The sequence below is a fragment of the Streptomyces griseoaurantiacus genome, assembly GCF_036189845.1.
GTDB classification, from domain to species: domain Bacteria; phylum Actinomycetota; class Actinomycetes; order Streptomycetales; family Streptomycetaceae; genus Streptomyces; species Streptomyces griseoaurantiacus.
On the sequence record NZ_CP108326.1, the window covers coordinates 4,239,789 to 4,296,983 of the forward strand.

The following is a 57,195-nucleotide window of genomic DNA, read 5'->3' on the forward strand; positions in this document are numbered from 1 at the left end:
CCCCAAGCCCAGCGCCCGCCCCATAGGCGACGGCTCCACCGCCGACACCGGCCCCCAGCCGAACCAGCCCGACAAGCCCGTGCCGCTCGAACCGGGCCAGACTCCGCCGCAGTTCGTGATCTTCTCCTGGGACGGCGCCGGCGAGGTCGGCAACGGACTCTTCCCGCGCTTCCTGAAGCTCGCCGAGGAGCACGAGGCGCACATGACCTTCTTCCTCTCCGGGCTGTACCTGCTCCCGGAGTCGAAGAAGCGCATGTACCACGGGCCGAACAACGCACCCGGCGCCTCCGACATCGGCTACCTCACCGACGAGCACATCAAGATGACGTTGAAGTACATACGCCAGGCCTGGCTGGAGGGCCACGAGATAGGCACCCACTTCAACGGCCACTTCTGCTCCGGCCACGGCACGGTCGCCAACTGGACCGCCAAGCAGTGGCACAGCGAGATCGCCCAGGCCAAGTCCTTCGTCAAGGAGTGGCGGACCAACACCGGCTGGACCGACCTGCCCTCCCTGCCGTTCGACTACGACAAGGAGCTCGTCGGCGGCCGCACCCCCTGTCTGCTCGGCCAGGACAACCTGCTCCCCACCGCGCGCGAACTCGGCTGGCGCTACGACGCCTCCTCGCCCGGCGGCCGCCAGCGCTGGCCCCAGCAGAAGAACCGGGTGTGGGACCTGCCCCTGCAGGGCGTGCCGTTCCCCGGCCACACCTTCGAGGTCCTCTCGATGGACTACAACATGCTGGCCAACCAGTCGGTCAACTCCACCAAGGCCCCGCCGTCGAACTACCCGGGCTGGCGCAAGCAGGCCGCGAACGCCTACATCAACGGCTTCAAGCGGGCCTACGAGAGCAACCGGGCGCCCTTCTTCATCGGCAACCACTTCGAGGAGTGGAACGGCGGCATCTACATGGACGCCGTCGAGCAGGCCCTCAAGCACATCGCCCGGGAGAAGGAGAAGGGCGGCGATGTGCGCATGGTCTCCTTCCGGCAGTTCGTGGACTGGATCGACGTGCAGCCCCCGGAGATCCTCGAGAAGCTCCAGTCGCTGAAGGTCGGCCAGAAGCCGGCCGGCGGCTGGAAGACCTTCCTCAAGGACGACACGGGCAAGGGCAGCGGCAAGGGCTCCGGGAAGGGCACCGGCACCGGGACCGGCAAGGGCTCCGAGGACGCCGCCTGACCCCGCGCCCGACCCGCGGAACCCCTGTCTGAAATGCGGGTTTCCGTCCGACAGGGGGGTGCGGAAGATCCCTGGAACGGGCATGCGAAACTTTTCACATGAGTGCCGCCCGCCGCGCCCCCCGACGCCCGACCCGCCTCGTGCCCCGCCGTGGCCGCAGCCGCCGCCGAACCGCCCTCACCGGCGCCGGGGCGGCTCTCGCGGCACTCGTGCTGGCCGCCTGCGGTTCCGGCGGCGTGTCCGGCGGATCCGGGAACACCAACTTCGTGGCCGGCAAGGACGGCGTCGACACCGCGGGCAAGGGCCACCGCCAGGCCGCGCCCGACCTCTCCGGCAAGACCATCGACGGCAAGCGGCTCGACGTCGCCGACTACCGCGGCAAGGTCGTCGTCCTCAACGTCTGGGGCTCCTGGTGCTCGCCCTGCCGGGCCGAGGCCGACAACTTCGCCAAGGTCGCGAAGGAGAGCGCGGCCAAGGGCGTCCAGTTCGTCGGCATCAACACGCGGGACACCAGCACCACCCCGGCCGTCGAGTTCGAGAAGGCCCACGGGATCACCTACCCGAGCCTGTACGACCCGACCGGCCGGCTCCTGCTGCGCTTCAAGAAGGGGACGCTCAACCCGCAGGCCATCCCCTCCACGCTGATCCTCGACCGCGAGGGCCGGATCGCCGCGCGGACGCTGCAGCCGCTCAGCGAGGACAAGCTGCACGAGATGCTCGACCCGGTCGTAGCGGAGAAGTGACACCGTGCTCCTCGCCGCAGCCACCGACCCGAACATGACCGTCCGCAACGGAGCCCTGCTCCTCGCGATCCCGGTCGCCGTGCTCGGGGGCCTCGTCTCCTTCTTCTCCCCGTGCGTCCTGCCGCTCGTCCCCGGCTACCTCTCCTACGTGACCGGCGTCACCGGCACCGACCTGGCCGAGGCCCGGCGCGGGCGGATGGCCGGCGGGGCCGCGCTCTTCGTCGCCGGGTTCACCGTGGTGTTCGTCTCCGGCGGCGCCCTCTTCGGCTACTTCGGGCAGACGCTGCAGGAGTACAGCGGCACCCTCTCCAAGGTGCTCGGCGGGCTGATGATCGCCCTCGGCGTCTTCTTCATGGGCCTGATGCCCTGGCTCACCCAGCGCGAGTTCCGCTTCCACCGGCGGCCCACCGCCGGCCTGGTAGGCGCGCCCGTTCTCGGCGCGCTCTTCGGGATCGGCTGGACGCCGTGCATCGGCCCGACCCTCGCCTCCGTGCTCGCGCTGTCCTCCAACGAGGCGAGCGCCGGGCGCGGGGCCATACTGACGGTCGCCTACTGCCTCGGCCTGGGCGTACCGTTCGTGCTCGCCGCCGTCGCCTTCCGCAAGGCGCTCGGCGCCTTCGGCTGGGTCAAGCGGCACTACGTGTGGGTCATGCGGCTCGGCGGCACGATGATGATCGTCACGGGGGTACTGCTGCTCACCGGCGCCTGGGACCACCTGGTGCAGGAGATGCAGACCTGGTCCAACGGCTTCACTGTGGGGATCTGATCGATGAGCGAGTCCACGACCACCGACGCGGCACGGGAAGCGGCGGACGCGGCCGGTGAGGACCAGGACCTCGGCGCCGCCGGCTCCCAGCTGTCCACCGCCCCCACCGACACCGTCGTACCCGGCTCCTTCGGCGGGGTCCGCGGCCCCGGCGCCAAGGGGAGCCTCACCTGGACCCTGCGCGAGATCACCGGCTGGGCCCGCTGGTTCTGGCGGCAGCTCACCTCCATGCGGGTCGCGCTGATCCTGCTGTTCATGCTCTCCCTCGGCGCGATCCCCGGCTCGCTCATCCCGCAGACGGGCGCCGACGCCCTCAAGGTCGAGTCCTTCAAGGCCGCCCACAAGACCCTCGGGCCGCTCTACGAGAGGCTCGGGCTGTTCCACGTCTACAGCTCGGTGTGGTTCTCCGCGATCTACATCCTGCTGTTCGTCTCCCTCATCGGCTGCATCGTCCCGCGCACCTGGCAGTTCGTCGGCCAGCTCCGCAGCCGCCCGCCGGGCGCCCCCCGCCGGCTCACCCGGCTGCCCGCCTACGCGACCTGGCGCACCGACGCCGAGCCCGAGGCGGTGCGCGCCGCCGCCCTGAGGGCACTCCGCCGCCGCCGCTTCCGCGCCCACGTCGCCGGGGACGCCGTCGCCGCCGAGAAGGGGTACGTGCGGGAGCTCGGCAACCTGCTCTTCCACATCGCGCTGATCGTGCTGCTGGTCGCCTTCGCCTGGGGCCAGCTCTACAAGTCCGACGGCGACAAACTGGTGATCGAGGGCGACGGCTTCGCCAACACGCCCACGCAGTACGACGACATCAAGTCCGGCAGCCTCTTCAGCTCCGACGACCTCGTCCCCTTCAGCTTCGACCTGCACCGGTTCACCGGCACCTATGAGCGCACCGGCCCCAACCGGGGCACTCCGCGCACCTACGAGGCGGCGCTCAGCTACCGCGAGGGCGCCGACGGCGCGCGGAAGAAGACCACGGTCCGGGTCAACCACCCGCTGCACATCGGCGATTCCAAGGTCTACCTGGTCAGCCACGGCTACGCCCCGGTCGTCACCGTGCGCGACGCCAAGGGCAAGGTCGTCTTCCACCAGGCCGTGCCGCTGCTGCCGAGCGACGCCAACGTCACCTCGCAGGGCGCCATCAAGGTGCTCGACGGCTACACCAACGCCAAGGGCGAGCGCGAGCAGCTCGGCTTCTCCGCGTTCTTCGTGCCGACCTTCGCGGGCGCCGGCAAGGGCACGATGGTGTCCCAGTTCCCGGCGCTGGACAATCCGGTGCTCGCGCTGACCGCGTACCACGGCAGCCTCGGCTCGGACTCCGGCATCCCGCAGAACGTCTACCAGCTCGACACCTCGCACGCGAAGCAGTTCAAGACCGCCGACGGCGAGATCTTCAAGGACCGGCTCGCGCCGGGGCAGACCATGAAGCTCCCGGGCGGCAACGGCTCGATCACCTTCGAGAAGGACATCAAGGAGTGGGCCGGCTTCCAGATCGTCCAGGAGCCGGGCAGCGTCTGGGCGCTGACCGGTGCCGTCACGGCGATCCTGGGCCTGGCCGCCTCGCTGTTCATCTCCCGCCGCCGGGTGTGGGTGCGGGCCGTGCGGGACGCCGAGGGCGTCACCGTCGTCGAGATGGCGGGCCTCGGCCGCAGCGAGTCCGCGAAGCTCCCGCAGGAGCTCGGCGACCTGGCCGCCCGCGTCCACGCCGAGGCCCCGACCAGGACCGGCCCGCCCGGCCAGGGCACCGCGGCGGGCGGGCAGAACTCCCACGCACCCGATGACGCCGGCACCTCCCCGGGGGAGCAGGACGCCGCCGACCCCACCGTTTCCGCCACTGAAGGGGCAGAGAAGCAGTGAACAGCCTCGCCGCCACCAACGAACACCTAGCGAGCGTCAGCAACACGCTCATCTACTCGTCGATGGCCGTCTACACCCTGGCCTTCTTCGCCTACATCGCCGAATGGCTGTTCGGCAGCCGCAGCAAGGTGGCCCGCACGGCCAGCGCGCTGACCAAGGAGGGGACCGGGGCGGCGTCCGCGCAGGGCCCGGCGGTCACCGTCAGGTCGGCGGGCGGCACGGCCGTCCTGGAACGCCCGCAGGTCGTGGTCCGCGCCGCGTCCGGCTCCCGCGACGTGCCGGACGGACCCGGCGCCCACGGCGGTGACGAGCAGGGCGACATGTACGGCAGGATCGCCGTCTCGCTCACCGTGCTCTCGTTCCTGATCGAGTTCGGCGGCGTCCTCACCCGCGCCCTGTCGGTGCGCCGGGCGCCGTGGGGCAACATGTACGAGTTCAACATCACGTTCTCCACCGTCGCGGTGGGCGTCTTCCTCGTCCTGCTCGCGCTGCGCAAGAACGTCCGCTGGCTCGGCCTGCCGCTGATCACCACGGTCCTGCTCGACCTGGGCCTCGCTGTGACCGTGCTCTACACGGCGAGCGACCAGCTCGTCCCCGCGCTGCACTCGTACTGGCTCTACATCCACGTCTCCACCGCGATCTTCTGCGGCGCGGTGTTCTACGTCGGGGCCGTCGGCACGATCCTCTACCTGTTCAAGGACTCCTACGAGAACAAGCTGGCCGGCGGCGGCACCCCGGGCCGCTTCGCCACGTCCGTCCTGGAACGCCTCCCGGCCTCGTCCTCGCTGGACAAGTTCGCCTACCGGATCAACGCGGCGGTCTTCCCGCTGTGGACGTTCACGATCATCGCGGGCGCGATCTGGGCGGGCGACGCGTGGGGCCGCTACTGGAACTGGGACCCCAAGGAGACCTGGTCCTTCATCACCTGGGTCGCCTACGCGGGCTATCTGCACGCCCGCGCCACGGCCGGCTGGAAGGGCCGCAAGGCCGCCTACATCGCCCTGATCGCCTTCGCCTGCTGGCTCTTCAACTACTACGGCGTCAACATCTTCGTCTCGGGCAAGCACTCGTACGCCGGGGTGTGAGCCGAGCCCCTCGGGGGCGGAGCGTCCGAGGGACGGGAAGGGCGGGGGCGGGGACCCCCGCCCGGCCGTCCGCGTCCCGGCTCAGCCGTCCGCGTCCCGCTGCTTCCCGTCCTCCCCGAGCGACTTGAGGAACTCGGGATTGTCGTCGGGCGCCACCCAGCGCCCGGCACCGGCACCGCTGCCGGCCGCGCCGGCCGGCCGCCGCTTCTTCCCCGCCACCAGCCAGGCCACCGGCCCCACCAGTACCTCGCCGAACAGCAGGATCACGATCACCCAGGCCACCTTCGGCAGCCCCCGCACCTCTTCCTCGGGCGTGTTGAGGCAGTCCACGAAGGCGTAGATCCACAGGGCCAGCATCAGCAGCAGGGGCAGATACCTGAGCATGGTCGCGCGATCCCCCAGAGGGCCGTAAGACGGTGACGGGGCCTCGCGGGCCCCGGTGCGAGGGGCCATGTCGGCCCCGGTGACGGGCCCAGGTTATCCGGTGGCGGATACTGGGACGCATGGCTTACGACGATCTTCGCTCCCTGCTCCGGGCACTGGAACGGGACGGCGACCTCAAGCGCGTCAAGGCCGAGGTCGATCCGTATCTGGAGGTCGGGGAGATCGTCGACCGCGTACAGAAGTCCGGCGGCCCCGCCCTCCTCTTCGAGAACGTCAAGGGCAGCGCGATGCCCCTGGCGATGAACGTGTTCGGCACCGACCGCCGCCTGCTGAAGGCCCTCGGCCTCGCGTCGTACGAGGACATCTCCGACAAGATCGGCGGCCTGCTCAAGCCGGAACTGCCGCACGGCTTCGTCGGCGTCCGCGAGGCCTTCGGCAAGCTCGGCGCGATGGCGCACGTCCCGCCGAAGAAGGTCAAGGGCGACAGCGCCCCCGTGCAGGAGGTCGTGCTGCGCGGCGACGACGTCGACCTCGACGCGCTGCCCGCGCTGTTCACCTGGCCGAAGGACGGCGGCTCCTTCTTCAACCTGGGCCTCACCCACACCAAGGACCCCGAGTCGGGCATCCGCAACCTGGGCCTCTACCGCCTCCAGCGGCACGACGAGCGCACCATCGGCATGCACTGGCAGATCCACAAGGACAGCCGGAACCACTACCAGGTCGCCGCCCGCCGCGGCGAACGGCTCCCCGTCGCCATCGCCTTCGGCTGCCCGCCCGCCGTGACCTACGCCGCCACCGCCCCGCTGCCCGGCGACATCGACGAGTACCTGTTCGCCGGCTTCCTCGCGGGCCGGCGCATCGAGATGGTCGACTGCAAGACCGTTCCGCTCCAGGTCCCGGCGCAGGCCGAGGTCGTGCTGGAGGGCTGGCTGGAGCCCGGTCAGATGCTCCCCGAGGGACCCTTCGGCGACCACACCGGCTTCTACACCCCGCAGGAGCAGTTCCCCGCGCTCACCATCGACTGCGTGACGATGCGCAGGCGCCCCCTGCTCCAGTCGATCGTCGTGGGACGGCCGCCGACGGAGGACGGCCCCCTCGGCCGGGCGACCGAGCGCTTCTTCCTGCCGCTCCTGAAGATCATCGTGCCGGACATCGTGGACTACCACCTCCCCGAGGCGGGCGGCTTCCACAACTGCGCGATCGTCTCGATCGACAAGAAGTACCCCAAGCACGCCCAGAAGGTCATGCACGCCGTGTGGGGCGCCCACATGATGTCGCTGACCAAGCTGATCGTCGTCGTGGACGCCGACTGCGACGTCCACGACCTGCACGAGGTCGCCTGGCGCGCCCTCGGCAACACCGACTACGCCCGCGACCTCAGCGTCGTCGAGGGCCCCGTCGACCATCTCGACCACGCCTCCTACCAGCAGTTCTGGGGCGGCAAGGCGGGCATCGACGCCACGCGGAAATGGCCCGAGGAGGGGTACACGCGCGACGGGGGCTGGCCCGAGATGGTCCTGTCGGACCCCGAGACGGCGGCGAAGGTCGACCGCCGGTGGAAGGAGTACGGACTGTGACCAGCGCCTCCGCGGCCCTCCCCCAGCAGCCGGGACGCACCAAGGCGTTCCTGCGCCTGGTGATGATCGAGCACTCCGTGTTCGCGCTGCCCTTCGCCTACATCGCCGCGCTGACCGCGATGTACGAGTGGGACGAGAACATCCACTGGGGCCGGCTGCTGCTCGTCACCGTCGCGATGGTGGGCCTGCGCACCTTCGCCATGGCCGCGAACCGGATCATCGACCGCGAGATCGACGCCCGCAACCCGCGCACCGCCCACCGCGAACTCGTCACCGGCGCGATGTCGGTGCGGCACGCCTGGACCGGCGCCCTCGTCGCCCTCGTCGTCTTCCTCGGCGCCGCCGCCGCGCTCAACCCGCTCTGCCTGGCGCTCGCCCCCGTCGCCGTGATCCCGATGGTGGTCTACCCCTACGGCAAGCGGTTCACGAACTTCCCGCAGGCCATCCTCGGCCTCGCCCAGGCGATGGGCCCGATCGGCGGCTGGCTCGCCATCAGCGGCTCCTGGTCCTGGGACGCGGTGATCCTCGGCCTGGCCGTCGGCGTCTGGATCGGCGGCTTCGACCTCATCTACGCCTGCCAGGACGTGGAGACCGACCGCGAGGTCGGCGTGCGGTCCGTGCCCGCCCGCTTCGGCATCCCCGCCGCCATCTGGGGCGCCCGGGCCTGTCACACCGTCACCACCGCCCTGTTCGTCTGGTTCGCCCTCGCCACCGACGCCGGTCCCTTCTTCTGGCTCGGTCTGGTGATCGTGGCCGGCGCGTTCGTCTACGAGCACACGATCGTCCGCCCCCACGACCTGACCCGCCTGAACAGGGCGTTCTTCAGCGTCAACGGCTTCATCGGGATCGCACTCTTCGTGTGCGCCCTGCTCGACCTGCTGGTGCGCGGCCTGACGGTCTGACGGGTGTGGGGGATCCGGCCGGTCCGGGCCGGTCCGCACCGGTCGTCGGGGAGCTGCCGCTACCGCGGCAGTGCCCCGCGGGCGCCCGCCACGGGTGGGCGCCGGAACACGAACGCCGCCGCCACCCCCGAGACCAGGCCTATGAGGTGGCCCTGCCAGCTCACGCCCGTCTGCGTGGGCGCCAGACCGGTGAGGATCGAGGTGCCCCAGACCGCGGCCACCAGCAGACCGGCCACCACCCCCAGCGGGCGGCGCTCGGTGAAGCCGCTGACCAGCAGGAAGCCGAAGAGGCCGAAGATCAGACCGGAGGCGCCCGCCGTGTTGGTGTGCGCCGGGGCCACCAGCCACACGCCCAGTCCGTCGGCCACGACGATCAGCGCGCAGACCAGCGCGAACCGGCGTATCCCGCCGAGCGCCGCCAGGAAGCCCAGCACGAGGAGCGGCACGCTGTTCGCGGCCACGTGCCCGAAGCCGAAGTGGACGAACGAGGCCGGCACGACGTCCACCAGCTCGGAGACCCGGCGCGGCTCGATGCCGAGACCGTCCAGCGCGTGACCGCTCGCCACGTCGACGAGTTCGAGCAGCCACAGCAGCGCGACCCAGCCGGCCATCAGCTCGGCCGCGGCCTTCGCCCGCTCACCCCGTGACCACGCGGGCAGCGCCCGCCCGCCCCTGCTGTCCGTACCCCACATGGCTCCCCCTGCCGGCGATCCCACCAGTGACTCGCCGGGCGAGTCGTCCGACTCGTCCCGTCCGGTCAACGGTCGGACCCCCTCGTCCGGTTCCCACCCCCCCGCAGCCGGATAGGCTCGGGGTCGTGAACCCAGCCAACCCAGGCAGGACGGCGCGTACACCTTGGATCGTAGGGGTGTCGGGCGCCTCCGGTACCCCGTATGCGGCCGCCGTGCTGCGCGCGCTGCTCGCCGCGGGCGAGAGCGTGGACCTCGTGGTCTCCCGTGCCGCCCGGCTGACCCTGCTGGACGAGACGGGCATCGGCTTCCGGGACGCGCACTGGCGGTCCGACCTGCGGGCCTGGCTGGCCCGGGGCGCCGACGGCAAGCCGGACACCTTCGCCGCCGAGAGCGCCGACCTCGGCGCGGTACGGCACTGGGCGGCGGGGGACCTGGCGGCGGGCCCCTCCTCCGGCTCGTATCCCGTCAAGGGCATGCTCATCGTGCCCGCCTCGACGGCGTGCGTGGCCGGGGTCGCGCTCGGGCTCTCCAAGGACCTGCTCCAGCGCGCGGCGAGCGTGACCCTCAAGGAGGGGCGCCGCCTGGTCGTGGCCGTCCGCGAGACCCCGCTGAACGGGCAGACCCTGCGGCACCTGGTGGCCCTGGACGAGGCCGGGGCGACGGTGCTGCCCGCCTCGCCCGCCTTCTACGCCGGGGCGACGCACATCCAGGACCTGGTGGACTTCGTCGCCGGACGGGCCCTGGACGCGGCGGGTGTCCCGCACACGCTCTACCGCCGCTGGGAGGGCGACCTCGGCGGCGGCCGCACGACGACGCACACCCATTACCCCAACTCAGCGGAAGGCTAGCGATCGCATGGACGCGGTGGACAGGCAGCTCATCCAGGCCCTGCGGGAGAACGGCCGGGCCTCCTACGCGGAGCTGGGCCGCCTCGTCGGTCTGTCGGGACCCAGTGTCACCGACCGCATCAACCGCCTGGAGGCGGCCGGCGTCATCACCGGATATCGCGCCACCGTCGACTCCGCCTCGCTCGGGCTCGGCGTCACCGCGCTCATCGGCATCTCGCTCTCGGACTCCGTCGACCACGAGGACGTGGCACTGCGGCTGAAGGACCTGCACGAGATCGAGGACTGCTGGTTCATCGCGGGCGACGACTCCTTCATGATCAAGGTGCGGGCCTCGGACGTGGACGGCCTGGAGAAGACCATCCGGCGGCTCTCGGGCACCAAGGGCGTCTCCCGGACCCGCACCACGATCGTGCTCTCCACGAAGTGGGAGAACAGGGTGGGCGAGCTGCCCGAAGAGGTGCTCTGAGGTCCGCGGCGGGGCCCCGCCGACGCGGGGCCGGGCCTGCGGCGGGGGCCCGCCCGCGCGGGCGTACGGTTGTCGGAGTCTGCACGGAGAGATGAGGTATCGCATGGACGCCGGGCTCAAGCGCGAGCTGGAGGACAAGGTCAGGTCCGGTGAGCGGCTGACCCGCGAGGACGGCATCGCGCTGTACGCCTCGGACGACCTGGCCTGGCTCGGCGGACTCGCCCACGAGGTGCGCACGCGGAAGAACGGCGACGTCGTCCACTTCAACGTCAACCGCCACCTGAACATGACCAACGTGTGCACGGCCTCCTGCGCCTACTGCTCCTTCCAGCGCAAGCCGGGGGAGAAGGACGCGTACACGATGCGCATCGAGGAGGCGGTGAAGCTCGCCAAGGCGATGGAGGGCGAGAACCTCACCGAGCTGCACATCGTCAACGGCCTGCACCCCAACCTGCCGTGGCGCTACTACCCGCGCTCGCTGCGGGAGCTGAAGGCCGCCCTGCCGAACGTGTCCCTCAAGGCGTTCACGGCCACCGAGATCCACCACTTCGAGACGATCTCCGGGATGAGCGCGAGCGAGATCCTCGACGAGCTGATCGACGCCGGCCTGGAGTCCCTGACCGGCGGCGGCGCGGAGATCTTCGACTGGGAGGTGCGGCAGCACATCGTCGACCACCGCACCCACTGGGAGGACTGGTCGCGCATCCACCGGCTGGCGCACGAGAAGGGGCTCAAGACCCCCTCCACCATGCTGTACGGGCACATCGAGGAGCCCCGCCACCGCGTCGACCACGTGCTGCGCCTGCGCGAGCTGCAGGACGAGACCGGCGGCTTCCAGGTCTTCATCCCGCTGCGCTACCAGCACGACTTCGTGGACATGAAGGACGGCAAGATCCGCAACCGCCTCCAGGCGCGCACCCAGATGGCGACGGGCGCGGAGGCGCTGAAGACCTTCGCGGTCTCCCGGCTGCTGTTCGACAACGTGCCGCACGTCAAGGTGTTCTGGGTCATGCACGGCGTGCAGACCGCGCAGCTCGCCCTCCAGCACGGCGCGGACGACATGGACGGTTCGGTCGTCGAGTACAAGATCACGCACGACGCGGACAACTACGGCACGCCGAACAAGCTCACCCGCGAGGACCTGCTCGACCTGATCCGCGACGCCGGCTTCCGCCCCGTCGAGCGCAATACGCGCTACGAGATCATCCGCGAGTACGAGGGCGCCGACCCGGGCCGCCGCGACGAGCCGCAGCCGATGCGGGTGTGAGGCCGGACGTGTCCCTGGCTTTCACCCTCGACCCGGCGGTCACGCCCGCGCTCCGCAACGGCCTGCTCACCCTGTGGACGGACGTGTCGAACGCGGGCGGCTCGGTCGGCTTCGTGCCGCCGGTGGAGGCCGGGGACGTACGCCCGGCGCTGGTGCGGCACTTCGTCGCCATGAGCGAGGGCCACACCCGGCTCCTCGTCGGCCGGTACGACGCGGACGGCGCGGACGGCGCGGACGGCGCGGACGAGGAGGGCGAGGTGGTCGCGGCGGCGTTCCTCGCGGCCAACACGCACCCGCTGATGCGGCACTGGGCGTGGCTCCACACGGTGATGGTCCACCCCCGCCGGCAGGGCGGCGGCCACGGGCGCGCGCTGCTCGCCGCCGCCGAGCGGGCCGCCCGCGCGATGCCCGGCATCGAGGCGATACGGCTCACCTGCCGGGGCGGCACCGGCCTCGAACGGTTCTACGAGGCCTGCGGCTACAAGGAGGTCGGTCGGGTGCCGGGCGCGATCCGGGTCGGCCCGGGGGACGACCGCGACGACGTGACGATGCTCCTCGCGCTTGTCTGAAGGACCCACCGGGCGGGCGGCGCCCAGCCGAACCCGGCTGCCGCCCCGGTGCGCGCGCGTGCTTCACTGGAGGTCACGGACGACGCCTTTGGCGATGTTCGCGCCGGAATGTTCGGTCGGCCGGCCGGCACACCGACACCTTCGAGACCGCGACACCTCGGAACGGAAGAGTGGGTTGAGATGCTCCGCTACACGCTGATGCGCCTTGGGATCTTCGCGGGCTGCCTCGTGGTCGTCTGGGGTCTCGTCTACTCCGGTGTCGTCCCGCGCGGACTCGGCGACTCCAACGGCATGTGGATCGCGCTGCTCGCGCTGGTGATCTCCGCGCCGATCAGCTTCGTGGTGCTGCGGGGCGAGCGGGACCGGGCCTCCGCGAGCGTGGTGCGCCGGGTGGACCGGATGAAGGCCAACCTGGACGCCAACCGCAGCCAGGAGGACGGCGCCGACGAGGCCCTGCGCTCCCGCGCCCAGTCGGCCCAGGCCCAGGAGCAGGCTTCCTGAACGCCCCGCCCGGGCCGCGCCCGGGCACCTGTGCGAGTTCTGCAATTACCCTGTGCTCATGGGCGAAGTGAAGAGCAAGCGGATGCCGCGGGCCGTGCGCGAGCGGCAGATGCTCGACGCGGCCGTCCGCACCTTCGGCCGGCGCGGCTACCGCGGCGCCTCCATGGACGAGATCGCCGACCTCGCCGGGGTCTCCAAGCCGCTCGTGTACCTGTACCTGAACTCCAAGGAAGACCTCTTCACCGCCTGCATCCGCCGGGAGGCGGCGGCGCTCACCGCCGCCGTGCGGGCCGGCGTGGACCCCACGCTCCCCGCCGACCGGCAGCTCTGGGAGGGGCTGCTGGCCTTCTTCACGCACACCGCGGAGAACCCGGACGGCTGGGCCGTGCTGCACCTCCAGGCCCGTACCACGGGTGAGCCCTTCGCCGCCGAGGTGCACGCGATGCGCGAGGAGATCGTCACGTTCGTCACGCAGCTCATCGGTGACGCCTCCCGGGCCGGCCGCCGCGACCGGGAACTGCCCCTGCAGGAGGCCGCCGCGCTCGCCGAGGCACTGGTCGGGGCCGCCGAGTCGCTCGCGGCCTGGGCCAACACGACCCCCGGCGTCCCGGCCCGGCAGGCCGCCGGCACGCTGATGAACTTCGCCTGGGCGGGGCTCGGCGGGCTGATGGAGGGCCGCCCGTGGACGCCCCCGGAGCGGGCGCAGATCCCGGTCGCGGCGGGTTAGGGCCCGTCCGACACGCCCTGGCCCTTCGGCCGTGGCGTGACCGTGCCCGTGAGGTGCGGCCGCTCGCCGGTGCGGAGCTGGAAGCCGCCGGTGCCGTCGGCCGCGTAGGTGACCGTGGCCGGGAGCAGCACCGGCGCCCTGAACTCCGCCCGTACCCGCACGGCGCCCTCGACGGGCTGCTCGGCCAGGCAGCGGGCGACCGTCCACATGCCGTGGGCGAGGGGCCGGGGGAAGCCGAACAGGCGGGCGCCGAGCGGGTGCAGATGGATCGGGTTGCGGTCGCCCGAGACGGCCGCGTACCGCCGTCCCACGTCCGGGCCCAGCCGCCACTCGGCGACGCCGGGGAGCGGGGGCGGGGCGGCGGGGCGCGCGGTGGCCCTCTCCGGGGCGGGGGTGCGGTGCCGGGCCAGATACGTGCTGCTCGACTCCCAGACGAGGCGGCCGCCGGCTCGCGCCCCGGTCACCACGACGGCCTCCGTGCCGCGCCGGTGCGGCCTCAACTCCTCGACCCGCACGGCCAGTTCGTAGGTGGTGTCGGTGCGCAGCGGATGTCGCTGGGTGGCCTCGAACGAGGTGTGCACGAGGCCGAGCAGCGGCAGCGGGAAGCCCCGGCCCGCCATCAGCCGCATCGCCAGGGGGAAGGCGAGCACATGGGGATAGGTCACGGGCAGCGCGTCGGAGCCGGTGGCGAACCCGCAGCTCCGCTCGTACGCGGCGAGCCGGTCGAGATCGATCCGCACCCCGGGCACCACCAGCCGCGTCGGGGGTGGCACGGCTCCGGGACGGGGCCGCCTCCGCAGGGGCGAGAGCAGCGCCCCGCGGGCGTAGGAGGGGAGGAGCGCGGGGGTGGAGGAGAGGAAGAGGTCCGGAGGGGCGGCGGGTGCGGTCGGGTCCGGGGGATCGGGGTGGCCGGGGGCGCTGCCGGTTCTCTGCACGGGGTCTCCGGGGACGTCGGGGCGGGTACGCGGGGGAGGGTGCGGGGCCGAGGAAGGATGGGGGAGTGGGCGGGGCCGGCGGGGTGTCAGGCGCCCAGCAGGCTCTGCCCGCAGACCCGTACGACCTGCCCGTTGACCGCGCCGGAGGCCGGGTGGGCGAGCCAGGCGGTGGTCTCGGCGACGTCCTGCGGCAGGCCGCCCTGGCCGAGGGAGGTCATCCGGCGGCCCGCCTCGCGGATCAGCAGCGGGACGGCGGCCGTCATGGCGGTCTCGATGAAGCCGGGTGCGACCGCGTTGACCGTCACCCCGTGCGCTGCCCTGGCCACGGGCGCCAGTGCGCGGACCATCCCGACGATGCCCGCCTTGCTGGTGGCGTAGTTGGTCTGGCCGGTGTTGCCGGCGATCCCGGAGATCGAGGCGGTGGCCACGACGCGGCCGCCCCGCCGCAGCACTCCCTCGCCGAGCAGCGCGTCCGTGGTGCGCAGGACGCTGCCCAGGTTGACGTCGAGGACCGCGTTCCAGCGATCGGCGGACATGTTGGCCAGCCGACGGTCCCGGGTGATGCCCGCGTTGTGCACGAGCACGTCGAGCCCGTCGGGGAGCGCCCCGCCGATCCGGGCGGCCGCGTCCGGCGCGGTGATGTCCAGGGCCAGCGGGTCGCCGCCGACGGAGGCCGCGACCCGGTCGAGATCCGCGCCGGCGGACGGCACGTCCAGGCAGACGACCCTGGCGCCGTCCCGGGCGAGCGTGCGCACCAGCGCCTCGCCGATCCCGCGGGCGGCACCGGTGACGAGGGCGGTGCGCCCGGCGAGCGGGCGGTCGCGGTCGACCTCGGCGAGGCACTGGTTCGCCCCCTCCGGCTCCCCGACCTCGATCACCTGTCCGTCGACGTAGGCGGACTTGGGCGAGAGCAGGAAACGGAGCGTGGACTCGGCGGCCGCGGGGTCGGTCAGCCTCAGGAGGTTGACGGTCCGGCCGCCGCCGATCTCCTTGCCGAGGGAGCGCACGAAGCCCTCCAACCCCTGCTGCACCGCCGACTGGTGGGGGTCGGCGGGGTCGAGCGGGGCGCCCAGCACCAGCACCCGGCCGCTCGGGGCGAGGGACCGCACGCGGGGGTGCAGCGCGGCGTGCACTTCGGCGAGTTCCTCGACGGTGCGCACGCCGGTGGCGTCCAGGACGAGGGCGGCGGGCCGGGAGGCGGCGCCCCCGGCGGGCGCCCCGCCGGGGACGGCCGGGGGGCCGCCGAGGAGCGGGAGGCCGGTGCGGGCGAGCACGGGTTCGAGGGCGAGGTGCGGCTCTCCGGCCGACAGGAGCAGCAGGGGGCCGTCCAGCGAGGGGTATTGCGGCGACCACCGGTGGAGCGGGACCGGGCGGGGCAGTCCGAGCCGGCGGGTGAGGAAGCGGCCGGGCGCGGTGGCGGCGAGGCGCAGATAACGGTCGGCCATGGGCGGGCTGCTCCCAGCGGGGTCGGCGGCGGGGGTGCGCGGTACTTGCTCGGGCGTCAGGTTACCGGCGGTAAGGTGCTGCGCGAAACGGCGTGGCGAAGGGAAGGGGAGGTGCACGGACGAACGCACACACCCCCGGCGCCGGACGCCCCCCGAAACACCACAAGGTCCACACCGGGGCGCAATACGATCACGAACGCGACGCCGGTGACGCCTCCCGTGCCCGGCCGCGGCACGTCCCGCGGGTGAACGCATCGGCCCCCGCGGCCCGTACCCGCACCCGGAAGAGGTGCCTCGTCGCCGAACGCCCAGGAGCCGCCCGTGTCCACCCCGCACCCCGCCTCGCCCGTGTCCGCCGCCCGCCCCGGCCCGTACGACGCCGCCACGGGCCCGTCCGCCATGCCGCCCGCCCCGGACCCCGACCGCGTCCGGGGCGCCGGACCCGTGCTGGTCGAGCCGGAGCTCAAGCGGCTGGACGGCGTCGTGCGCGAGGCGGCGGTGCCGCCGCTGGCCGCCCCGGTCACCCACGGCTCGCTGGCCGACATCCCCTTCGACAACGCCTCCGCCGCCCCGGACGCACCCGTCCTGCGACGCCGTACGGCCGCCGCGGGCGGCTCCGGCCGCTGGAGCGACGTGCCGGCGGCGCGCTTCGCCGAGGAGGTGCTCGCGGTCGCCAAGGGGCTGATCGCCGAGGGGCTCGGGCCGGGCGACCGCATCGCCGTCATGGCCCGCACGACGTACGAGTGGACCCTGCTGGACTTCGCCGCCTGGGCGGCGGGCCTCGTCACCGTGCCGGTCTACCCCACCTCCTCGCCCTTCCAGGCCCGCTGGATCCTCCAGGACTCCGGCGCCGTGGCCCTGGCCACCGAGACGACCGCGATGGCCGCCGCCCTCGGCCCCGAACGCGACCGGCTTCCCGACCTGCACCACCTCTGGGTCCTCGACAAGGGCCACCTCGACCGGCTCGCGGAACTGGGCCGCGCGGTGCCCGACCAGGAGGTCGCCGTCCGGCGGGGCGTCCTCGGCCCGGACTCGCTGGCCACCCTCGTCTACACCTCCGGCACCACCGGGCGGCCCAGGGGCTGCGCCCTGACCCACGGCAACTTCCTCGCCGAGGTCGACAACGCGGTCGAACTCCTCCACCCCGTCTTCCGGGCGCAGCACAGCGAGGAACCCTCGGTCCTGCTGTTCCTGCCGATGTCGCACGTCTTCGGACGGATGGTCGCCGTCGCCTGCCTGCGTGCCCGCGTCACCCTCGGCCACGCGCCGAGCCTGCGCACCGAGGACCTGCTGGCGGACCTGGCCGGCTTCCGGCCGACGTGTCTGCTCGCCATCCCGTACATGCTGGAGAAGGTCTTCCACTCGGCCCGGGCGAAGGCCGAGTCGGGCGGCCGGGCCTCCTCCTTCGACCGGGCCGCCGCCGTGGCCGAACGGTACGGGGAGGCGACCGAGGCCCGGCAGCACGGCAGCGGCAGCGGCCCCGGCCGGGGGCTGCGGACCGCCCGCGCGCTCTACGACCCCCTGGTCTACCGCCGCATCCGCGCCGCGATGGGCGGCAGGGTCCGGTACATCATCTGCGGCGGCTCCCCGCTCGGCCGCCGGCTCGCCGCGTTCTACGCCGGCGCCGGCATCCAGATCTTCGAGGGGTACGGCCTGACCGAGACGACCGGGGCGGCCACGGTGACGCCTCCGCTGCGGCCTCGGCTCGGCACCGTCGGCTGGCCGCTGCCGGGCACACGGGTGCGGATCGCGGCCGACGGCGAGATCCTCCTCGCCGGTGCACAGGTGTTCCGGGGCTACTGGGACCCGCACGCCGGCGGGCTCGTCCCGGGCACCGTCGACGGCTGGCTGCCGACCGGGGACCTCGGCGCCCTCGACGACGAGGGCCACCTGACGATCACCGGCCGCAAGAAGGAGATCCTGATCACCGCGGGCGGCAAGAACGTGGCCCCGGCCCCGCTGGAGAACTGGCTCCGCTCGCACCCGCTGATCTCCCAGTGCATGCTGCTCGGCGACCGCCGCCCGTTCGTCGCCGCGCTGCTCACCCTGGACCCGGACGGCATCACCCACTGGCGCCGCATGAACGGCAAGCACGCAGTCCCGGCGGAACTCCTCCTGGACGACCCCGAGCTGCACGCGGTCCTGCAGCGCGCGGTCGACGAGGCCAACCGCCTGGTCTCCCGCCCCGAGTCCATCCGCCGTTTCCGCGTCCTCCCGGGCGGCTTCACCGAGGCGGCGGGCCATCTGACCCCGTCGATGAAACTCCGCCGCGCACAGATCTCCCAGGACTACGCCCGGGAGATCGAGGAACTGTACGCGCTCTGAAGGGCCCGGACGGGTCGGGAACCATGAGCCCCCACGACCGGCCGTTGGGGCACCTCCGGCCACCGGGGGCGAAAAAGGCAGGAGCCCCCGCGCCGAAGGCGCAAGGGGCTCCTTGGGTACTGCTCGTCGGGTCCGGATCGGGCCGAGGAACCTACATGGGGGTGACGTTCTCCGCCTGCGGGCCCTTCGGACCCTGCGTGACGTCGAAGCTCACCTGCTGGTTCTCCTCAAGCGAACGGAAGCCGTTCGCGTTGATCGCGGAGTAGTGGACGAAGACGTCCGGGCCGCCGCCTTCCTGGGCGATGAAACCAAAGCCCTTTTCGGCGTTGAACCACTTCACGGTTCCGGTAGCCATAAGCCCTCCTTGGGCCCAAAGGGTCGCCCTGCTCCAGAACCCTGCGATTGTGAAAACTCAATGCCGCACAACTGCATACGTCTGAAAACGACGAGAGCCCGCGGTCACATGCTCCGCAGGCTCTGTACTGCAAGGGAAACCAAACTGCAACTTGCGGCGAGCCTAGCACGCGGGCACCGGGATGCAACAGGGATCAAGATCACGTCACCCGGATGTTTGAACACCCTCGTGGAGGGGTTGACCCGGGAGGCCCGAAATCTCGCCCCGTCCCAGGCCGGACCGGGTGCCGGACCCCCCGGAACCGGGCTCCGGCGGACGGGGTCTAGTCTCGCGATGTGGACAATTCTCGCATCCGGCCGCGCGTCGGCCACATCCAGTTCCTGAACTGCCTGCCTCTCTACTGGGGGCTCGCGAGAACCGGGACGCTCCTCGATTTCGAGCTGACCAAGGACACTCCCGAGAAGCTCAGCGAGCGGCTGGTCGCGGGCGAACTCGACATCGGTCCCATCACCCTCGTCGAGTACCTGAAGAACGCCGACGACCTCGTCGCGTTCCCCGACATCGCGGTGGGCTGCGACGGCCCGGTGATGTCCTGCGTGATCGTCTCCCAGGTGCCGCTGGAGCAGCTGGACGGCGCCCGCGTCGCCCTCGGCTCCACCTCCCGCACCTCCGTGCGGCTCGCGCAGCTCCTGCTCGCCGAGCGGTTCGGCGTCCGGCCGGAGTACTACACCTGCCCGCCCGACCTCGCCCTGATGATGCGGGAGGCCGACGCCGCCGTCCTCATCGGCGACGCGGCGCTGCGGGCCAACCTCCACGACGGCCCCAAGTACGGCCTGGCCGTGCACGACCTGGGCGCGCTGTGGAAGGAGTGGACGGGACTGCCGTTCGTCTTCGCGGTGTGGGCGGCCCGCAAGGACTACCTGGAGCGCGAGCCGGAGCTGACCCGCCAGGTGCACCAGGCCTTCCTCGCCTCCCGCAACCTCTCCCTGGAGGAGGTCGGCAAGGTCGCCGAACAGGCCGCCCGCTGGGAGGCCTTCGACGCCGAGGTGCTGGAACGGTACTTCACGACGCTGGACTTCCGTTTCGGCGGCCCGCAGCTCGAGGCGGTCGCGGAGTTCGCGCGCCGGGTGGGCCCGACCACGGGCTTCCCGGCGGACGTGAAGGTCGACCTGCTCGACTGAGCCCCGCCCCGGCCGCCCGTACCCCCGCGGCGCCGCCCCCGGGCGCCCGCCCGGAGCTCTACTGTGTGGGCGTGGATGCCGTGGGGTGGGCGGTCGTGGGTGTGTCCGGTCTGTGGGGGGCGGGCGCGGGAGCGTTCGTGCCCCGGCTCGCGTACCGGCTGTCGGTGGCGGCCGGCGAGCCCTGGCGCGACCGGTGTCCCGAGGGGCACCGCATCGGCGGCTGGCTCGGCCCGGCGCGCTGCCCCGAGGGCGGGGCGTACGGTCCCGGGAGCGCCCTGGTGTGCGCCGTGACCGCGCTGGCGTGCGCGGCGCTCGCGCTCGCCACCGGAGCCCGTCCCGAACTCGCCGTGTGGCTGCTGCTCGCCCCCGCCGGGGTGCTGCTGACGATCGTCGACTTCCGGGTCCAGCGGCTGCCGGACGTGCTCACCCTCCCGCTCGCCGCCCTCGCCCCCGCCCTGCTGGGCGCCGCGGCCGTCCTGCCCGAGCACGCGGGCCACTGGCGCACCGCGCTGCTCGGCGCGCTCGTCCTGGGCGCCGGGTACTTCCTGCTGTTCCTCATCAACCCCGACGGCATGGGCTTCGGCGACGTCAAGCTCGCCCTCGGCCTCGGCGCCGTGCTCGGCTGGTACGGCTGGGGCACGGTGGTGCTCGGCACCTTCGCCGGCTTCCTCCTCGCCGGCCTCTACGGCCTCGCCCTCGTCGTCACCCGAAGGGCCACCCGCCGCACGGCCATCCCGTTCGGCCCCTTCCTGCTCGCGGGCGCGTACGCGGGGCTCCTGATGGGCGCGTACGCCGCCTAGGGCCTTTCGTTTGGATCAGGCCGGCTGGGAGGCGCGGTACGTCCTCGGCCGACCCGAGCGGGGTCCGGTGCGTGCGGCTGCAAGGCGGAGGAGGGCGCCAGGGCGGAGCCCTGGCAACCGACGACAACGCCGCAGAGGCGCGTGCCGGACCCCGCGACGCCGGGATGATCCAAACGAGAGGCCCTAGGCCACCCGGAATGCCCCAGGGGCCCCTGGCGTACGCTGGACCGGTCCGCCCCCACCCCTGGACGAAAGGGACACCCCCGGTGACCGAGAAGGCCGACCTTCAGCCCGTCCTCGACCGTGCCGCCGCGGGTGGACGCATCACCCCCGAAGAGGCCCTCGCCCTCTACCGCGACGCCCCGCTGCACGCGCTGGGCGCCGCCGCCGACTCGGCCCGCCGCCTCAAGTACGCCGGCATCGAGCACATCGCCACGTACATCATCGAGCGGAACATCAACTACACGAACGTCTGCGTGACGGCGTGCAAGTTCTGCGCCTTCTACGCGGCCCCCAAGGACACCGCCAAGGGCTGGACGCGCGACCTCGACGACATCCTGCGCCGCTGCGCGGAGACCGTCGAACTGGGCGGCACGCAGATCATGTTCCAAGGCGGCCACCACCCCGACTACGGCGTCGAGTACTACGAGAAGCACTTCGCGGCCATCAAGAAGGAGTTCCCGCAGCTCGTCATCCACAGCCTGGGGGCGAGCGAGGTCGAGCACATGGCCCGCATCTCGGGGGTGTCCGTCGAGGAGGCCGTCACCCGCATCCACGCGGCCGGCCTCGACTCCTTCGCCGGTGCCGGCGCCGAACTGCTCCCCGAGCGGCCGCGCAAGGCGATCGCCCCGCTGAAGGAGTCCGGCGAGCGCTGGCTGGAGATCATGGAGACCGCGCACAGGCTGGGCGTGGAGTCCACCTCCACGATGCTGATGGGCACGGGCGAGACGAACGCCGAGCGCATCGAGCACCTGCGCATGATCCGTGACGTGCAGGACCGCACGGGCGGCTTCCGCGCGTTCATCCCGTACACCTACCAGCCCGAGAACAACCACCTGAAGGGCCGCACCCAGGCCACGCTCTTCGAGTACCTGCGGATGATCGCCATCGCCCGCCTCTTCCTGGACAACGTCCGGCACATCCAGGGCTCCTGGCTGACCACCGGCAAGGAGGTCGGCCAGCTCTCCCTGCACTACGGCGCGGACGACCTCGGCTCGATCATGCTGGAGGAGAACGTCGTCTCCTCGGCCGGCGCCAAGCACCGCTCCAACCGCCTGGAGATCATCGACCTGATCCGCAAGGCGGGCCGGGTCCCGGCGCAGCGCGCCACGACCTACGAGCACCTCGTCGTGCACGAGGACCCGGCGAACGACCCGGTCGACGAGCGGGTCGTCTCGCACATCTCCTCCACCGCCATCGAGGGCGGCACGGCGCACCCGGAGCTGAAGCTCCTGCCCGCCAACTAGCCGGCCCGGTACCGACGGTGCTGACGATCCACGTCGCCGAGGCCTCGCCCGGGGCCGCCGTGCTGGTCGAGGGCGCGCACCTCGCCGCCCTCGGCCCGTACGAGGAACTGGCCGCCGCCCACCCGGCCGCCCGGGTGCGGCGCTGGCCCGGCATCCTCACCCCCGGGCTGCTCAACCCCCACGGCCCGGAGCTGCTGGAGCGCACCTACCACCCCGACCCGCGCGAGGCGGACCGGCTCGGCACCGAGCCGGTGACCGGGGAGCGCGCGCGGGCCCTGCTCGCCGCCGGCCCGTCCGCGCGGGGTGCCAGCGCCCGCCGCGGGGTGCAGCGCCTGCTGGCGCACGGCACGGTCGCCCTCGCCGGTGAGCTGCGCGGCCGCGAGGCCCTGGACGCGGTGCGCCGGGCCGGACTCGCCCTCGCGCCGCGCCCGGTCGCGCCGCCCGGGACCCCGGCGCTCTCCCCGAGGCCCCTCGTGCTGCTCCCGGCCCTCGCCGCCGGGGGACCCGCGCGCTTCGCGGTGTTCGACGTGCCCGACCGGGAGGCCCTCGTGCGCGAGGGCGCGGCCACCTGCGTGGTCACCGTCCTCGGCGGCCGCATGGTGCACCGGCGCGCGTAGGCGGCCGGAACCCGCCTGCCACAATGGGTCCGTGACCCGAGCCAGCCTGGACAAGCAGCCGCACGAAGTCGCCTCGATGTTCGACGACGTCGCGGAACGGTACGACCTCACCAACGACGTGCTCTCCCTCGGCCAGGACCGGCGGTGGCGCAAGGAGGTCGCGAAGGCGGTCGACGCGCGGCCCGCGCAGAAGGTCCTCGACCTCGCCGCCGGCACGGGCACCTCCTCGCTGCCCTTCGCCCGCACCGGCGCCTACGTCGTGCCCTGCGACTTCTCCCTCGGCATGCTCCAGGTCGGCAAGCGCGACCGCGGCTGGCTGCCCTACACGGCCGGCGACGCGACCCGGCTCCCCTTCAAGGACGACGTGTTCGACGCCGTCACCATCTCCTTCGGGCTGCGCAACGTGCAGGACACGGACGCCGCGCTGCGCGAGCTGTACCGGGTGACGAAGCCCGGCGGCCGGGTCGTCATCTGCGAGTTCTCGCACCCCACGTGGGCGCCGTTCCGCACCGTCTACACCGAGTACCTGATGCGGGCGCTGCCGCCGGTGGCCCGCTCGGTGTCCTCCAGCCCCGACGCCTACGTCTACCTCGCCGAGTCCATCCGCGCCTGGCCCGACCAGTCCGCCCTGGCCGCGCGGCTGACCGGGGCCGGCTGGTCGAAGGTGGCCTGGCGCAATCTGACGGGCGGGGTGGTGGCACTGCACCGGGGCTTCAAGGCGGAGTGAACCCGCTTCCGGGCATGGTGGTCCGGGGGCCGGGTCCCGTCCGTGGCCCGGCCGCACCCGCGGACCTCACCGGATGAACAGGGACTCTCCCGGCTCGTCCAGTTCGCGCCGTATCCCGCCGGGCGGCGGGACCGGGCGCCGCGGCTCCCGTACGCCGCCGCCCCCCTCGCCCTCGCCGAACTCGAACCAGACGGTGACCACGGCGCCGCGCGGGACCTCGGTGCCGGGCGGCGGGTACTGGCGGACCACGTAGTCCACCACGGTCGTCATGGCGAAGTCCGGCCGGTCGGGCGCGGAGAGCAACACGCCCCGCGCGGCGGCACTCTCCCGGGCGTCCACGGCCATCAGCCCGACGAGGCGCGGGACCCGCACCTCGGGCGTTTCGGGTGTTATTCGCACGGCTGTCACCCCCAGCGGTACGCCCAGGGTACGCACGGCGGGGGCCCGGCCGGAAGCGCCCGACACCGTTCCGTGACAGATCGTCACGGAGGGTGAGGGATGTGCCCGCGCCCCTCGGCGGTTTCGGCCAACGCCCCTGAATAGACTGCCCCTGTCCACCGCCGAGCCCCGGCATTCCACCCTCGAGCCTCGGGGAGACCACGTGACCGAGCCCCAGCCCCTCACCGAACACACCGCCGATGTGATCGTCGTCGGGGCCGGACCAGCCGGTTCCACCACCGCCTACTACCTCGCCAAGGCCGGCCTCGACGTCCTGCTCCTCGAGAAGACCGCCTTCCCCCGCGAGAAGGTCTGCGGCGACGGCCTCACCCCGCGCGCCACCAAGCAGCTCGTCGCCATGGGCATCGACATCTCCGAGGAGGCCGGCTGGCTCCGCAACAGGGGCCTGCGCATCATCGGCGGCGGCGTCCGCCTCGAACTGGACTGGCCGGACCTCGCCAGCTACCCGGACTACGGACTCGTCCGCAAGCGCGACGACTTCGACGAGCAGCTCGCCCGCCAGGCCCAGAAGGCCGGCGCCCGCCTGTACGAGCGCTGCAACGTGGGCGCCCCGATCGTCGACGACCGCACCGGCCGCATCACCGGCGTGCACGCGAAGCTCGGCGAGGAGAAGAAGGAAGTCACCTTCCACGCCCCCCTCGTGGTCGCCGCCGACGGCAACTCCACCCGGCTGTCCCTCGCGATGGGCCTGCACCGCCGCGAGGACCGCCCGATGGGCGTCGCCGTCCGCACCTACTTCACCTCGCCCCGCCACGACGACGACTACCTGGAGTCCTGGCTGGAACTGTGGGACCGCCGCGGCCCCCAGGACCGGCTGCTGCCGGGCTACGGCTGGATCTTCGGCATGGGCGACGGGACGAGCAACGTGGGCCTCGGCGTGCTGAACACCTCCGCCGCCTTCAAGGAGCTCGACTGGCGCGAGATCCTCAAGGCCTGGTGCGCCTCGATGCCGGAGGACTGGGGCTACACCCCGGACAACATGACGGGCCCGATCCGCGGCGCCGCCCTCCCGATGGCGTTCAACCGGCAGCCGCACTACACCAAGGGCCTGCTGCTGGTCGGCGACGCGGGCGGCCTGGTCAACCCGTTCAACGGCGAGGGCATCGCGTACGCGATGGAATCGGGGCAGATCGCCGCCGACGTCATCGTGCAGGCGCACGCCCGGGCGACGCCCGCGCAGCGCGAGATCGCGCTGCGCCGCTACCCGCAGGTCCTGAAGGACACCTACGGCGGCTACTACAACCTCGGCCGCGCCTTCGTGAAGCTGATCGGCAACCCGAAGGTCATGCAGATCGCCACGCAGCGGGGCCTGACCCACCCGGTGCTGATGAAGTTCACCCTCAAGCTCCTCGCCAACCTCACGGACCCCACGGGCGGCGACGCGATGGACCGCATCATCAACGGCCTGTCGAAGGTGGCCCCGAAGGCGTAGGACGACTCAAGCCCCCCAGGGGGCGCAGGAAGCCCTCCGAGGGGCCCTCAGCGGCTCGCGGAGGGCTTCCTGGTGTCCGGGGCGCCCGAGGGGGCCGCGGGCGGCACAGCGGAAGCCACCGCCCGTGGGGAGGGGCGGTGGCTTCCGGCCGTATGGATCATGTGCGCGCCCTGCGGCGCGTTCCGGGTGGTGCGGGGTGTGCGGGGGGACCGCTCAGAGCACGCGCACCGCACCGCTCGGCGGGTCGTACGAGAGCGGACGCTCGACGACACCGGTGGACGAGTTCTGCGCGCCGACGAACATGCCGTTCCCGACGTACACGCCCACGTGGTAGGCGCTGCCCGCGCTGCCCCAGTACAGGATGTCGCCCGGCTGCAGGTTGCTCAGCGAGACCTGGGTGCCGGCCGTCGACTGGGACTGCGAGACGCGCGGCAGGCTGATGCCCACCTGCTTGAAGGCGGTCTGCACGAGACCGGAGCAGTCGTAGGCCGAGGGGCCGGTGGCGCCGGAGACGTAGGCCTTGCCGACCTGCGCCTTGACGAAGGAGACGACCGCCGCCGCGGAGCCGGTGGCCGTGGACGAGGACGTGCTGCTGCCCGACGAGGCGGGCGTGGCCAGTGTGGTGCGGTCCGAGGAGCGGGAAGCGGCCTCGGCGGTCTTGCGCGCGGCCTCCGCCTTGCGCTTGGCCTCGGCCTTGGCCTTCGCCTCCTTCTTGGCGTCGGCGAGGTCGGCCTTGGCCTCCTTGGCGGCCTTCTCGGCGGCCGCGTCGCGCTCGGCCCGCAGCTGGTAGTTGGCCGCCGCCTGCTGGGTGGCGTCCGCGGACTGCGCGATCTGCTGGGCGAGATCGGCCGTGAGCGTGGGCAGCTCCAGCGTCTGCGTCACCGGCTCGGCCGCGCTGGCCTGGGCCGAGGCACCGGCCACGGCCAGGGTGCTGAGCACACCACCGGCGACTCCGGCCCGCACCGCGACCGAGGACGCGTTGCGGCGGGGCTTCCGGTGGCTTCGTATGTGAGCGGTGTGGGACATGGGTCTAAGCGGTACCAGGGGCTCCTCCATACCTTCAAGAAACGTGTGCTCCGCCACAGTTGTTCAATCGAGACCTGAATTTCCCCCGAGCCGCCCCCCATTGACGCCGTAACGGGCATAGCGGGCGCAGTCGATCAAGCCCGTGATCATGGTCTTTCGTTCGTTCGCCCGAATTGCCCCGCACCTACCACCGGTTGAGACAGTTGGCCAAGCCCGGTTCCTGAGCACCCCTCGCTACTGTGATGCAGGTCACACCTAGGGGGAGGGGGTGGAGGGCCTGGGGGTCGCGCATGTCCGGACTCCGGCCGGGAGTGCCCGTAATGGACGCCCGGCGGAGCGGCGCCGCTCGTGAATACGCGCACATGTCCGGGTCCGTCACCATTGCGGGCGCCTTCTCCCCCGTCCGTGCGAACGCCCCCCTCTATCAAGGGATCTGGCGTCGCGCCAATTTGCCCTGGACGGTGGCGCCTTGATAGAGGGGTCGACGCTGTGACCTGCGCGGACGAGCGGAAATATCAGCTCTTGGTGATCGTCCGGACGCTTCGCGTACGAAGATCACCGCTCATCCGACTTCATGATCGTTCGCCAGGTGGTGGAGATCACAAAGTCCATGCTGACCCCCGTGTCGCAGATCACAGACCCCCGGGCATAGGATGCGGGGCAGTTGGGCTTGTGACCTGCTTCACATGAACGCGATCTTCGTCGGAACTGGTGGGGAGAGCGGGAACGGTGGGAGGCCGCCGGCCCGGCGCAACCGCCAGTCAGTGCCGACTGAGAGGAGCGAGGAGCGGTGAACGCGTATGCGCCCATCCTCGTACTGGGAGCCCTCGGGGCAGGCTTTGCGATCTTCTCCGTGGTCATGGCCACGCTGATCGGTCCGAAGCGGTACAACCGCGCCAAGCTCGAGGCCTACGAGTGCGGAATCGAGCCGACCCCCACGCCGGCCGGCGGCGGGCGTTTCCCCATCAAGTACTACCTGACGGCGATGCTCTTCATCGTCTTCGACATCGAGATCGTCTTCCTCTATCCCTGGGCCGTCACCTTCGACGCCCTGGGGATTTTCGGGCTCGTGGAGATGCTGCTCTTCGTGCTCACCGTCTTCGTCGCGTACGCGTACGTATGGCGGCGCGGCGGCCTGGAATGGGACTGAGGGGCCAAAGGACATGGGACTCGAAGAAAAGCTGCCGAGCGGCTTCCTGCTGACCACCGTCGAGCAGGCCGCGGGCTGGGTGCGCAAGTCGTCGGTGTTCCCGGCGACCTTCGGACTGGCCTGCTGCGCCATCGAGATGATGACCACCGGGGCCGGCCGCTACGACCTGGCGCGCTTCGGCATGGAGGTCTTCCGCGGCTCGCCGCGCCAGGCCGACCTGATGATCGTCGCGGGCCGGGTCAGCCAGAAGATGGCGCCCGTGCTGCGGCAGGTCTACGACCAGATGCCGAACCCCAAGTGGGTGATCTCCATGGGCGTCTGCGCCTCCTCGGGCGGCATGTTCAACAACTACGCGATCGTCCAGGGCGTCGACCACGTCGTCCCGGTCGACATCTACCTGCCGGGCTGCCCGCCGCGCCCCGAGATGCTGATGGACGCGATCCTCAAGCTCCACCAGAAGATCCAGAGCTCCAAGCTCGGCGTGAACGCCGAGGAGGCGGCCCGCGAGGCGGAGGAGGCGGCGCTCAAGGCCCTGCCCACGATCGAGATGAAGGGGCTGCTGCGATGAGCGATGCGCAGAACACGTCGGGTGACGCGAAGGCCGCCGGAGCCCCGGACGTGCCCAACCCCGAGAAGGAGCTCTCCGCCGAGAACCTCCCCGGCCGGCGCGGCGAGGGCGGCGAGGAGATCCGCGTCCAGCGCGGCATGTTCGGCGCCGACAACGGCGGCGACACCTCCGGTTACGGCGGCCTCGTCCGCTCCATCCGGCTCCCCGGCCCCACGAACCGCCCCTACGGAGGCTGGTTCGACGAGGTGGCCGACGAACTGGAGGGCGCCCTGGAGGAACAGGGCCTGGTCCCCGGCAACGTCATCGACCGCACGATCGTCGACCGCGGGGAACTGACCTTCCACATCGAGCGCGAGTTCCTGCCCGCCGTCGCGAAGACCCTGCGCGACGACCCGGCGCTCCGCTTCGAGCTGTGCACCGGGGTGAGTGCCGTGCACTACCCGGGGGACAAGGGCCGCGAGCTGCACGCCGTCTACCACCTGCGCTCGCTCACCCACAACCGGCTGATCCGGCTGGAGGTCAGCGCCCCCGACGCCGACCCGCACATCCCCTCGCTCGTCGCCGTCTACCCGACCAACGACTGGCACGAGCGCGAGGCGTACGACTTCTTCGGCATCGTCTTCGACGGCCACCCCGCGCTGACGCGGATCATGATGCCGGACGACTGGCAGGGCCATCCCCAGCGCAAGGACTATCCCCTCGGCGGCATCCCCGTCGAGTACAAGGGCGCCCAGATCCCGGCTCCGGACCAGCGGAGGTCGTACTCGTGAGCACACAGTCGGCATCAGCACGTGAGACCACCGAGGGCACCGTCTACACGGTGACCGGCGGCGACTGGGACGAGGTCGTCCAGACCGCCGCGAAGTCCGACGACGAACGCATCATCGTCAACATGGGCCCCCAGCACCCGTCCACGCACGGCGTGCTCCGGCTCATCCTGGAGATCGACGGCGAGACGGTCACCGAGGCCCGCTGCGGCATCGGCTACCTGCACACCGGCATCGAGAAGAACCTCGAGTACCGGACGTGGACCCAGGGCACCACGTTCGTGACGCGCATGGACTACCTGACGCCCTTCTTCAACGAGGCCGCCTACTGCCTCGCCGTGGAGAAGCTCCTCGGCATCGAGGACCAGGTACCCGACCGCGCCACGATCATCCGCGTGCTCCTCATGGAGCTCAACCGGCTCTCCTCGCACCTGGTGGCCATCGCCACCGGCGGCATGGAGCTGGGCGCGACCACGATCATGATCTACGGCTTCCGTGATCGTGAACTCATTCTCGACATCTACGAACTCATCACCGGCCTGCGCATGAACCACGCGTTCATCCGCCCCGGCGGACTCGCCCAGGACCTGCCGCCCGGCGCGGTCGACCAGATCCGCGAGTTCGTGAAGAAGATGCGCAAGAACCTCCCGGAGTACGACAAGCTCGCCACCGGGAACCCCATCTTCAAGGCCCGCATGCAGGACGTCGGCTACCTCGACCTGGCCGGCTGCATGGCCCTCGGCGCCACCGGACCGATCCTGCGCTCCACCGGTCTGCCGCACGACCTGCGCAAGTCGCAGCCCTACTGCGGCTACGAGACGTACGACTTCGACGTCCCCACCGCCGACACCTGCGACTCCTACGGCCGCTTCCTGATCCGCCTGGAGGAGATGCGCCAGTCGCTCAGGATCGTCGAGCAGTGCCTGGACCGGCTCCAGCCCGGCCCGGTCATGGTCGCCGACAAGAAGATCGCCTGGCCCGCGCAGCTCGCCCTGGGGCCGGACGGCCTGGGCAACTCCCTGGACCACATCAAGAACATCATGGGCACCTCCATGGAGGCCCTGATCCACCACTTCAAGCTGGTGACCGAGGGCTTCCGCGTCCCGCCGGGACAGGCCTACGTGGCCATCGAGTCGCCCAAGGGCGAACTCGGGGCGCACGTCGTCTCCGACGGCGGCACCCGCCCCTACCGGGTCCACTTCCGCGACCCGTCCTTCACCAACCTGCAGGCCATGGCGGCGATGTGCGAGGGCGGCCAGGTCGCCGACGTCATCGTCGCCGTGGCGTCCATCGACCCCGTGATGGGAGGCGTCGACCGGTGACCACCACCCCTTCGAAGGGCGTTGGCCTGGGCATGCCCGAGCTGCCCGCGCCCCCCTACCCGGACGACGTCCACGCCCGGCTGGAGCGGGACGCGCGCGAGATCATCGCCCGCTACCCCGACTCCCGTTCCGCCCTCCTGCCGATGCTGCACCTCGTGCAGTCGGAGGAGGGGTACGTCACCCGCACCGGCATGCGGTTCTGCGCCGAACTGCTCGGCCTCACCACCGCCGAGGTCACCGCGGTCGCCACCTTCTACTCCATGTACCGGCGCCGGCCGAGCGGCGACTACCAGGTCGGCGTCTGCACCAACACGCTGTGCGCGGTCATGGGCGGCGACGCCATCTACTCCGCGCTCCAGGAGCACCTCGGCGTCGGCAACGGCGAGACCACCGACGACGGCAAGGTCACCCTGGAGCACATCGAGTGCAACGCGGCCTGCGACTTCGCCCCGGTCGTGATGGTCAACTGGGAGTTCTTCGACAACCAGACGGTGGAGAGCGCCAAGCGCCTCGTCGACGAGCTGCGCGAGGGGGCCGAGGTCTCCCCGACCCGCGGCGCCCCCCTGTGCACCTTCAAGGAGACCGCCCGCATCCTGGCGGGCTTCCCCGACGAGCGCGAGGGCGCCGTCTCGGCCTCCGGCGGCGCCGGCCACGCCTCGCTGACCGGCCTGCGCCTGGCCAAGGGGGAGACCGCCGCGCCCCGCGTGGTCCACCCGCGCGAGGGCGCGACCCACGAGACCCCGGGGGACCGGCCCTCGGACCGGGCGCCCGGGAACGCGGCGCCGCACGACCCGTCGCCGGGCGAGCACCTCAGCTCGCACGACGCGCCCGAGGCCACATCGGCGTCCGACCCGGCCCACCCGTCGGGTCCCGTCGCCGAGGAGGGGGAGTGATGACCTTGGCAGCCGAGGACGGCGGCACCGCCCGCCCGCACACGTTCGAGGACGGCGCGGAGACGAGCCCCGAGAAACTGCTCGCACCCGTACTGTCGGCCTTCTGGGACGAGGACGAGTCCTGGACGCTGGACGTCTACCGCAGGCACGAGGGGTACGAGGGACTCCGCAAGGCGCTCGCGATGTCGCCGGACGACCTCATCGCCTACGTCAAGGAATCCGGACTCCGCGGCCGCGGCGGCGCCGGCTTCCCCACCGGGATGAAATGGCAGTTCATCCCCCAGGGAGACGGCAAGCCCCACTATCTCGTTGTCAACGCCGACGAGTCGGAGCCCGGGACCTGCAAGGACATCCCGCTCCTCTTCGCCAATCCGCACAGCCTCATCGAGGGCATCGTCATCGCGTGCTACGCCATCAGGTCCTCGCACGCGTTCATCTATCTGCGGGGCGAGGTCGTTCCCGTGCTGCGGCGGCTGCACGAGGCCGTCCGCGAGGCCTACGCCGCCGGCTACCTCGGCAAGGACATCCTGGGCAGCGGACTCGACCTCGAACTCACCGTGCACGCCGGCGCCGGCGCGTACATCTGCGGTGAGGAGACCGCGCTGCTCGACTCGCTCGAAGGCCGCCGCGGCCAGCCGCGGCTGCGTCCCCCCTTCCCCGCCGTCGCGGGCCTCTACGCGTGCCCCACTGTGGTGAACAACGTCGAGTCGATCGCCTCGGTTCCCGCCATCCTGAAAAACGGCAAGGACTGGTTCAGGTCCATGGGCAGCGAGAAGTCGCCCGGCTTCACGCTGTACTCGCTCAGCGGCCACGTCACGAGCCCCGGCCAGTACGAGGCGCCGCTCGGCATCACCCTGCGCCAGCTCCTCGACATGAGCGGCGGGATGCGCCCCGGCCACCGGCTCAAGTTCTGGACCCCGGGCGGCTCCTCCACGCCGATGTTCACCGAGGAACACCTCGACGTGCCCCTCGACTACGAGGGCGTGGGCGCCGCCGGCTCCATGCTCGGCACCAAGGCCCTGCAGTGCTTCGACGAGACGACCTGCGTCGTGCGCGCCGTCACCCGCTGGACCGAGTTCTACGCCCACGAGTCCTGCGGCAAGTGCACACCCTGCCGCGAGGGGACGTACTGGCTCGTGCAGTTGCTGCGCGACATCGAGGCCGGCAAGGGCGTCATGTCCGACCTCGACAAGCTGAACGACATCGCCGACAACATCAACGGCAAGGCCTTCTGCGCCCTCGGCGACGGTGCCGCCTCCCCGATCTTCTCCTCCCTGAAGTACTTCCGCGCGGAGTACGAGGAGCACATCACGGGCCGCGGCTGCCCCTTCGACCCCGCCAGGTCGACCGCCTGGGCGGACCAGCACACGGAGGTGCACGCATGACCGTGACCACGAACGCGCCCTCGGGCGGCGGAGAGGCCGCGGTGCCCCCGGAGGACCTCGTCACGCTGACGATCGACGGCATCGAGCTCAGCGTGCCCAAGGGCACCCTGGTGATCCGCGCCGCCGAGCAGCTCGGCATCGAGATCCCCCGCTTCTGCGACCACCCCCTGCTCGACCCGGCGGGTGCCTGCCGGCAGTGCATCGTCGAGGTCGAGGGCCAGCGCAAGCCGATGGCCTCCTGCACCATCACGTGCACCGACGGAATGGTGGTGAAGACCCAGCTGACCTCGCCCGTCGCCGAGAAGGCGCAGAAGGGGATGCTGGAGTTCCTGCTCATCAACCACCCCCTGGACTGCCCCGTCTGCGACAAGGGCGGCGAGTGCCCGCTGCAGAACCAGTCGATGTCGCACGGCCACGCCGACTCCCGCTTCGACGGGAAGAAGCGCACCTACGAGAAGCCGGTGCCGATCTCCACCCAGGTGCTGCTCGACCGCGAGCGGTGCGTGCTGTGCGCGCGCTGCACCCGCTTCTCCAACCAGGTCGCCGGCGACCCGATGATCGAACTGATCGAGCGGGGCGCGCTCCAGCAGGTCGGCACCGGCGAGGGCGACCCGTTCGAGTCGTACTTCTCCGGCAACACCATCCAGATCTGCCCGGTCGGCGCGCTCACCTCGGCCGCCTACCGGTTCCGCTCCCGCCCCTTCGACCTGGTGTCGTCCCCCTCGGTGTGCGAGCACTGCTCCGGCGGCTGCGCCACCCGCACCGACCACCGGCGCGGCAAGGTCATGCGGCGCCTAGCTGGCAACGACCCCGAGGTCAACGAGGAGTGGATGTGCGACAAGGGGCGCTTCGCGTTCCGCTACGCACAGCAGCCCGACCGGCTGACCACCCCCCTGGTGCGCAACGCCGAGGGTGTCCTGGAGGCCGCCTCCTGGCCCGAGGCGCTCGACGCCGCCGCGAAGGGCCTGCGGGCCGCCCGCGGCAGCGCCGGCGTGCTGACCGGCGGCCGGCTCACGGTGGAGGACGCCTACGCGTACAGCAAGTTCGCGCGCGTGGCACTGGACACCAACGACATCGACTTCCGCGCCCGCGTGCACAGCGCGGAGGAGGCCGACTTCCTGGCCTCCCGGATCGCCGGCCGCGGCCACAGCCTCGACGGTACGGGCGTCACGTACACCGCCCTGGAGAAGGCGCCCGCCGTGCTCCTCGTCGGGTTCGAGGCCGAGGAGGAGGCGCCCGGCGTCTTCCTGCGACTGCGCAAGGCCTGGCGGAAGCACGGACAGCGGGTCTTCGCCCTGGCCACCCACGCCACGCGGGGCCTTCGGAAGGCGGGCGGCACCCTGCTGCCGGCCGCGCCGGGCACCGAGACCGAGTGGCTGGACGCGCTGGCCGGCGGCGTCGGCCTGGAGGGCGACGGTGTCACGGCGGCCGAGGCACTGCGCGCCGAGGGTGCCGTCATCCTCGTCGGCGAGCGGCTGGCCGCGGTGGCCGGCGGGCTCACCGCCGCCGTACGGGCCGCCTCCGCGACCGGCGCCCGGCTGGTGTGGATCCCGCGCCGGGCCGGGGAGCGCGGCGCCGTCGAGGCGGGCGCGCTGCCCTCGCTGCTGCCGGGCGGCCGCCCGGCCACCGACCCCCGCGCCCGCGAGGAGGTCGCCGCCGCCTGGGGCGTCGCCGCCCTCCCGCACCGCTACGGCCGCGACACCGGGCAGATCGTGGAGGCCGCCGCCGCGGGCGAACTGCGCGCCCTGGTCGTCGCGGGCGTCGAGGTCGAGGACCTGCCCGACCCGACCCGCGCCCGGGCCGCCCTGGACGAGGTGGGCTTCCTGGTCTCCCTGGAGCTGCGGCCCAGCGAGGTCACCGCGCGCGCCGACGTCGTCCTGCCGGTCGCCGCGGTCGTCGAGAAGGCGGGCACCTTCCTCAACTGGGAGGGCAGGGCACGCCCCTTCGAGGCCGCGCTCAAGCCCGACCAGATGACCCGCCGCCTGGCCCCCGCCGACGCCCGGGTGCTGCAGATGCTCGCCGACGCCATGGACGTCCACCTGGGCCTGCCGGATCTGCGCACCACCCGCGCCGAACTGGACCGGCTCGGCGCCTGGGACGGCACCCGCGCCTCCGACCCGGTCGAGGTGGCGGTCCCGCTGCCGCGTCCGGCCGCCGGGGAGGCCGTCCTCGCCGGTCACCGGCTGCTGCTCGACCGGGGCCGGCTGCAGGAGGGCGACGAGGCCCTGGCCGGCACCCGGCACGCCGCCCACGCCCGCCTCTCGCCCGCCACGGCCGCCGAGGCGGGCGTCAAGGAGGGCGACCTGCTCGCCGTCACCGGCCCGGCCGGGACCACCGCGCTGCCGCTGGAGATCACCGAGATGCCCGACCGGGTGGTCTGGCTCCCGCTGAACTCCACCGGTGGGGGCGTCGCCTCCGACGCCGGGGCGCTGCCCGGCGCCCTCGTCCGCATCGGCCCGGCGGTCCCCGCCGCCGCCCCGAAGGAAGACCCGAAGGAGGTGGAGGCGTGACCGGGTACTTCGCCGCCGACGACCTGTCGATGTTCGGCACCGACCCGTGGTGGCTGGTCGTCGTCAAGGCGGTCTTCTGTTTCGCCTTCCTGATGGTGACCGTGCTGTTCTCCATCGTCTGGGAACGCAAGGTCGTCGCCTGGATGCAGCTGCGCATCGGCCCCAACCGGCACGGCCCCTGGGGCATGCTCCAGTCGCTCGCCGACGGCATCAAGCTGATGCTCAAGGAGGACCTCGTCGTCAAGCGCGCGGACAAGGTGGTGTACGTCCTCGCGCCGATCGTGGCGGCCATCCCCGCCTTCATGGCGATCGCGGTCATCCCCTTCGGGCCGGCCGGCAACGAGGTCTCGATCTTCGGCCACCGCACCGCGATGCAGCTCACCGACCTGCCGATCGCGATGCTCTACATCCTCGCGGTCGCCTCGGTCGGCATCTACGGCATCGTCCTGGCCGGCTGGAGCTCGGGATCGACGTACCCGCTCCTCGGCGGTCTGCGCTCGGCCGCGCAGATGATCTCCTACGAGATCGCCATGGGCGCCGCCTTCGCCTCGGTCTTCCTGTACTCGGGCTCCATGTCGACGTCCACGATCGTGGAACAGCAGCAGGACCGCTGGTACATCCTGCTGCTGCCGGTCTCCTTCATCCTCTACATCGTCACCATGGTGGGCGAGACCAACCGCGCCCCCTTCGACATGCCGGAGTCCGAGGGCGACCTGGTCGGCGGCTTCAACACCGAGTACTCCTCGATCAAGTTCGCGATGTTCATGCTCGCCGAGTACGTCAACATGGTGACCGTCTCGGCCGTGTCCACCACGCTCTTCCTGGGCGGCTGGCGGGCACCCTGGCCGATCAGCACCTTCTGGGAGGGCGCGAACCACGGCTGGTGGCCGATGCTCTGGTTCGTCGTCAAGGTGCAGCTCCTGCTGTTCTTCTTCATCTGGCTGCGCGGCACGCTGCCCCGTGTGCGCTACGACCAGCTGATGAAGCTCGGCTGGAAGGTCCTCATCCCGGTCTCCGTGGTCTGGCTGATGCTCGTCGCCACCGTGCGCGCGCTCCGCAACGAGAACTACGGCTTCACCGACATCGCCCTGTACGTCGCCGGCGGCGTCCTCGCGCTGCTGCTCCTCTCCTTCCTCGTCGACATGTTCCGCGACAAGGGCAAGCGGGGGCAGGAGCAGGAGGCCGCGGCGGAGCAGACCGCCTTCGACCCGATGGCGGGCGGATTCCCCGTGCCGCCGCTGCCCGGACAGTCGCTGCCGCCGGTACCCAGGCGCCGCCCGAGCCGGGAGCGGGAGCTGATTGTCAGTGGCGGGTCCGATACTGCGAGTGACGAATCCCCTGCGACGCGTGACGGAAAGGAGGCGTCCGATGGCTGACGAGCGCAAGGACACCGATCCCGGTTTCCTCAACCCGGTGGCCGGCTTCGGCGTGACCTTCAAGGCCATGTTCAAGAAGCGGCTGACCGAGCAGTACCCGGAGCAGGAGAAGACCACCGCCCCGCGGTTCCACGGCCGGCATCAGCTCAACCGCCATCCGGACGGGCTGGAGAAGTGCGTGGGCTGCGAACTGTGCGCCTGGGCCTGCCCCGCCGACGCCATCTACGTGGAGGGCGCCGACAACACCGACGAGGAGCGCTACTCGCCGGGCGAGCGGTACGGCCGCGTCTACCAGATCAACTACGCCCGCTGCATCCTGTGCGGCCTGTGCATCGAGGCGTGCCCCACCCGGGCGCTCACGATGACCAACGAGTTCGAACTGGCCGACTCCAGCCGCGCCAACCTCATCTACACCAAGGAACAGCTCCTCGCCGGTCTCGAGGAGGGCATGGTCGACAGCCCGCACGCGATCTACCCCGGCACCGACGAGCAGGACTACTACCGCGGTCTGGTGACCAGGGCGGCGCCCGGCACGGAGCGCCAGGTGGCCGTCTCCAAGGGGGAGGCGCCCCAGGAGGCCGCCGACACCTTCGGCCCGGACGAGCCGGCCTCGCAGGAGGTGATCGGCCGATGACCCCGCTCGCCACCCCGGCCGCCCCCCTGACGGACGGCCTCACGCTCGCGGCGTACTCCACGTCCACCGGCGAGGCCGTCCAGTTCTGGATCCTCGGCACGGTCGCCGTGATCGGCGCCCTGTGCACGGTGTTCATGCGGCGGGCCGTGCACAGCGCGCTCTCGCTGGCCGGCACCATGATCGTCCTGGCGGTGTTCTACCTCGCCAACGGCGCCTACTTCCTGGGCATCGTGCAGATCGTCGTCTACACCGGCGCGATCATGATGCTGTTCCTGTTCGTCGTGATGCTCGTCGGCGTCACGGCCGCGGACTCCCTCAAGGAGACGATCAAGGGCCAGCGCTGGCTCGCCCTGCTGTGCGGGCTCGGCTTCGGCGTCCTGCTGCTCGCCGGCATCGGCAACGCCTCGCTCACCCAGTTCGACGGCCTGAGCGAGGCCAACGCCCCGGGCAACGTGCAGGGCCTGGCCGCGCTGATCTTCACCAAGTACGTCTTCGCCTTCGAGATCACCGGCGCCCTGCTCATCACGGCCGCCGTCGGCGCCATGGTGCTCACCCACCGGGAGCGCACCGAGCGGGCCCTCACCCAGCGCGAGATGTCCGAGCGGCGCGTCCGCGAGGGCACGCACCTGCCGCCGCTGCCCGCCCCCGGCGTCTACGCCCGGCACAACGCGGTGGACATCGCCGGTCTGCTGCCCGACGGCACCCCCTCCGAACTGACCGTCAACCCGACGCTGCGCGAGCGCGGTCAGGTCCGTGACGTGTCGCGGGAGGCGCTCGGCGACCTGAAGGCCCTGGAACAGCGCTCCGAGGAACGCCTGGAGCGCACGAGGAGCGGGGAGGGCACACAGTGAATCCCGTCAACTACCTGTATCTCGCCGCCCTGTTGTTCACGATCGGCGCCACCGGCGTGCTGATCAGGCGCAACGCGATCGTGCTGTTCATGTGCATCGAGCTGATGCTCAACGCCTGCAACCTGGCGTTCGTCACCTTCTCCCGGATGCACGGCAATCTCGACGGCCAGATCATCGCCTTCTTCACGATGGTCGTCGCCGCCGCCGAGGTCGTGGTCGGCCTCGCGATCATCGTGTCGCTGTTCCGTTCCCGCCACTCGGCCTCGGTCGACGACGCCAGCCTGATGAAGCTGTAAGGGGTCGGAAGAATCGTGGAGAACCTGATTGCGCTGCTGATCGCGGCGCCCCTGCTCGGAGCGGCCGTGCTGCTGTGCGGCGGTCGCCGCCTGGACGCCGTCGGCCACTGGATCGGCACGGTGCTGGCCGCCGCCTCCTTCGTGATCGGCGTGCTCCTCTTCGCCGACATGCTCGGCAAGGCGGCCGACCACCGAGCCGTCACCCAGCACCTGTTCAGCTGGATCCCCGTCGCCGGCTTCCAGGCCGACGTCACCTTCCGGCTCGACCAGCTCTCGATGACGTTCGTCCTGCTGATCACCGGCGTCGGCTCGCTCATCCACCTGTACTCGGTCGGGTACATGGAGCACGACGAGCGCAGGCGCCGCTTCTTCGGCTATCTGAACCTGTTCCTCGCGGCGATGCTGCTGCTGGTCCTCGCCGACAACTACCTGCTGCTCTACGTCGGCTGGGAGGGCGTCGGTCTCGCCTCCTACCTGCTGATCGGCTTCTGGCAGCACAAGCCCAGCGCGGCCACCGCGGCCAAGAAGGCCTTCCTGGTCAACCGCGTGGGCGACGTGGGCCTGTCCATCGCCATCATGCTGATGTTCACCACCTTCGGGACCTTCGCCTTCACGCCGGTCCTCGGCGCGGTGGACGGGGCCTCGGAGGGCAAGCTCACCGCCATCGCGCTGATGCTGCTGCTCGCCGCGTGCGGCAAGTCCGCCCAGGTGCCGCTGCAGTCCTGGCTGGGAGACGCGATGGAGGGCCCGACCCCGGTCTCCGCGCTCATCCACGCGGCCACGATGGTGACCGCCGGCGTCTACCTGATCGTCCGCTCGGGCGCCCTCTTCGACGCCGCGCCCGACGCCCAGCTCGTCGTGACCATCGTGGGCGCGGTCACGCTGCTGTTCGGTGCGATCGTCGGTTGCGCGAAGGACGACATCAAGAAGGCGCTGGCCGGCTCGACGATGTCGCAGATCGGGTACATGGTGCTCGCCGCGGGTCTCGGCCCCATCGGCTACGCCTTCGCGATCATGCACCTGGTGACGCACGGCTTCTTCAAGGCCGGGCTGTTCCTCGGCGCCGGTTCCGTCATGCACGGCATGAACGACGAGGTCGACATGCGGCGCTACGGCGGCCTGCGCACGTACATGCCGGTCACCTTCGTCACCTTCGGTCTCGGCTACCTCGCCATCATCGGCTTCCCGGGCCTGTCCGGCTTCTTCTCCAAGGACAAGATCATCGAGGCGGCCTTCGCCAAGGGCGGCACCGAGGGCTGGATCCTCGGCGGCGCGGCCCTGCTGGGCGCCGCCCTCACCGCGTACTACATGACGCGCGTGATGCTGATGACCTTCTTCGGCGAGGAGCGCTGGCGCGCGCGGCCCACCGCCTCCCCGGCGGAGCCCGACGTGGAACCGGCCGCCGAGGAGCGCGGCACCCACGCCGAGCCGCATCCGCACGAGTCGCCCTGGATCATGACCATTCCCATGATCGTGCTGGCCTTCGGCTCCGTCTTCGCGGGCGCCTTCTTCGGCGTCGGCAACCGCTTCCTGCACTGGCTGGAGCCCGTCACCGGCCACGAGGAGGGCAATTCCCCGGTCAGCGCGGCCACGGTCACCGCGGCCACGCTGGTGCTGCTGCTCGTCGGCGTCGGCATCGCCTACCTGCAGTACGGGCGCCGTCCGGTGCCGGCCGTCGCCCCGCGCGGCTCGCTGCTCACCCGGGCCGCCCGGCGCGACCTGCTCCAGGACGACTTCAACCACGTGGTCCTGGTCCGCGGCGGCGAGCACCTCACGCGCTCGCTCGTGTACGTCGACCACACCCTGGTCGACGGCGTCGTCAACGGCTCGGCCGCGTCGATGGGCGGCCTGTCCGGGCGGCTGCGGCGGCTGCAGAACGGCTACGCGCGCTCCTACGCGGTCTCCATGTTCGGCGGTGCTGCGGTGCTCATCGCCCTGACCCTGCTGATGAGGGCGGTCTGATAGCGATGTCCTTTCCCCTGCTGACAGTGACGGCGGCGCTCCCCGCGGTGGGAGCGGTCGCCACGGCCGCCGTGCCGGCCGCGCGGCGCACCGCGGCCAAATGGCTGGCGCTGGCCGTCTCGCTGGCCACCCTCGGCCTCGCGGTCGCGGTCCTGGTCCGCTTCGACCCGGACGGCGACCGCTACCAGCTCACCGAGTCGCACTCCTGGATCAGTGACTTCGGCGTCCGCTACGAACTGGGCGTCGACGGCATCGGGGTCGCGCTCCTCGCGCTGACCGCGCTGCTGATCCCGTTCATCGTCCTGGCGGGCTGGCACGACGCCGACCCCCTGGAGACCGGCAGTAGCCGCTGGCGGCCCACCCAGGGCTTCTTCGCGCTGATCCTGGCGGTCGAGGCGATGGTGATCCTCTCCTTCGAGGCCACCGACGTCTTCCTCTTCTACATCTTCTTCGAAGCCATGCTGATCCCCCTGTACTTCCTCATCGGAGGCTTCGGGGACCGCGCCCACCAGGGCGGCGAGGAGACGGCGTCGACCCAGCGGTCCTACGCCGCGGTGAAGTTCCTGCTCTACAACCTGGCCGGCGGGCTGATCATGCTGGCCGCGGTGATCGGCCTGTACACCGTCGCCGGGAACTTCTCCCTCCAGGAGATCGCGCAGGCACGGGCCGACGGCTCGCTCCACATGGCGACGAGCACCGAACGCTGGCTGTTCCTCGGCTTCTTCTTCGCCTTCGCGGTGAAGGCGCCGCTGTGGCCGCTGCACACCTGGCTGCCCAACGCGATGGGGGAGTCCACCGCCCCGGTCGCGGTGCTGATCACGGCGGTCGTCGACAAGGTGGGCACCTTCGCGATGCTCCGCTTCTGCCTCCACCTCTTCCCGGAGGCGTCGAAGTGGGCGACCCCGGTGATCCTGGTGCTCGCGGTGATCAGCATCCTCTACGGGGCGCTGCTCGCCGTCGGCCAGCGCGACATCAAGCGACTGATCGCCTACGCCTCGATCTCCCACTTCGGCTTCATCATCATGGGCATCTTCGCGATGACCAGCCAGGGCCAGTCCGGCGCCACGCTGTACATGGTCAACCACGGCATCTCGACCGCCGCGCTGCTGCTGGTGGCCGGCTTCCTGATCTCGCGCCGCGGTTCGCGCCTGATCGCGGACTACGGCGGGGTGCAGAAGGTCGCGCCCGTGCTGGCCGGCACCTTCCTGGTCGGCGGTCTGGCGACGCTGTCGCTGCCGGGGCTCGCGCCGTTCGTCAGCGAGTTCCTCGTCCTGGTCGGCACCTTCACCCGGCACCCGGTCATCGGGATCGTCGCCACCGTCGGCATCGTCCTCGCCGCGCTCTACACGCTCGTCCTCTACCAGCGGACGATGACGGGCCCGGTGAAGGCGGAGGTCGCCACGATGCCGGACCTGAGGGTGCGCGAGCTGGTCGTGGTCGCCCCGCTGATCGCCCTGCTGCTCTTCCTGGGCGTCTACCCGAAGCCCGTCGCCGACCTCGTCAACCCGGCGGTGGAGCACACGATGTCCGACGTACACAAGACCGATCCCAAGCCCGACGTGGAGGCGGCACGGTGAGCACAGCAGCCGTCCACAGCCTGTGGACAACCGCGGCGGCCTCGGCCGACCCGATCTCCAAGATCGACGCGCCGAAGATCGAGTACGGGCAGTTGTCGCCCACCCTGATCGTGCTGGGCGCGGCACTCGTCGGGGTCCTCGTCGAGGCGTTCGTCCCGCGCAAGAACCGCTACTACGCCCAGGTGTTCGTGTCCGCCGTGGCGCTGTGCGCCGCCTTCGCCGCGGTGATCGCCCTGGCGGCCGGTGGCTACGGCACCACCAAGGCCCATGTCGCCGCCATGGGCGCGATCTCCGTCGACGGACCCGCCCTGTTCCTGCAGGGCACGATCCTGCTCGTCGGGCTGCTCGGCGTCTTCACCTTCGCCGAGCGCCGGCTCGACCCGGCGGCGCACGGCAATCGGGTCGACTCCTTCGCCGCGCAGGCCGCCTCCGTGCCCGGTAGCGACAGCGAGAGGGCCGCGGTCAAGGCGGGGTTCACCACCACCGAGGCGTTCCCGCTGCTGCTCTTCGCGATCGGCGGCATGCTCGTCTTCCCCTCCGCCAACGACCTGCTGACGCTGTTCGTGGCCCTGGAGGTCTTCTCGCTCCCGCTGTACCTGCTGTGCGCCCTGGCCCGCCGCAAGCGGCTCATGTCGCAGGAGGCCGCGGTCAAGTACTTCCTGCTCGGCGCCTTCGCCTCCGCGTTCACCCTGTTCGGCATCGCCCTGCTGTACGGGTACGCGGGCTCGGTGTCCTACGCGCGGATCGCGCAGGTCGTCGACGGCACGGTCACCGACGTCGATCCGGCGCTCGCCGGGACGATGGGCAACGACGCGCTGCTGCTGGTCGGTGCCGCGATGATCGTCATGGGCCTGCTGTTCAAGGTGGGCGCGGTCCCGTTCCACATGTGGACCCCGGACGTCTACCAGGGGGCGCCGACCCCGGTCACCGGCTTCATGGCCTCGGCGACGAAGGTCGCGGCCTTCGGTGCGCTGCTGCGGCTGCTGTACGTCGTCCTGCCGGGGCTGCGCTGGGACTGGCGGCCGGTGATGTGGGCGGTGGCGATCGTCACCATGCTGGGCGGCGCCATCGTGGCGATCACCCAGACCGACATCAAGCGGCTCCTGGCGTACTCCTCGATCGCGCACGCCGGCTTCATCCTCGCCGGTGTCATCGCGACGACGCCCTCGGGCATCTCGTCCGTGCTGTTCTACCTGGCCGCGTACTCCTTCGTGACGATCGGCGCCTTCGCGGTCGTCACGCTGGTCAGGGACGCGGGCGGCGAGGCCACGCACCTGTCGAAGTGGGCCGGGCTCGGCCGCCGCTCGCCGCTGGTCGCGGCCGTGTTCGCGGTCTTCCTCCTGGCCTTCGCGGGCATCCCGCTGACCTCCGGGTTCGCGGGCAAGTTCGCCGTCTTCAAGGCGGCGGCGGAGGGCGGCGCGATGCCGCTGGTCGTGGTCGGCGTGATCTCCTCGGCGATCGCGGCGTTCTTCTACATCAGGGTCATCGTCCTGATGTTCTTCAGCCGCCCCCACCCCGAGGGCCCGACGGTCGCGGTCGCCTCCCCCCTGACGACGGTGGCGATCGCGGCGGGCGTCGCGGTCACCGTGGTCCTGGGCGTGGCCCCGCAGTACTTCCTGGACCTGGCGAGCCAGGCGGGGGTGTTCGTGCGCTGAGGACTCACCGCTCGCACGGCCGCGGCCCGGTATCCCCAGGGGATGCCGGGCCGCGGCCGTAAGCCGGTGGCGCAGAGCTATTCGCTCCGCTCACGGCGCATCCTGATGCCGGTGAGGTCGAGGTCCAGGGGGAAGGGGGCGTCCACCTTCATACGCTCCCGAAAGATGCCCACACTGGTGTACGCGCCGGTGGTGGGCTCCAGCTCGAAGGCGTGCACCGCGGCCCGGCCCTTCTCGTTCTCCACCCGCCAGTAGTGGGCGATCCCGGCCCGGGCGTACTTCAGGGGCTTCGTCTCGCGGTCACGGGACACGGAGTCCTCCGAGACGACCTCCACGGCCAGCAGGACGGCTTCCGCCGGGAACCGGGTCTGCTCGGGGTCCTGCACCACGTCCGCACGCACTACGACCACGTCCGGCTCGGGCCGGTTCTGGCGGTCGATGTCGATGGTGAACTCGCGGATGACCTCGAAGGCGGCCGGCGCCAAAGACTGTAGTTGCCAGGTGAAGAAGTCGATGGTGCGCGTGTGAAACAAGGTCTGCGGACTCACGAAGACCAGGCTCCCGTCGATCAGTTCCGTGTGTGGAGGCAGATTCGGAAGCCGGTCCAGGTCGTCGGCGGTCCAGCCGCCCTCGGGTGGCATCGGCCAGCTGGGCTCGGAGGCCTTCGGTGCGACGCTCATCAGTGCTCCCATGGGACGGAGTCTCGCCGGTGCATTCAGACTATCGGCCGGAAACGGACAGGCTCCATACGTACGTGTGAACGACTGTCGTTTCCTTGACCTGCCGTGTCGGCCCGGGCCTGTGGACAACTCCGGGGTTGTCGGCGCGGGCGCCTATCGTGGGCGGAGTGGTCGAGGGACGACGTACGGGGGACGAGCGATGCACGGGATGGGCGGGACGGCTGTGAGTACCGACGTGGAGACACCGGCGGCGGGCGGTGACAGCGAGGCGCTGGCCGCGCTGCACCGGGTCTTCGGCTACGACTCCTTCCGCGGTGAGCAGGGAGCGGTCATCGAGCACGTCGTGGCGGGCGGTGACGCCGTCGTGCTCATGCCGACGGGTGCCGGCAAGTCGCTGTGCTACCAGATCCCCGCCCTGGTCAGACCGGGCACGGGTGTCGTGATCTCCCCGCTGATCGCGCTGATGCAGGACCAGGTGGACGCCCTGCGCGCGCTCGGCGTGCGCGCCGGGTTCATGAACTCCACACAGGACTTCGACGAGCGGCGGATGGTCGAGGCCGAGTTCCTCGCCGGCGAACTCGACCTGCTCTACCTGGCCCCGGAGCGGCTGCGCCTGGAGCCGATGCGCGAACTGCTCTCCCGCGGCAAGATCTCGGTGTTCGCGATCGACGAGGCGCACTGCGTCTCCCAGTGGGGCCACGACTTCCGCCCCGACTACCTCGCCCTGTCCCTGCTCGGCGAGCGCTGGCCCGACGTGCCGCGCCTCGCGCTCACCGCCACCGCGACGCACGCCACCCACCGGGAGATCACCGAGCGGCTCGGCATGCCGGACGCCCGGCACTTCGTCGCCAGCTTCGACCGGCCCAACATCCAGTACCGCATCGTGCCGAAGGCGGAGCCGAAGAAGCAGCTCCTGTCCTTCCTCCGCGAGGAGCACGCGGGCGACGCGGGCATCGTGTACTGCCTCTCGCGCAACTCGGTGGAGAAGACCGCCGAGTTCCTGAGCGCCAACGGCGTCGAGGCGGTGCCGTACCACGCCGGTCTGGACGCCGGGACGCGCGCCGCCCACCAGGCGCGCTTCCTGCGGGAGGACGGCCTGGTGGTCGTCGCGACGATCGCCTTCGGCATGGGCATCGACAAGCCGGACGTCCGCTTCGTCGCCCACCTCGACCTGCCCAAGTCCGTCGAGGGCTACTACCAGGAGACGGGCCGGGCCGGCCGTGACGGACTGCCGTCCACGGCCTGGATGGCGTACGGCCTCAACGACGTCATCCAGCAGCGCAAGATGATCCAGTCCGGCGAGGGCGACGAGACGTTCCGCAGACGGGCCGCCGCCCACCTCGACGCGATGCTCGCGCTGTGCGAGACCGTCCGGTGCCGCCGAAGCCAGCTCCTCGCCTACTTCGGCCAGGACGCGGACGCCGAGGCCTGCGGCAACTGCGACACCTGTCTGAGCCCGCCGGAGACCTGGGACGGCACGGTCGTCGCGCAGAAGGTGCTGTCCACGGTGTGGCGGCTGGAGCGGGAGCGGCGGCAGAAATTCGGCGCCGGCCAGATCATCGACATCCTGCTGGGCCGGCGCACGGCCAAGGTGATCCAGTTCGACCACGACCAGCTCTCGGTGTTCGGCATCGGCGACGAACTGGCCGAGGGCGAGTGGCGTGGCGTCGTACGGCAGTTGCTGGCCCAGGGGCTGCTCGCGGTCGAGGGGGAGTACGGCGCGCTGGTGCTCACCGAGGAGAGCGGCACGGTGCTGTGGCACGGACGGGAGGTGCCGCTGCGCAAGGAGCCGAAGAGGCCGACGGCCTCGCGTGCCTCCGGCGGCGGCCGGGGCGAGCGCAAGGCACGGGCGGCGGCGCCCGAGCTGCCGGCCGAGCTGGTCCCGGCGTTCGAGGCCCTGCGGGCCTGGCGCGCCGAGCAGGCCCGTGAGCAGGGCGTTCCCGCGTACATCATCTTCCACGACGCGACCCTCCGGGAGATCGCGACGGCCCGGCCGAGCACGGTGGCCGAACTCGGCGCCATCAACGGGGTCGGCGAGAAGAAGCTGGCCACCTACGGGGAGGGCGTGCTGGGGGCACTGGCCTCCGTGCCGGAGCCGGGGGAGGAGCGGATATAGCGGCTCCCGGCGCCCCGGGAGGGTGCCGGTGGGGAAGCAGCCGGTCAGGATCTGCCGGCGCAGCAGGTCGGCGAGCTGGCGCGCCCGGTCCGCACGCAGCCGGCGCCGGCGGGCGGCGACGGTGGTCGCGCCCTGCCCGGCGTGGTCCCGGATGCGCTCGGTGGCCGGCATGCGGGGAACCCTGCTGAAACAGTGGGGTATGGGGTGTTGCCGGAGTGTCGCACCATGTGGGACGGCGTCAGATCGCTTGCTGACCCGCGACGTTGGCGGCAGACGCGTGAGATGCGCCACTGGCGCCGCCCCCACGCGTCCGCGCCGCTTCTCACACGTGCGCCCCGCACCTCACGCGTCCGCGCCGCTTCTCGCGCGTCCGCCCTCGCGTCCGCGCCACTGCTCGCGCGTGCGCGCCGCCCCGCAGGCTCCCGTCGCCCGGCTCACGCTCCCGGAACCACGCGCCCCGACACCTCGCCGAGTCCGACCCGGGCGCCGTCCGGGCCCGGGGCCCAGGCCGTGAGGGTGACCTCGTCGCCGTCCTGGAGGAAGGCGCGCTCACCCCCGGGCAGCCGCAGCGGCTCCCGGCCGTTCCAGGTCAGTTCCAGCAGCGAGCCCCGCTCACGCGCCCCCGGCCCGCTGACCGTGCCCGACCCGTACAGGTCGCCCGTGCGCAGCGAGGCCCCGTTCACCGTCATGTGGGCGAGCTGCTGCGCGGCCGTCCAGTACATCGTCGCGAAGGGCGGCTCCGAGACCACATGGCCGTTGACCGCCACGGAGATCCGCAGGTCGTAGCCGCCGGGCTCCTCCTCGGGGCCGGAGTCGTCCAGGTAGGGCAGCAGCGGGTGCGTGCGGGCCGGCGGGGCCACCCGGGCCTCGTCCAGCGCGTCGAGCGGGGTGATCCACGCGGAGACCGACGTGGCGAAGGACTTGCCGAGGAAGGGGCCGAGGGGCACGTACTCCCAGGCCTGGACGTCCCGGGCCGACCAGTCGTTGAGCAGGCACAGTCCGAAGACGTGGTCGCGGAAGGCGGACAGCGGCACGGGCCGGCCCAGCGGCGAGGGCGTGCCGACGACGAAGCCGACCTCCGCCTCGATGTCGAGCCGCACCGAGGGGCCGAACACCGGATCGGGGTCGGTCGGCGCCTTGCGCTGCCCCGAGGGCCGTACGACCTCCGTTCCGGACACCACGACCGTGCCCGCGCGCCCGTGGTAACCGATGGGCAGGTGCTTCCAGTTCGGGGTGAGGGAATCGGCCGCGTCCGGACGGAAGATCTGCCCGACGTTCCGCGCGTGGTGCTCGGAGGAGTAGAAGTCGACGTAGTCCGCGACCTCGAACGGCAGGTGCAGCCGCACCTCGGACAGCGGGTGCAGCATCCCGGCGACCGCCTCCCGGTGGGAGGGGACGGTGACCCACGCGGTCAGCGCGCGCCGCACGTCGGACCAGGCGGTGCGGCCCGCCGCCAGCAGCGGGTTCAGCGTCGGCCGGGCGAGGAGCGAGGCGTAGGGCGAACCGAGGGCGAGGGCCGCGGCGCCCGCGTCGAGCACGTGCGCGCCGAGCCGGACGCCGACCGTCCGCGCGGTGCCGCCGGGCGGGGTGAAGACGCCGTAGGGAAGGTTGTGCGGGCCGAAGGGATCGCCCTCGGGGACGTCGAACGGGGGCATGCGGTGCTGCCTCGCTTTCCTGCGCGCCGGGCGGGGACACGTTCCCGCTGGTGGCGGGGGACGTGTCCCGGTGGTCGGGCCACACGTTACGGCCGAGTCGCCCGTCATGGGCAGTATGCGTGAGGGGTGTTGGCCAAGGGCGTAGGCGCCGTGCGTCAACTGTCGTTGCCGAGGCGGGCGTTGTACCTGAGAAAGCGGACGTCGGCCGGTTCGGGGCGGGTCGGTGGGGCCCGGCATCCGTATTCTCTGATCATGGCCGCACCCACCGCATATGCCCTCATCGCCACTGACCTGGACGGAACGCTGCTGCGCGGCGACGACACGCTCTCCGACCGGTCCCTCGCCGCGCTCGCGCGGGTGGCCGCCGCCGGGGCGACACACCTCGTGGTGACGGGGCGGCCGGCACCGAGGGTGCGCCCCCTCCTGGAGGACCTCGGCGGTGAGGGGCTCGCGGTGTGCGGGCAGGGCGCGCAGCTGTACGACGCCGGCGCCGACCGGCTGCTGTGGTCCGTCACCCTGGACCGGGAACTGGCCGAGACCGCGCTGGGCAAGGTGGAGGCCGAGGTCGGCGAGGTGTACGCCGCCGTCGACCAGGACGGGGCGGACGGGCTGACGCTGATCGAGCCCGGCTATCTGATGCCGCACCCCACGCTGCCCGCCGTCCGGGTCGGCAGGCGCGAGGACCTGTGGGCAGAGCCCATCAGCAAGGTGCTGCTGCGCCACCCCTTCCTCTCCGACGACGAACTGGCGGCGGTGGCCCGGGGGGCGGTCGGTTCACTGGCCACGGTCACCATGTCGGGGCCCGGGACCGTCGAACTCCAGCCATGCGGGGTGACGAAGGCGACCGGGCTGGCGCTGGCAGCCGAGCGGCTGGGACTGCCGCCCTCGCGCACCCTGGCCTTCGGGGACATGCCCAACGACATCCCCATGTTCGACTGGGCCGCGCACGGCGTGGCCATGGCCAACGCCCATCCCGAACTCAAGGCGGTCGCCGACGAGGTCACGGCGTCGAACGAGGACGACGGCATCGCCGTCGTCCTCGAACGTCTCTTCCCGCCGGCGCCCTGAACCCGGGCCCGCACGGGGGCTGCGAAGGGCCGGGCCTTCCGGCCCCCGCCCCCGGCACGGTCGGCTCAGTACGCGCCGAACACGTTGTCGATCGAGCCGTACCGCGCGGCCGCGTAGTTGCAGGACGCCGTGATGTTGGCGACCGGGTCGAACGGGTCGAGCGAGGTGCCGGGCACGTGGTAGGCCAGGAACGTCGGGTCGATGATCTGGAGCAGGCCCTTGGAGGGGGTGCCCTTCGCGGCGTTGGAGTCCCAGTTGTTCACGGCGAGCGGGTTGCCGGAGGACTCCCGCATGATGTTGCGGTGGATGCCCTCGTAGCTGCCGGGGATGCCGTTCTGCGCCATGACCGCCAGCGACTGCTGGATCCAGCCGTCCAGGTTGTCGGCGTAGCCGGCCGTGGTGGCGGTGGTCGTCACCGCGGTCGTGCTCGCGGTGGCCGCCGTGGTCGTGGCGGCGGAGGCCTGGGTGGCGCCGAACAGCGGGAGCGCGAGGGCGGCGGCACCGGTGCCGGCGGCGATCAGGGCGCGGGTGGGCAGGGGAAAGCGGGGCATGGCGGATGTCCTCTCCGTCGCCTGCGAGGTGAGCTGTCGGGTTCGGGCTGGGAGGTGCCCGGCCGGCCCGCACACGCGGAACCGGCTTCACCCCTAGCCGGGCCGGGACTTGGCCCGGACCGGCGACTTACCTGGGTCCCCCGCTCCTGCCGCACGAGATGGGTGCATGGGTGTCCGGACAGCGGCAGGACTCGGCGTTCCGTCCGGATCGGGGAGGAAGCTATGCGAGGAAACCTGTGAGGAACAAGTGACGAAAACGCGATTGTCCCCGGTTGATCTTGCGGTGGGTGTTTTGGGCTGTTGATCCTTTGTGCGCCGCCGGGCTCAACTGGGCGCCCAGGTAAGGGGAATGTCAGATTCCGCTACGACGGCCCCCGGTGGAGTCGCGCGTGACCCAATTCACTGGGCAGCTGAGACGGACGTATGGTGCGGAATACCCCTCAATGGTGCAAGTCGGCGGAGTGGTGGACGTCGGGGTCGTCCGGCCGGGCGCCGGGGGGTCTCGCGGGCGCCGGCGGGGACTCGCCCGGAGGGGTGACACGGTGTGGATCATGCGCGTGTCGGCACATAGCCGTGCGTATCACCCGATCACGAACATGCCGTCTCTGATCCGATACGTCCCGGCCTGGAACCATGGGCGCTCGTGGTGATCGAAACATGACCGGATACGCTGACTTGAGTGAGGGCAGCGACCTATCGACAAACCGTGTAACCGTCACCAGACACCAGCAGACAGGAGACCCCTCGTGACCGTCGTCGGGCCATTCGGGCTGAGCGTGCGGGACCAGGCTCTGGAAGCCGATGTCCAGGTCGGTCTGACGGCTGTCGAGGAGGGCCTGCTCGAAGCCACCAAGAGCGAGGTCGCCTTCATCACGGAGGCCGCCCAGCACCTCGTCCGTGCGGGTGGCAAGCGCTTCCGTCCGCTGCTCGTGATGCTGGCGGCGCAGTTCGGCGACCCCTACGCCCCGGGAATCGTGCCCTCGGCGGTCGTCGTCGAGCTCACCCACCTCGCCACGCTCTACCACGACGACGTCATGGACGAGGCCGAGGTGCGGCGCGGGGTGGACAGCGCGAACACCCGCTGGGGCAACTCGGTCGCGGTCCTCACCGGTGACTTCCTCTTCTCCCGCGCCTCCCACATGCTGGCCGACCTCGGCCCCGAGGCGGTGCGCATCCAGGCGGAGGCGTTCGAGCGCCTGGTCACCGGCCAGATCCTGGAGACCGCCGGGCCGCGCGACGGCCGGGACCCCGTCGAGCACTACCTCGACGTGCTGGCCGGCAAGACCGGCTCGCTGGTCGCGGTCGCCTGCCGGTTCGGCGCGATGATGTCCGGCGCCGACGAGACGGTCGTGGACGTGCTCACGCAGTACGGGGAGCGGCTCGGCGTCGCCTTCCAGCTCGCCGACGACGTGCTCGACATCGCCTCCGACTCCCGGGAGTCCGGCAAGACGCCGGGCACCGACCTGCGCGAGGGCATCCCCACCCTGCCGGTGCTGCGGCTGCGGGAGCGCGCCGAGCGGCTCGGCCTGCCGGCGGACGTGGCCCTGTGCGAGCTGCTCGACTCCGACCTGGCCGAGGACGCCCGGCTCGCCGAGGCGCTGGAGCGGCTGCGGGAGCACCCGGCCCTGGAGCAGGCGCGGCGGGACACCGTGCGCTACGCGGAGGACGCGCGGTCGGCGCTGGCCCCGCTGCCGGAGTGCGCGGCGAAGAAGGCGCTGACGGAGATGTGCGAACTGGTCGTGCACCGGGCCGGATGAGCCCCGGGCCGGGTCGTCGGCGCGGACCGCCCGCCACCCGGAACGCCCCGGCCCGCTCACCCGTCGGGACCTCGTGAAGTCCTCCGGCGACTCTCCCACCCCTACGGGTGGGTGGACGCTCTCCACCCTCGTGTCATACCGCAGGAGTACGCGGAGTTGGCTCCGGGGGTTGACGCCGTGCCGCGGACTTTTTGGTCATATGGAGAGGACCACCTCCCCGGACTTCGGGTGACAATGGCGGCACGGGGTGGGAAGTCCCGGCTCGAGGGCGAAACGCAGAGCCAGGGGGAGCGCGAGCACGGCAGCCGCCGCCGACGACGGAGGTAAGGCACACATGGCACCGTACGGAACCGACGACATCACCCCCGGTCAGACCCCCGGCGGGAACACGGGTGGCAGCGCCGGAGACGCGGGCGGGGCGCGGCGCAGGGCCTCGCGGTACGTCGTCCCGGCCGCCGTGGTGGGGGTGGCGGCGGCGACCATCGGGCTCGTCCCGGCGCTCGCCGACTCCGGCGACCCCGACCTGCCGAGGATCAGCGCACAGGAACTCGTCGAGAAGATCGCCGCCTCGGACGTGGACCGGCTCTCCGGCACCTTCAAGGTCACCACCGACCTGGGCCTGCCGGACCTGGGCGGTCTGGAGAGCGGCCTGCTCTCCGGCGTCTCCTCGCAGGGCGGCTCCACCGCCGACCCCTCCGCCAGGCTGACGGAGCTGGCGAGCGGCACGCACACCGTGCGGGTGGCGATGGACGGCCCGGACAAGCACAAGTTGTCCCTCGTCGAGAAGGCCGCCGAGTACAGCGTCATCCACAACGGCGACGAGGTGTGGGCCTACGACAGCGGGTCCAACGAGGCCTTCCACGCCCAGGAACCGGGCGGCGCGAAGCACGACCGTGAGGGGAAGCGGGGCGGCGGGCATCACGGTCCCGGGTCCGGGGACTCCTCCGTGACCCCCAAGGAACTCGCCGAGCAGGTCCTGAAGGCGGCCGACGGCACGACGTCGGTCTCGGTCGACGGCACCGTCCGCGTGGCCGGCCGGGACGCCTACAAGCTGCTGGTCAAGCCGGAGAAGCCCGGTTCGACGGTCGGTGCCGTCAGCATCGCGGTGGACGCGCGCACCGGCATGCCGCTGAAGTTCACGCTCACCCCCTCCTCGGGCGGTGCCGCCGTGGTCGACGCGGGCTTCACCAAGGTCAGCTTCGCCCGCCCGGCCGCGTCGACGTTCGACTTCACCCCGCCCAAGGGCACCAAGGTCACCGAGGAGGACGAGGCCGAGAGGTCGGCACCGCACAGGGGCCCGGGCGGCATGGTCGGCGGCGGTCTTCCCGGCCTGGGCGGCCTGGGAAGCCTCGGCAGCACGGAGGGCGCCAAGACGATCGGCGAGGGCTGGTCGGCGATAGCCGTGTTCGGAGAAGCGGGGGACAAGCCCTCCGGCTCCTCGCGCGGCCGGGCCGAGGACGGTACCGCCTCCGGCCTCCTGGGCTCCTTCGGGGACAAGGTGACCGGCAGGTTCGGCTCGGGCACGGTCTTCTCGACCCGCCTGGTGAACGCGCTGGTCACGGACGACGGCAGGGTGTACGCGGGCGCGGTCACCAAGGACGCGCTGGTGAAGGCGGCCGACGCGGCCAAGTAGGAACGGGGTCCGCCCCGGGCGGACGGACGGCAGGGCAGGAGGGGGGAACGCATGGAGGAACCGTCCGCCGCGGAAGAACGGCCGGCCGTCCCGCGCGAGGCGGGCCCGGCCGTCCCGACCGCGGCGACCGGGCCCGGTGCGGCACCGGCCCACGACGCCGGGGACGGTGAGGGCGAGGAGACCGGGGCGGTCATCGCCACCCGTGCGCTCACCAAGCGGTACCGGGGCGGACAGCTCGCCGTGGACGGTCTCGACCTGACCGTCCCGGCGGGCAGCGTCTTCGGCTTCCTCGGGCCCAACGGCTCCGGCAAGACCACGACCATCCGGATGCTGATGGGCCTCATCGAGCCGACCTCCGGCACGGCACACGTGCTCGGCCGGCCCATGCCCCGCGCGGGACGCGCCGTGCTCCCGCACGTCGGCGCGCTCATCGAGGGACCGGCGCTGTACGGATTCCTCTCCGGCCGGGACAACCTCCTGCGCTACGACGCCGCCGATCCCACCGCCGACCCGCGCACCCGGCGGGCCCGGGTCGGGGCCGCGCTCGACCGGGTCGGGCTGACCGCGGCCGCCGGGAAGAAGGCGAGGGCGTACTCGCTCGGCATGAAGCAGCGGCTCGGGCTCGCCGCGGCCCTGCTCCAGCCGCGCCGGCTGCTCGTCCTTGACGAGCCGACCAACGGCCTGGACCCGCAGGGCATGCGCGAGATCCGCACCCTGGTCAGGGAGTTGGCCTCCGAGGGCACCACCGTCTTCCTCTCCTCCCACCTGCTGGACGAGATCGAGCAGGTCTGCACGCATGTGGCCGTGATGGCCGGGGGCCGGCTGCTCACCCAGGGCCCGGTGGCCGCACTCGCGGCGGGCGCACGGGGGCGGCTGGTCGTGACCACCCCGGACGTGGCGGACGCGGCCCGGATACTGAAGGAACAGGGCGTGGACGACGTCGTCCCGGCCGAGGACCGGGGCACGGTCACCGCGGCACCCCCGAAGGGCGAACTCGCCGAGCTCAACGCCGCCTTGGTGACGGCGGGAGTGCGTGTGCGGGGCTTCGCCGTGGAACGGGCCTCGCTGGAGGAGGCGTTCGTGGCACTGACGGGGGAGGGCTTCGATGTCGCGGGCTGAGGCGCCGGGCACGGCGGCGTCGGACACGGCGGTGTCGGACGCGCCGGTGTCGGACGCGCCGGCGCGTGGCGCCGTTCCGCAGGGGGCGCCCCGGCCGAATCCGCTGTGGTCCTTCGGGCTGTTCCGCAGTGAGCTGGGCATCACCTTCCGCCGCTGGCGCACCCTCGCGCTGCTGGGGGTACTCCTCGCGGTGCCGGTGCTCGTCGGGATCGCCGTGAAGATCGAGACGCGCGACGGCTCCTCCGCGAGCGGGGGCGGCGACGGCCCGGCGTTCCTCGCGCAGATCACCAACAACGGCCTGTTCCTGGTGTTCACCGCCCTCGCCGCGACGCTCCCCTTCTTCCTGCCCATGGCCGTCGGCGTCGTCGCGGGCGACTCCCTCGCGGGCGAGGCGAACGCCGGGACCCTGCGCTACCTTCTGGTCGCCCCGGCCGGCCGCACCCGGCTGCTGCTCACCAAGTACGCGACGGTGCTGACCTTCTGCCTCGCCGCCACCCTGGTCGTGGCGGTCTCCGCGCTCGCGGTCGGCGCGCTGCTGTTCCCGCTGGGCGAGCTGACCACCATCTCGGGCACCCGTATCGGCTTCGGCGAGGGACTCGTGCGGGCGCTGCTCATCGCCCTGGTCGTCGCCGCCTCCCTGGTCGGTGTGGCAGCCCTCGGGCTGTTCGTCTCCACCCTCACCAACAGCGGCATCGCGGCGATGGCGACGACGGTGGGGCTGCTGATCACCGTGCAGATCCTCGACCAGATACCGCAGCTCCACGCGATACAGCCGTATCTGTTCTCCCACTACTGGCTGTCCTTCGCGGACCTCGTACGGGATCCCGTCTACTGGGACGACCTGCTCCGCAACCTCGGCCTGCAGGCTCTGTACGGCGCGGTGTTCGGCTCGGCCGCCTGGGCCCGCTTCGCGGCCAAGGACATCACCGCCTAGGCGGGACCGGCCCGGCCGGTCAGGCGGGCGAGAGGCTCGCACTCGCGAGGGGGCCGGCCGGCCAGGTCGTTGGTGCGCCAGGCCGTCACCCACGGCACGCGGTAGACGTCGATCACCGCGTCGATCGTCCTGATCCGCTGGGCGAGCGGGCGCGGGAGCCGGCCCGGCGCGTCCGCGACGAGGACGACGGCGTCCAGGTCGAGACCGGGCGGTGCGTCACCCCGGCGGAAGATGTCGAGGGTGTTCGCCACGGCCTCCAGGCCCGTGGCGTGCGTCCGGCCGACGAGGAGGACCGACGGCGGCTCGCCCTGCTCGGGCCGGGGCCAGGCACGGCCGGCGTCGTGACCGCCGAAGACCGCGGCGAGCGTGGTGGCACCCGCCCCGCCGTGGGTCGCCACCCAGCTGAACCGCCGGGGACCGGCCGTCGCGGGCGGCATACCGGGACGCGCCGGGGACGGGGGACCGCCCACGGGCCCGCGCAGCCAGATGTCCGGTCCGCCGGGGGGCTGCCCGGTGCCTGTCGGACCGCCGGTTCCCCGCCCTGCGTCGGGCTGCATCGACCGCCTCCTCCTCGTCGGGCCGGTGGACGTCACGGCGGTGCGGGGCGCCCGGATTCGGGCACGAGTTCTTGGGACGAAAATGTCACGTCCCGGTGACGCCAGGCACGGAAAACAACCGCGAGACTCAACACCGTACGCGAACGGGGATCTTGCGGCCGAGGGAGCGTACGGTTCCCGGCAGTCCACCACCCGCCCACCGCGCCCGTGCCGAACGACCCGAGTGAGGAACGATGTCCCGACTCCACCGCGAACACAAGCGGAGCCGCTCCGCAGCGGGGGCCGTGTCCACGGCGCGCACCGGCGCTACGGTGACCCCGATCGAGGTCCGGGTACCGGTGCCGGCGCAGCGGGAGCCGGAGCGGGGACCGGGCGGGGGCGCGACGGTCGGCGGCATGCCGGTGGTCGCGGGCACGGGGGAGTCGGTCCAGGAGGCCGTCCTGAACCATCTGCACCGTCTCACCCTCGCCGCCGGGCATCCCGTCCTCGCGACGGTGCGCGACGAGCGGATCGGGTACGTGATCCCGCTGCGGATTCATGTGGACGGATCGAGCACGTACGCGGGGCAGCCGCAGCGGTTCGAGACGGCCGCACCGGCACCGGCACATGTGCCGACGCCGACGCCGGCGGCCCATGTGGCCCCGGCACCCCCCGCGGCCGCCCCGGAGCCCCCGCGCGACAGGGCGACCCGTGCGCTGCGGGCGGTGGAGGAGAGGGAGGCGGAGACCGGGGGCACGCCGGTCGCCCCGGCGCCGGCTCCCGAGGAGCCGACCGCCGGCCACACCGTGGCGACCTTCATGCTGCGGGCGGTTCCCGAGCAGCAGCCCCTGATCACGACGACCCCCGGCCTCGCCCAGGACCTCGCCGCCGGCCCCGCCGCCCCCACGAGCGGGGACACGAGCGGCCCCCGGCCCCCGGAGCCGGGCACCGTCCAGCCCCCGCGGGGCGAGTTCGGCCCGCCGCCGGTACTGCCGGACCCGGCGCAGGCACAGGCACCCGCCCCGGCTCCGGCCGCTCCGGCACAGGCCCCGGCCGCCCCGGCCCCGGCACCGAAGGCGTCCCTCCCGCTGCCCGACCCCGAGTCCGACCCGGAGTTCTCCGCCCCGGCCTGGAAGCCCACCGCCGCGCCGCGCACCGTGCCCGTGGAGGAGGTCAAGGAGCCGCCCGTGCGGGAGTTCGACTCCGTGGTCGACGTGGTGCTGGCCGCCGAGCCCGACAGCATGCCCGGCGCTCCCGAGGGGCCCTTCGCGGTCCCCATGGCGACCATCGGCGAGGCGGTGCGGCAGGGACGCATCGACGAGGCCGCGGCGCTCGCCGAGGAGACGGTCGCGGAGGCCACGGGCACGCTCGGCGCGGAGCACTCCGAGGTGCTGCGGCTGCGCGAGCTGAGCGCCTACATCGCCTACCTGGCCGGGGATCCGCTCCGCTCGTTCCACCTCTCCCTCGACCTCGCCCGGGTCCACCACCGGCTGCGGGACGCGCGGGCCGCGTACGGCAACGTGCAGAGCGCGGCCGCCGCCTGGCGCGCGGTGCGCGACCCGCTCCAGGGTCTGCACCTGGGCCGCGACCTGCTCGGCACCTGGACCGAACTCGCGGCGAACGAGGGGCCCGCCGCCGAGGACCTGGAACAGCTCCAGTCGGCACGCAACCGCATGACCCGCCTCGCCGACCGCGCCCGCGCCCGCGCCCTCGACGAGGAGCGCTAGACAGGACAGGGACGACGGCCCCCGGCTACGGCCGGGGTGAGCGCTCCGCCTCCCGCTCCGCCTCCCGCTCCGCCACCGCCGTCGCCGCCGTGGTCGTCGCGCCACCGGAGGCGGCGGCCCGTTCGCGGGCCGTGCGCGCGCGCAGCG

At 72.0% G+C, this 57,195-nt stretch carries 53 protein-coding genes, 1 pseudogene and 1 riboswitch (2 of these 55 running past the window's edge); of the genes and pseudogenes, 41 read left to right on the forward strand and 13 right to left on the reverse strand.

Annotated features, from left to right (window positions below; all coding sequences use genetic code 11):
• The 5 genes from OHB09_RS18875 to ccsB all read left to right on the forward strand — a co-directional run.
• Window positions 1–1,180 carry the 3' portion of a polysaccharide deacetylase family protein gene (locus OHB09_RS18875; protein ID WP_328922288.1) on the forward strand. Its footprint begins 140 nt before the window's first position, so only the last 1,180 of its 1,320 coding nucleotides appear in the window; its start codon lies beyond the left edge, outside the window; its stop codon occupies window positions 1,178–1,180.
• A gap of 98 nt (window positions 1,181–1,278) precedes the next feature.
• Entirely contained in the window at window positions 1,279–1,923 is a 645-nt protein-coding gene (locus tag OHB09_RS18880) for a TlpA family protein disulfide reductase (protein ID WP_040894396.1), read from the forward strand.
• 4 nt (window positions 1,924–1,927) lie between these two features.
• Window positions 1,928–2,689: a cytochrome c biogenesis CcdA family protein gene (locus tag OHB09_RS18885; protein ID WP_006138914.1), complete on the forward strand. Its 762-nt coding sequence runs from the start codon at window positions 1,928–1,930 to the stop codon at window positions 2,687–2,689.
• Window positions 2,690–2,692: 3 nt separating this feature from the next.
• Window positions 2,693–4,540, forward strand: coding sequence for a cytochrome c biogenesis protein ResB (resB, locus tag OHB09_RS18890; protein ID WP_167794382.1), 1,848 nt, complete (start codon window positions 2,693–2,695; stop codon window positions 4,538–4,540).
• Window positions 4,537–5,625, forward strand: coding sequence for a c-type cytochrome biogenesis protein CcsB (gene ccsB, locus OHB09_RS18895; protein WP_006138912.1), 1,089 nt, complete (start codon window positions 4,537–4,539; stop codon window positions 5,623–5,625). Before resB ends, ccsB begins: the two co-directional genes overlap by 4 nt.
• A gap of 81 nt (window positions 5,626–5,706) precedes the next feature.
• Here the strand turns inward: ccsB and OHB09_RS18900 are convergent, their stop codons facing one another.
• A complete protein-coding gene (locus tag OHB09_RS18900) occupies window positions 5,707–6,009 on the reverse strand; it encodes a PLD nuclease N-terminal domain-containing protein (RefSeq protein WP_040894393.1) in 303 nt (100 codons plus the stop codon).
• A 119-nt stretch (window positions 6,010–6,128) separates the two neighbouring features.
• Between OHB09_RS18900 and OHB09_RS18905 the strand changes: the two genes are divergently transcribed.
• Entirely contained in the window at window positions 6,129–7,586 is a 1,458-nt protein-coding gene (locus OHB09_RS18905) for a menaquinone biosynthesis decarboxylase (RefSeq protein WP_006138910.1), read from the forward strand.
• Window positions 7,583–8,488 (forward strand): menaquinone biosynthesis prenyltransferase MqnP, encoded by a 906-nt coding sequence (gene mqnP, locus OHB09_RS18910; RefSeq protein ID WP_093593633.1) that lies wholly within the window; start codon window positions 7,583–7,585, stop codon window positions 8,486–8,488. The genes OHB09_RS18905 and mqnP overlap by 4 nt, the downstream gene beginning before the upstream one ends.
• 59 nt (window positions 8,489–8,547) lie before the next feature.
• On the opposite strand, the gene OHB09_RS18915 is transcribed toward mqnP, so the two are convergent.
• Window positions 8,548–9,180 (reverse strand): rhomboid family intramembrane serine protease, encoded by a 633-nt coding sequence (locus OHB09_RS18915; protein WP_006138908.1) that lies wholly within the window; start codon window positions 9,178–9,180, stop codon window positions 8,548–8,550.
• A 125-nt stretch (window positions 9,181–9,305) separates the two neighbouring features.
• Here OHB09_RS18915 and OHB09_RS18920 point away from each other — a divergent pair, with 125 nt between their 5' ends.
• The 6 genes from OHB09_RS18920 to OHB09_RS18945 all read left to right on the forward strand — a co-directional run bounded on the left by OHB09_RS18920 (window position 9,306) and on the right by OHB09_RS18945 (window position 13,558).
• Window positions 9,306–10,028 carry a UbiX family flavin prenyltransferase gene (locus tag OHB09_RS18920; protein ID WP_040894389.1) on the forward strand — a complete coding sequence of 241 codons (723 nt, stop codon included), beginning with the start codon at window positions 9,306–9,308 and terminating at the stop codon, window positions 10,026–10,028.
• A gap of 7 nt (window positions 10,029–10,035) precedes the next feature.
• Window positions 10,036–10,494 carry an Lrp/AsnC family transcriptional regulator gene (locus OHB09_RS18925; RefSeq protein WP_006138906.1) on the forward strand — a complete coding sequence of 153 codons (459 nt, stop codon included), beginning with the start codon at window positions 10,036–10,038 and terminating at the stop codon, window positions 10,492–10,494.
• Between the two features lie 103 nt (window positions 10,495–10,597).
• Window positions 10,598–11,761, forward strand: coding sequence for an aminofutalosine synthase MqnE (mqnE, locus tag OHB09_RS18930; RefSeq protein WP_006138905.1), 1,164 nt, complete (start codon window positions 10,598–10,600; stop codon window positions 11,759–11,761).
• A gap of 8 nt (window positions 11,762–11,769) precedes the next feature.
• Window positions 11,770–12,330, forward strand: a complete 561-nt coding sequence (locus OHB09_RS18935) for a GNAT family N-acetyltransferase (RefSeq protein WP_234527613.1) — start codon at window positions 11,770–11,772, stop codon at window positions 12,328–12,330.
• Between the two features lie 180 nt (window positions 12,331–12,510).
• Entirely contained in the window at window positions 12,511–12,831 is a 321-nt protein-coding gene (locus tag OHB09_RS18940; protein ID WP_040894387.1) for a DUF4229 domain-containing protein, read from the forward strand.
• A 58-nt stretch (window positions 12,832–12,889) separates the two neighbouring features.
• Entirely contained in the window at window positions 12,890–13,558 is a 669-nt protein-coding gene (locus OHB09_RS18945; RefSeq protein WP_040894422.1) for a TetR/AcrR family transcriptional regulator, read from the forward strand.
• On the opposite strand, the gene OHB09_RS18950 is transcribed toward OHB09_RS18945, so the two are convergent.
• Complete coding sequence (locus OHB09_RS18950) at window positions 13,555–14,493, reverse strand: MaoC family dehydratase (RefSeq protein WP_191890832.1); 939 nt, start codon at window positions 14,491–14,493, stop codon at window positions 13,555–13,557. The two genes, OHB09_RS18945 and OHB09_RS18950, sit on opposite strands and share 4 nt — an antisense overlap.
• A gap of 86 nt (window positions 14,494–14,579) precedes the next feature.
• Complete coding sequence (locus tag OHB09_RS18955) at window positions 14,580–15,938, reverse strand: 3-oxoacyl-ACP reductase (RefSeq protein ID WP_328922289.1); 1,359 nt, start codon at window positions 15,936–15,938, stop codon at window positions 14,580–14,582.
• A 399-nt stretch (window positions 15,939–16,337) separates the two neighbouring features.
• On the opposite strand from OHB09_RS18955, the gene OHB09_RS18960 reads away from it, so the two are divergent.
• Window positions 16,338–18,263, forward strand: coding sequence for an AMP-dependent synthetase/ligase (locus OHB09_RS18960; RefSeq protein WP_328923037.1), 1,926 nt, complete (start codon window positions 16,338–16,340; stop codon window positions 18,261–18,263).
• 151 nt (window positions 18,264–18,414) lie between these two features.
• On the opposite strand, the gene OHB09_RS18965 is transcribed toward OHB09_RS18960, so the two are convergent.
• The gene (locus tag OHB09_RS18965; RefSeq protein WP_030379745.1) at window positions 18,415–18,618 is read right to left on the reverse strand and encodes a cold-shock protein; all 204 of its coding nucleotides are present in this window, start codon (window positions 18,616–18,618) and stop codon (window positions 18,415–18,417) included.
• A gap of 335 nt (window positions 18,619–18,953) precedes the next feature.
• Between OHB09_RS18965 and OHB09_RS18970 the strand changes: the two genes are divergently transcribed.
• The 5 genes from OHB09_RS18970 (at window position 18,954) to OHB09_RS18990 (ending at window position 23,409) form a co-directional block, all read left to right on the forward strand.
• Window positions 18,954–19,799 carry a menaquinone biosynthetic enzyme MqnA/MqnD family protein gene (locus tag OHB09_RS18970; RefSeq protein WP_006138896.1) on the forward strand — a complete coding sequence of 282 codons (846 nt, stop codon included), beginning with the start codon at window positions 18,954–18,956 and terminating at the stop codon, window positions 19,797–19,799.
• A 65-nt stretch (window positions 19,800–19,864) separates the two neighbouring features.
• A complete protein-coding gene (locus tag OHB09_RS18975; RefSeq protein WP_006138895.1) occupies window positions 19,865–20,599 on the forward strand; it encodes a prepilin peptidase in 735 nt (244 codons plus the stop codon).
• 266 nt (window positions 20,600–20,865) lie between these two features.
• Complete coding sequence (gene mqnC, locus OHB09_RS18980) at window positions 20,866–22,065, forward strand: cyclic dehypoxanthinyl futalosine synthase (protein WP_006138894.1); 1,200 nt, start codon at window positions 20,866–20,868, stop codon at window positions 22,063–22,065.
• 17 nt (window positions 22,066–22,082) lie between these two features.
• Complete coding sequence (locus tag OHB09_RS18985; protein WP_093593651.1) at window positions 22,083–22,682, forward strand: imidazolonepropionase-like domain-containing protein; 600 nt, start codon at window positions 22,083–22,085, stop codon at window positions 22,680–22,682.
• Window positions 22,683–22,713: 31 nt separating this feature from the next.
• Entirely contained in the window at window positions 22,714–23,409 is a 696-nt protein-coding gene (locus OHB09_RS18990; protein ID WP_006138892.1) for a demethylmenaquinone methyltransferase, read from the forward strand.
• Window positions 23,410–23,475: 66 nt separating this feature from the next.
• Here the strand turns inward: OHB09_RS18990 and OHB09_RS18995 are convergent, their stop codons facing one another.
• The gene (locus tag OHB09_RS18995) at window positions 23,476–23,808 is read right to left on the reverse strand and encodes a PASTA domain-containing protein (RefSeq protein WP_006138891.1); all 333 of its coding nucleotides are present in this window, start codon (window positions 23,806–23,808) and stop codon (window positions 23,476–23,478) included.
• Between the two features lie 202 nt (window positions 23,809–24,010).
• Here OHB09_RS18995 and OHB09_RS19000 point away from each other — a divergent pair, with 202 nt between their 5' ends.
• Entirely contained in the window at window positions 24,011–25,300 is a 1,290-nt protein-coding gene (locus OHB09_RS19000; RefSeq protein WP_006138890.1) for a geranylgeranyl reductase family protein, read from the forward strand.
• Window positions 25,301–25,513: 213 nt separating this feature from the next.
• Here the strand turns inward: OHB09_RS19000 and OHB09_RS19005 are convergent, their stop codons facing one another.
• Complete coding sequence (locus OHB09_RS19005; protein WP_191854573.1) at window positions 25,514–26,326, reverse strand: C40 family peptidase; 813 nt, start codon at window positions 26,324–26,326, stop codon at window positions 25,514–25,516.
• A 790-nt stretch (window positions 26,327–27,116) separates the two neighbouring features.
• On the opposite strand from OHB09_RS19005, the gene OHB09_RS19010 reads away from it, so the two are divergent.
• The 14 genes from OHB09_RS19010 to nuoN are packed head-to-tail and all read left to right on the forward strand — an operon-like array spanning window position 27,117 to window position 43,272.
• Window positions 27,117–27,476: an NADH-quinone oxidoreductase subunit A gene (locus OHB09_RS19010; protein ID WP_003992243.1), complete on the forward strand. Its 360-nt coding sequence runs from the start codon at window positions 27,117–27,119 to the stop codon at window positions 27,474–27,476.
• 13 nt (window positions 27,477–27,489) lie between these two features.
• A complete protein-coding gene (locus OHB09_RS19015; protein WP_006133126.1) occupies window positions 27,490–28,044 on the forward strand; it encodes a NuoB/complex I 20 kDa subunit family protein in 555 nt (184 codons plus the stop codon).
• Window positions 28,041–28,814: an NADH-quinone oxidoreductase subunit C gene (locus OHB09_RS19020; RefSeq protein WP_006138888.1), complete on the forward strand. Its 774-nt coding sequence runs from the start codon at window positions 28,041–28,043 to the stop codon at window positions 28,812–28,814. The genes OHB09_RS19015 and OHB09_RS19020 overlap by 4 nt, the downstream gene beginning before the upstream one ends.
• The gene (locus OHB09_RS19025; protein ID WP_167795151.1) at window positions 28,811–30,133 is read left to right on the forward strand and encodes an NADH-quinone oxidoreductase subunit D; all 1,323 of its coding nucleotides are present in this window, start codon (window positions 28,811–28,813) and stop codon (window positions 30,131–30,133) included. The genes OHB09_RS19020 and OHB09_RS19025 overlap by 4 nt, the downstream gene beginning before the upstream one ends.
• A 32-nt stretch (window positions 30,134–30,165) precedes the next feature.
• A complete protein-coding gene (nuoE, locus tag OHB09_RS19030; RefSeq protein ID WP_191854611.1) occupies window positions 30,166–31,026 on the forward strand; it encodes an NADH-quinone oxidoreductase subunit NuoE in 861 nt (286 codons plus the stop codon).
• On the forward strand, window positions 31,023–32,411 hold the full coding sequence (gene nuoF / locus OHB09_RS19035; RefSeq protein WP_006138885.1) for an NADH-quinone oxidoreductase subunit NuoF: 1,389 nt from the start codon (window positions 31,023–31,025) through the stop codon (window positions 32,409–32,411). The genes nuoE and nuoF overlap by 4 nt, the downstream gene beginning before the upstream one ends.
• Window positions 32,408–34,921, forward strand: coding sequence for an NADH-quinone oxidoreductase subunit G (locus OHB09_RS19040; RefSeq protein WP_191854571.1), 2,514 nt, complete (start codon window positions 32,408–32,410; stop codon window positions 34,919–34,921). The genes nuoF and OHB09_RS19040 overlap by 4 nt, the downstream gene beginning before the upstream one ends.
• Window positions 34,918–36,297, forward strand: coding sequence for an NADH-quinone oxidoreductase subunit NuoH (gene nuoH, locus OHB09_RS19045; RefSeq protein ID WP_006138883.1), 1,380 nt, complete (start codon window positions 34,918–34,920; stop codon window positions 36,295–36,297). Before OHB09_RS19040 ends, nuoH begins: the two co-directional genes overlap by 4 nt.
• Window positions 36,290–36,931, forward strand: a complete 642-nt coding sequence (gene nuoI / locus OHB09_RS19050) for an NADH-quinone oxidoreductase subunit NuoI (RefSeq protein WP_093593662.1) — start codon at window positions 36,290–36,292, stop codon at window positions 36,929–36,931. Before nuoH ends, nuoI begins: the two co-directional genes overlap by 8 nt.
• The gene (locus OHB09_RS19055; protein WP_328728754.1) at window positions 36,928–37,782 is read left to right on the forward strand and encodes an NADH-quinone oxidoreductase subunit J; all 855 of its coding nucleotides are present in this window, start codon (window positions 36,928–36,930) and stop codon (window positions 37,780–37,782) included. The genes nuoI and OHB09_RS19055 overlap by 4 nt, the downstream gene beginning before the upstream one ends.
• The gene (gene nuoK / locus OHB09_RS19060) at window positions 37,779–38,078 is read left to right on the forward strand and encodes an NADH-quinone oxidoreductase subunit NuoK (RefSeq protein WP_006138880.1); all 300 of its coding nucleotides are present in this window, start codon (window positions 37,779–37,781) and stop codon (window positions 38,076–38,078) included. The genes OHB09_RS19055 and nuoK overlap by 4 nt, the downstream gene beginning before the upstream one ends.
• 15 nt (window positions 38,079–38,093) lie before the next feature.
• Window positions 38,094–40,040: an NADH-quinone oxidoreductase subunit L gene (gene nuoL, locus OHB09_RS19065; RefSeq protein WP_006138879.1), complete on the forward strand. Its 1,947-nt coding sequence runs from the start codon at window positions 38,094–38,096 to the stop codon at window positions 40,038–40,040.
• 5 nt (window positions 40,041–40,045) lie between these two features.
• On the forward strand, window positions 40,046–41,617 hold the full coding sequence (locus OHB09_RS19070; protein WP_328922290.1) for an NADH-quinone oxidoreductase subunit M: 1,572 nt from the start codon (window positions 40,046–40,048) through the stop codon (window positions 41,615–41,617).
• Window positions 41,614–43,272, forward strand: coding sequence for an NADH-quinone oxidoreductase subunit NuoN (gene nuoN, locus OHB09_RS19075; protein WP_006138877.1), 1,659 nt, complete (start codon window positions 41,614–41,616; stop codon window positions 43,270–43,272). Before OHB09_RS19070 ends, nuoN begins: the two co-directional genes overlap by 4 nt.
• A gap of 77 nt (window positions 43,273–43,349) precedes the next feature.
• Here the strand turns inward: nuoN and OHB09_RS19080 are convergent, their stop codons facing one another.
• Complete coding sequence (locus OHB09_RS19080) at window positions 43,350–43,952, reverse strand: Uma2 family endonuclease (protein ID WP_328922291.1); 603 nt, start codon at window positions 43,950–43,952, stop codon at window positions 43,350–43,352.
• A gap of 199 nt (window positions 43,953–44,151) precedes the next feature.
• Between OHB09_RS19080 and recQ the strand changes: the two genes are divergently transcribed.
• Window positions 44,152–46,068 (forward strand): DNA helicase RecQ, encoded by a 1,917-nt coding sequence (gene recQ / locus OHB09_RS19085; RefSeq protein ID WP_167793504.1) that lies wholly within the window; start codon window positions 44,152–44,154, stop codon window positions 46,066–46,068.
• Between the two features lie 15 nt (window positions 46,069–46,083).
• Here the strand turns inward: recQ and OHB09_RS19090 are convergent.
• A pseudogene (locus OHB09_RS19090) lies at window positions 46,084–46,239 on the reverse strand (GntR family transcriptional regulator); the annotation flags it as partial.
• A gap of 263 nt (window positions 46,240–46,502) precedes the next feature.
• Entirely contained in the window at window positions 46,503–47,723 is a 1,221-nt protein-coding gene (fahA, locus tag OHB09_RS19095) for a fumarylacetoacetase (protein WP_328728752.1), read from the reverse strand.
• Window positions 47,724–47,975: 252 nt separating this feature from the next.
• On the opposite strand from fahA, the gene OHB09_RS19100 reads away from it, so the two are divergent.
• Window positions 47,976–48,791: a Cof-type HAD-IIB family hydrolase gene (locus OHB09_RS19100; RefSeq protein ID WP_006141006.1), complete on the forward strand. Its 816-nt coding sequence runs from the start codon at window positions 47,976–47,978 to the stop codon at window positions 48,789–48,791.
• A gap of 65 nt (window positions 48,792–48,856) precedes the next feature.
• Here OHB09_RS19100 and OHB09_RS19105 read toward each other — a convergent pair whose 3' ends face one another.
• A complete protein-coding gene (locus tag OHB09_RS19105) occupies window positions 48,857–49,342 on the reverse strand; it encodes a transglycosylase SLT domain-containing protein (RefSeq protein ID WP_167793505.1) in 486 nt (161 codons plus the stop codon).
• Between the two features lie 5 nt (window positions 49,343–49,347).
• A riboswitch (cyclic di-AMP (ydaO/yuaA leader) is annotated at window positions 49,348–49,517 on the reverse strand.
• A gap of 571 nt (window positions 49,518–50,088) precedes the next feature.
• Between OHB09_RS19105 and OHB09_RS19110 the strand changes: the two genes are divergently transcribed.
• From OHB09_RS19110 to OHB09_RS19125, 4 genes are all read left to right on the forward strand, one after another.
• The gene (locus OHB09_RS19110) at window positions 50,089–51,099 is read left to right on the forward strand and encodes a polyprenyl synthetase family protein (protein WP_006141003.1); all 1,011 of its coding nucleotides are present in this window, start codon (window positions 50,089–50,091) and stop codon (window positions 51,097–51,099) included.
• A 334-nt stretch (window positions 51,100–51,433) separates the two neighbouring features.
• A complete protein-coding gene (locus tag OHB09_RS19115) occupies window positions 51,434–52,732 on the forward strand; it encodes a LolA family protein (protein ID WP_328922292.1) in 1,299 nt (432 codons plus the stop codon).
• Window positions 52,733–52,783: 51 nt separating this feature from the next.
• Window positions 52,784–53,851 carry an ABC transporter ATP-binding protein gene (locus OHB09_RS19120; RefSeq protein WP_191854565.1) on the forward strand — a complete coding sequence of 356 codons (1,068 nt, stop codon included), beginning with the start codon at window positions 52,784–52,786 and terminating at the stop codon, window positions 53,849–53,851.
• Window positions 53,838–54,785: an ABC transporter permease gene (locus OHB09_RS19125; RefSeq protein ID WP_006140997.1), complete on the forward strand. Its 948-nt coding sequence runs from the start codon at window positions 53,838–53,840 to the stop codon at window positions 54,783–54,785. Before OHB09_RS19120 ends, OHB09_RS19125 begins: the two co-directional genes overlap by 14 nt.
• Here the strand turns inward: OHB09_RS19125 and OHB09_RS19130 are convergent.
• Complete coding sequence (locus tag OHB09_RS19130) at window positions 54,782–55,342, reverse strand: DUF6668 family protein (protein ID WP_006140996.1); 561 nt, start codon at window positions 55,340–55,342, stop codon at window positions 54,782–54,784. The genes OHB09_RS19125 and OHB09_RS19130 overlap by 4 nt on opposite strands.
• A 311-nt stretch (window positions 55,343–55,653) precedes the next feature.
• Here OHB09_RS19130 and OHB09_RS19135 point away from each other — a divergent pair, with 311 nt between their 5' ends.
• Complete coding sequence (locus OHB09_RS19135) at window positions 55,654–57,048, forward strand: hypothetical protein (protein ID WP_407077334.1); 1,395 nt, start codon at window positions 55,654–55,656, stop codon at window positions 57,046–57,048.
• A gap of 25 nt (window positions 57,049–57,073) precedes the next feature.
• Here OHB09_RS19135 and rarD read toward each other — a convergent pair whose 3' ends face one another.
• Window positions 57,074–57,195, reverse strand: the end of a protein-coding gene (rarD, locus tag OHB09_RS19140; RefSeq protein WP_407077335.1) for an EamA family transporter RarD. Its footprint extends 919 nt past the window's final position; the window shows 122 of its 1,041 coding nt (coding positions 920–1,041); its start codon lies off the right edge, out of view; its stop codon occupies window positions 57,074–57,076.

Coding starts and splice junctions, on each gene's coding strand:
- OHB09_RS18880 (WP_040894396.1), top strand. CDS start 1,279: ATGAGTGCCGCCCGCCGCGCCCCCCGACGCCCGACCCGCCTCGTGCCC.
- resB (WP_167794382.1), top strand. CDS start 2,693: ATGAGCGAGTCCACGACCACCGACGCGGCACGGGAAGCGGCGGACGCG.
- OHB09_RS18900 (WP_040894393.1), bottom strand. CDS start 6,009: ATGCTCAGGTATCTGCCCCTGCTGCTGATGCTGGCCCTGTGGATCTAC.
- OHB09_RS18905 (WP_006138910.1), top strand. CDS start 6,129: ATGGCTTACGACGATCTTCGCTCCCTGCTCCGGGCACTGGAACGGGAC.
- OHB09_RS18915 (WP_006138908.1), bottom strand. CDS start 9,180: ATGTGGGGTACGGACAGCAGGGGCGGGCGGGCGCTGCCCGCGTGGTCA.
- OHB09_RS18925 (WP_006138906.1), top strand. CDS start 10,036: ATGGACGCGGTGGACAGGCAGCTCATCCAGGCCCTGCGGGAGAACGGC.
- mqnE (WP_006138905.1), top strand. CDS start 10,598: ATGGACGCCGGGCTCAAGCGCGAGCTGGAGGACAAGGTCAGGTCCGGT.
- OHB09_RS18940 (WP_040894387.1), top strand. CDS start 12,511: ATGCTCCGCTACACGCTGATGCGCCTTGGGATCTTCGCGGGCTGCCTC.
- OHB09_RS18945 (WP_040894422.1), top strand. CDS start 12,890: ATGGGCGAAGTGAAGAGCAAGCGGATGCCGCGGGCCGTGCGCGAGCGG.
- OHB09_RS18955 (WP_328922289.1), bottom strand. CDS start 15,938: ATGGCCGACCGTTATCTGCGCCTCGCCGCCACCGCGCCCGGCCGCTTC.
- OHB09_RS18960 (WP_328923037.1), top strand. CDS start 16,338: ATGCCGCCCGCCCCGGACCCCGACCGCGTCCGGGGCGCCGGACCCGTG.
- OHB09_RS18965 (WP_030379745.1), bottom strand. CDS start 18,618: ATGGCTACCGGAACCGTGAAGTGGTTCAACGCCGAAAAGGGCTTTGGT.
- OHB09_RS19005 (WP_191854573.1), bottom strand. CDS start 26,326: ATGTCCCACACCGCTCACATACGAAGCCACCGGAAGCCCCGCCGCAAC.
- OHB09_RS19015 (WP_006133126.1), top strand. CDS start 27,490: ATGGGACTCGAAGAAAAGCTGCCGAGCGGCTTCCTGCTGACCACCGTC.
- OHB09_RS19020 (WP_006138888.1), top strand. CDS start 28,041: ATGAGCGATGCGCAGAACACGTCGGGTGACGCGAAGGCCGCCGGAGCC.
- nuoE (WP_191854611.1), top strand. CDS start 30,166: ATGCCCGAGCTGCCCGCGCCCCCCTACCCGGACGACGTCCACGCCCGG.
- OHB09_RS19040 (WP_191854571.1), top strand. CDS start 32,408: ATGACCGTGACCACGAACGCGCCCTCGGGCGGCGGAGAGGCCGCGGTG.
- nuoI (WP_093593662.1), top strand. CDS start 36,290: ATGGCTGACGAGCGCAAGGACACCGATCCCGGTTTCCTCAACCCGGTG.
- OHB09_RS19055 (WP_328728754.1), top strand. CDS start 36,928: ATGACCCCGCTCGCCACCCCGGCCGCCCCCCTGACGGACGGCCTCACG.
- OHB09_RS19070 (WP_328922290.1), top strand. CDS start 40,046: ATGTCCTTTCCCCTGCTGACAGTGACGGCGGCGCTCCCCGCGGTGGGA.
- OHB09_RS19080 (WP_328922291.1), bottom strand. CDS start 43,952: ATGAGCGTCGCACCGAAGGCCTCCGAGCCCAGCTGGCCGATGCCACCC.
- recQ (WP_167793504.1), top strand. CDS start 44,152: ATGCACGGGATGGGCGGGACGGCTGTGAGTACCGACGTGGAGACACCG.
- fahA (WP_328728752.1), bottom strand. CDS start 47,723: ATGCCCCCGTTCGACGTCCCCGAGGGCGATCCCTTCGGCCCGCACAAC.
- OHB09_RS19100 (WP_006141006.1), top strand. CDS start 47,976: ATGGCCGCACCCACCGCATATGCCCTCATCGCCACTGACCTGGACGGA.
- OHB09_RS19105 (WP_167793505.1), bottom strand. CDS start 49,342: ATGCCCCGCTTTCCCCTGCCCACCCGCGCCCTGATCGCCGCCGGCACC.
- OHB09_RS19115 (WP_328922292.1), top strand. CDS start 51,434: ATGGCACCGTACGGAACCGACGACATCACCCCCGGTCAGACCCCCGGC.
- OHB09_RS19120 (WP_191854565.1), top strand. CDS start 52,784: ATGGAGGAACCGTCCGCCGCGGAAGAACGGCCGGCCGTCCCGCGCGAG.
- OHB09_RS19125 (WP_006140997.1), top strand. CDS start 53,838: ATGTCGCGGGCTGAGGCGCCGGGCACGGCGGCGTCGGACACGGCGGTG.
- OHB09_RS19130 (WP_006140996.1), bottom strand. CDS start 55,342: ATGCAGCCCGACGCAGGGCGGGGAACCGGCGGTCCGACAGGCACCGGG.